A 57,671-nucleotide genomic window follows, 5' to 3' on the forward strand; every position below is an offset into this window, starting at 1 on the left:
TCACGAATCGGGCATTTACGGGCAGCCCGACTCCAACCTAACTTCTTTGCCCCAGCCGAATTTTGAGGTGGGAGTTTTACTGCCCGCAAATAGCGGGATAAATTTCTTGGTTAAATAAAACAAAACTATCAGGAGTGAACAGTTACTTTTGATGGGCTACACGAATCGGGTTCTTACTGCCTGTTTGAGCGGAATTAAAGAAGGATAGGAAGATGAGAGGAGGTAGGCATAGGGATACTGAATAAGGGTTCGGTGTATTCGTTTTTCAATGAATAAGGAATTTCCTGTGCTAATAAATGATGAAGCGAGCAAGAATTATTTATAATCCTACTTCTGGGCGCGAGCTATTTAAGAAGAGCTTACCAGAAGTATTACAAAAATTAGAACAAGCTGGATATGAAGCGTCTTGTCATGCGACAACTGGTCCTGGAGATGCGACTGTGGCAGCGAGGCAAGCTGCTGATCGTAAGTTTGATGTTGTTATCGCAGCTGGTGGTGATGGTACATTAAATGAAGTAGTGAACGGTTTAGTAGGACATGAGCATCGTCCAAAGTTTGGTATTATTCCAGTTGGAACGACAAATGATTTTGCGCGTGCGATCGGTGTACCTCGTGTTATTGAAGAGGCTGCGGATATTATTTGTGAAGGAACAACGGTACCGTTAGATCTTGGTAGAGCGAATGATACATATTTCATTAATATCGCTGGTGGTGGCCGTATTACAGAATTAACATATGAAGTACCAAGCAAGCTAAAAACGGTATTAGGCCAACTTGCTTACTATTTAAAAGGAATCGAAATGTTACCATCATTACATCCAACATATGTTGAAATTGAGTATGATGGGAAACTGCTACAAGAAGAAATTACGATGTTTTTAATTACGAATACTCGTTCAGTTGGTGGATTCGAAAAAGTAGCACCATATGCATCTATTAACGATGGATTATTTGATTTATTAGTACTGAAAAAAGGTTCTATCGCTGATTTAATTAAAGCAGCAACACAAGCGCAGCGTGGGGAACATATTAACAATCCGAAAGTGCTATATACACAAGCGAATCGTATTAAAGTTCATTCCCCTGATAAATTAATGATCAACTTAGATGGTGAATATGGCGGAGACGCACCAATGGAATTTGAAAATATATATCATTGTCTGGAACTATTTGTTCCTGAACATCAAGAGGATGCCCTGTAAAGGCATCCTTTTTATTATATAGAGGAATTGTAAATTGGAAGTTAGTTTGATTTTTATGGTATTTTTACAATTCGTTTATGTTATATCCATACTTTATTGATACACTGGAGGAGATAAGAAATGAGAGGTAGGGTAATTAACTGTTACGATTTATTTAACCACTTATAACTAAAGTTAATTAAATATATCAGCAAGCCCTGCTAGTCAAGTGATTGGCTAGTAGTGAGGGTTAACTGCGGGCAATCCCTAAAGCTGATTGAACTACAACGTGGCTAGAAATAGCGAGCGTGAATGTCGCGAAAGCAGAAAAAATCAATCAGATGGTGCAAGGTTAAATCCTAAACACTAGAACAATGGGTCTTCCGCCTCGAATCATCTAAGTCAAAATTGATAAGATGAACGTTCAACGACTATCTCGTATAACTGACGAGAGTACATCACAAGCCTATGGTGGTGGAAAAATCCTCTATCTTTAAGTAGATAAACATATAGTCTGCGCTCATGTGAAAACATGAGAAGTTCATAAGAGAACTGGCTAAGGAATTGCGCCCTTAGTTGAACAAGATAAATTTTATTGAATCTATCAAACTTTATTGAATTTATCGGACGTATGTACTGTTGCGGATTCAATGAGGTGAGAATAATAATGAAATTTTTACGAGTTAGTCAAGTATCAGAATTAACAGGTTTGCATCCGAGTAGTCTCAGGAGAATGCTGGTGGAACACGCTACTATTCAGAAGAACAAATCTTTCATTATCTGAAAGGTGAGTGCCCGAATAATCGCACAGTAAAGGAGTTAAATTCTGATGATATTGGCGAAGAAAGTCAGACTGATTCCAACGCCTGAACAAGAAAAAGTGCTTAGAAACCATGCTGGCGCTGCAAGATTCGCTTATAACTATTGTAAAAGAATGAGTGATAGATACTATAAGTTATTTGGAAAATCTGTTTCACAGTTAGCTTTACAGAAACGATTTACAAAGATCAAGAAGCGAAAGAGATATGAGTGGTTAAATGACATCAACGCACAAGTTCCCAAACAGGCTTCAAAAGATTTTGACAAGGCGAGAAAAAATTCGTTCAAAAAGTACAAAAATGGTTATCACACTTCTTATAAATCCAAAAAAGATTTAATTCAAGGATTTTATGCCAATTATGAAAGACTGATTATTGGAAAGAAAGTAGTTGATATTCAGTCTATTGGAGAAGTGAAAACAGGCCAACAACTACCAAGAAACAAAAAACCATCAAATCCAAGAGTTACATTTGATGGTCGTCACTGGTGGATTAGTGTAGGATTCCAAGAAGACTTTGAATCACAAGAACTAACCAATGAGTCGATTGGTGTGGATGTTGGTTTAAAAGAGCTGTTTGTAGCTTCTAATGGTACGAAAGAACGAAATATAAACAAAGATGCCAAGGTTAAAAAACTTTTGAAAAGGAAAAAGTCGGCGCAAAGAGATATGTCTAGGAGATTTAAAAAAGGTGTAAAAATTCAGTCTGCCGGATATGAAAAGGCTAAAACTGAGCACCTTCGGTTATCTAGGAAAATTACGAATATCCGAAATAACCATATCCATCAAGCAACAGCTAAATTGGTGAAAACCAAACCAATGAGGATTGTTGTGGAAGACTTACCTATCTCAAACCTGTTAAAAAACAAAAAACTATCGAAAGCATTTTCATTTCAAAAATTACACTTCTTCTTTCAATGTTTATCATACAAGTGCGAGAAGTATGGCATTGAGTATGTAAAAGCTGATAAATGGTTCGCCTCAAGCAAGATTTGCTCATGTTGCGGAGTAAAATACGACCATTCAGTTCAACCAGAAGGACAGTGGAGTTTAAAAATACGTGAGTGGCGTTGTGTTCCATGCAATAGCCATCACGATAGAGATTTAAATGCTTCGATAAATTTATCAAGATGGGTAAAATAAATGCTTGATAATATGAGGTAACGATACTGCCTCGTGTGGAGTGTTATACCCCTCGTCCCTTCGGGGTTGCGAGAACACGATGAAGCACTAACTTGTGTAAATTTGATCGAATTGTATAGATTTAGTTAAGTTTATCGTATCGGTGCTATGGAGAAGGTAAAAGCAATACTATTTGATAAAGATGGGACATTAATGGATTTTCATTCGATTTGGATAAAAGTAGCTGAAGAGCTCGTTGCAGAATGTATAAATTTATATCAATTACCAGAATCAATGCAGCAGGCTTTATTAAAAGAGATTGGCGTAGACGGAGCCTTTGTTCATCCTCGTAGTGCGATCGCTGCTGGAACGAGTCTTGATGTGGCCAAGGGGCTTTGTAAGTATATTGCATCATCTAGAGAAGAAGAGATGCATCAATGGGTGAGTGAAAAGTTGTTTGCTCTTATGTACGAGCATCGTTCACATATGAGAATGACGGCAGATTTACCGAAAGTTTTACAAGCGTTAAAGGATAGAGGATTTATTCTAGGTGTCGTTACAGCTGATGATTTCGCGCCGACAGAATTATTTTTAAAGCAATATCAATTGGAAGATTTTTTTGATTGTGTTATAGCTTCAGATACATTTCCAGCACAGAAGCCAGATAAAAAAATTGTAGAATCGTTTTGTGAGAGATTTAATTTAGAGACATGTGAAGTAGCGGTCGTCGGGGATACACCGACGGATTTACATTTAGCGAAAAATGGTGGCGATTGTTATGCGATTGGTGTACTATCTGGTACGGGTGATCGTCAAACGTTAGAACCACTTGCAGATTTAGTATTACAATCTGTTGAAGATTTAATTTCTCATACAGGTGAGTTTATTTGGAAACAAGGAAAGTCTAATGTATGAATTGATAAGTCTATAAGGACTCTATATGAGTCTTTATAGACTTATTTTTTATGCCGAGATATTTAGAGAATGGGATGAATACTAGAAATGGGGAGTTGGCACACATCTTGCAATATAAAGAGAAAACATTGTATAAAAAAGGATGGGGTACACAATGAACACAAAAAAATTTGCTAAAGTAAATGAACAAATTCCAGGGCCGAAAGCAGCGTCTTTATTAGAACGCCGCCAAAATATAGTACCAAAAGGAGTAAGTAATGGTATTCCAACATTTGTACAGTCTGCAAATGGTGCACTCGTAACAGATGTGGATGGAAACCAGTATATTGATTTCGCAGGAGCAATCGGGACAATTAATGTAGGACATTGTCATCCTACTGTTAAAGAAGCGCTTCATAAACAAGTAGATCAATATATTCACACTGGTTTTAATGTGATGATGTATGAGCCATATATTGAATTGGCAGAAAAACTGGCAGCATTAGCGCCAGGTAATTTCGATAAACAAGTGCTGTTTTTAAACAGTGGGGCAGAAGCGGTTGAAAATGCAGTGAAGATTGCTCGTAAATATACGAAGAGACCTGGAATTATCGCATTTTCTAAAGGATTTCATGGGCGTACATTAATGACAATGACGATGACAAGTAAAGTAAAACCATATAAATTTGGATTTGGCCCATTTGCTCCAGAAGTATATAAAGCGCCATTCCCATATGAATACCGTCGCCCAGAAGGGTTAACAGAAGAGCAGTATGATGATTTTATCATTGAAGAGTTTAAGAACTTCTTCATATCAGAAGTAGCGCCAGAAACAATTGCAGCTGTTGTAATGGAGCCTGTTCAAGGGGAAGGCGGATTTATTGTTCCAAGTAAGAAATTTGTTCAAGAAGTACGCAGTATTTGTTCAGAGCACGGTATTTTATTTGTAGCTGATGAAATTCAAACAGGCTTTAGTCGTACCGGAAAATACTTTGCAATTGATCATTATGATGTCGTTCCAGATTTAATTACGGTATCTAAATCATTAGGTGCTGGTGTACCGATAAGCGGCGTGATTGGGCGTAAAGAAATTATGAATGAGTCTGCACCGGGGGAACTTGGCGGAACGTATGCAGGAAGCCCACTAGGATGTGCGGCTGCATTAGCTGTGCTTGATGTAATAGAAAAAGAGAAATTAAATGATAGAGCGATAGAATTAGGGAAAGTCGTAATGAACCGATTCCAAGAGATGAAAAACAAATATAATTGCATCGGTGATGTGCGCGGCTTAGGGGCAATGTGTGCATTCGAGCTCGTTCAAGATCGCAAGACGAAAGCGCCTGATAAAACATTAGCGTCTAATTTATGTGCAGAAGCAAATAAACGCGGATTACTTCTACTATCAGCAGGAACATATGGAAATGTTATTCGTGTGTTAATGCCATTAGTTATTACAGATGAGCAACTTGAGGAAGGTTTAACAATAATTGAAGAATCATTGCTAGCTTGTTATGAGCAAGCAAATATCGCTCGTGTATAAAGAATTGGGATAACTTAAAAAAGGGCATAAAGCTTTTCTTTTTAGGCGGAAGAGAGCATCTGGCCATGCATAGAATCGGTCAGGCCCTTTTCCTGCCCCATGCCAAGCTAAAACAAAGTGAGGGTGTGGTTGCGATGGCATTCTGTATTTTTCAAGGCAGCGAATTATGTGTTGAAAAATATAAATAGATTTGTATAAATAACAAATTGAAAACATTCTAGCTGACTCTATATAAAATGCAGAAAATTCATTTTATAATAAAGGTAGTAAAGTGAATCGATGGATTTGAAGTAGGGAGTGGCTAGAATGGTTGCAGAAAAGGAACGAATGTTGATGGATTTACAAGATGTATTTGAATATGCATTTGATGAAATTTTTGTTACGGATGATAAGGGAATCGTTGTACGTGTAAATAGTATGTGTGAAAGACATTACCAGCTCTCTGCTAAGGGATTAGTAGGAAAGCATGTACAAGAACTACAGAAAGAAGGAATTTTTTATCCGTCTGCAACGTTAGAAGTAATTGAAAAGAAAAGGCCAGTTGAACTTGTTCAAACAACGAAATCAGGAGAGTATTTGCATGTTCGTACAAGGCCTGTTTTTGATGATGAGGGAAATTTAAGAAGAGTGATTAGTTATTCTCGTGATCTTACTGAACTCTATCAATTACGTCAAAAGGTAGAGGAAATGGATAATCAGCTAAAGACATATAAGAAAGAATTAAGAGAAACATATGAGCATGAAGGGCTTATTTTTAAAAGCATCGCTATGCAAAAAATAATCGAAACAATAAAAAAAGTATCTGTGGTAGATAGCACAGTTCTCGTATTAGGTGAGACTGGAGTGGGGAAAAGCCGATTAGTACGCCATTTGCATGAAGTGAGTCACCGGAAGAATGAAAGTTTCTATGAAATTAATTGTGCGGCATTGCCGACGAATTTAATCGAATCTGAGCTTTTTGGATATTCAGGTGGGTCTTTTACAGGTGCAAATCGTGAAGGGAAAAAGGGGCTATTAGAATCAGCGCATAAAGGGACCCTTTTCTTAGATGAAATTGGTGAAATGCCGCTTGAAATTCAAGCGAAGCTTTTGCAAGTATTGCAAGAAAAAACGTTTCGCCCTATAGGCGGAAGAGAATTAAAAAAGGTGGATGTTAGAATTGTAGCGGCAACAAATAGAGATTTAAGTATGATGGTGAAACAAGGAACATTTCGGAAAGATTTATACTATCGTCTGAATGTCATTCCAATTTCAATTCCGCCACTTCGGGATAGAACAGAAGACATTTTGCCGCTCATCTATCATTATTTACAGCATTTTAATAAAAAGTACGGACGTGATGTGAAGTTAGCTCCTAGTACGTTACAAATGTTTGTAGGGTACCCTTGGGAAGGAAATAATAGAGAGATTGAAAATGTAATTGAACGAATTGTTATCACTGCTGATGATTTTGTAACGGTAGAAGATTTGCCACTATCTATGCAAGAGACAACGGTTGAACAATCCGGACAAAGTCTTTATAGAATGTTGGAAGAGGTAGAGAGAAATATTATTCTTAAAGCGTATAAAACGTATGGATCAAGTTATAAAGTGGCTGAGTTTTTGCAAATAAGTCAATCTGCTGCCACTAGGAAGATTAAGAAGTTCATAGAGGAGGAAGAAAACATTGGATAAAAAAGCGACGTTCGTAAACTTAGAGAAAAAGGCGATGTATATAAATGGTGAGTGGATTACACTGCAAGAACAAATCGAAGTGAATAATCCAGCGACAAAGGAAGTATTTGCAACTGTACCAAAGGGCGGGATTACAGAGGCAAAGCAAGCGGTTGATGCTGCACATGAAGCTTTTAAATCATGGTCAAAATTAACGGCAGCAGATCGTGCAGTAAAGTTAAAAAAGTGGTTCACACTCATTGATGAAAATAAAGAAGAAATTGCAGCAATCATGACGAGAGAACAAGGAAAGCCGTTTGCAGAGGCGCTTGGTGAAGTGAATTATGCAAATAGTTTTGTTGAATGGTACGCAGAAGAAGGAAAGAGAATATACGGTGAAATGATTCCTGCTTCTCACCCGAATAAGCGTATTTTAGTTATGAAGCAACCAGTTGGAGTTATGGCAGCTATTACACCGTGGAACTTCCCAGCTGCTATGATTACGAGAAAGGTAGCTCCAGCACTTGCAGCAGGCTGTACAGCAGTTGTGAAACCAGCGAGTCAAACGCCATTAACTGCATTGAAGTTAGTTGAATTAGCACATGAAGCAGACATTCCAAAAGGTGTAATAAATATTGTAACAGGTAGTGCAAAAGCAATTGCTGATACGTGGATGGAAGATGAGCGCGTTCGAAAAGTTTCCTTTACAGGATCAACTGAAATTGGAAAAGAATTAATGGCTAGCGCTGCGCAAACGATGAAAAAGGTTTCGCTTGAATTAGGTGGTCACGCTCCATTTATTGTTATGAATGATGCTGATTTAGATAAGGCGGTAGAAGCGGTAATTGGTTCGAAATTCCGTAACGCAGGACAAACGTGTATATGTACAAACCGCGTCTTTGTTCAAGAAGAAGTGTACGAAGAATTTGCAGGAAAGTTCACAAAAGCTGTAGAGCAGCTTAAAGTTGGAGATGGATTCGGCGAAGGAACAACTGTAGGTCCACTTATTGATGCGAATGCAGTTTCGAAAGTACAAGAACATATTGAAGATGCAATTCAAAAGGGCGGAGAAGTTTTATACGGTGGCCATAAATTTGCAGAGTTAGATGGTTATTTCATTCAGCCAACAGTAATTGGATTGGCAAATGACACGATGCTTTGTATGAATGAAGAAACATTTGGACCGGTTGCACCAGTTGCGAAATTTAAAACAGTTGAAGAAGTAATCGAGCGAGCAAATAATACACCATATGGCTTGGCTGCTTATATTTTTACAAAAGATATTAGTCAAGCATTCCAAATTAGTGAAGCGTTAGAGTACGGTATTATCGGTTTAAATGATGGCCTTCCATCAGTTGCACAAGCACCATTTGGTGGCTTTAAAGAAAGTGGTATCGGACGTGAAGGAGGCCATTTCGGCATCGAGGAATATTTAGAAATTAAATATATTTCGTTAGGATTATAAGTAGTATACTAGAATCTTCATAAGCTAAAAAAGAAGGAGATTCTAGTATGGTATATTGGCTATTATTACTTGTAACAATTATTTTTGAAGTAGCTGGAACGATAGCGATGAAACTATCGAACGGTTTAACAAAGCTCGTTCCAAGTGTACTTATTTTTGTCTTTTACGGTATTTGTTTCAGTATATTTGCTATCGTCGTAAAGAAGATTAACTTAAGTATTGCTTATGCGATTTGGTCGGGCTTAGGGACACTTCTTATTACGATTATTAGTGTGTACTTTTTTAAAGAGCATATTAATTTATTCCAAGCATTTTGTATTCTCTTTATTGTTTTAGGAGTAATTGGACTGAAAGTGTCATCGGCATCATGAAAGCTATCTTTTGTAGAAGATAGCTTTTTTCTTTTGGTTACTATGTCATGTGACAAAATATGACAAGGAATAGCAAAGAGTATTGTTATGATACATATATGAAATCTCGTCTCATGCGGAGGGAAGAGTATGTTAAAAAAAGTGAGTCGAATTGTTTTAATTTGTGGCATAGCTTTTAGTTTAAGTGCTTGTACTGAGACTGAAAATAGTAATGAAAGTAAACAAGAGGACGTTCAAGATAAAGTTTATAAAATAGGAGAGACAGTAGATGTAGATGGTCTGCAAGTAACTATCGAGTCAGTTCAATTAGGATATCCAGATTATGATGAGGGTAAAAAGAAAGAGGAGATTTTGGGGATTGTTTTCGAAGTGGAAAATAATAGTGAAAAAGAAATACCTTTTGCATTTTATGAATTTGAGATTACCGATAAGAAAGGTACAAGATTTAAAGAATATAATAACTATGATAGCTTCATTAGTAAAAAATTAGCACCAGATGAAAAAATCCAAGATATCATGCTATTTGACGTAGCGAAAGAAAATACGTATATCGCTACGTATAGGCCTGAGTTTACGCATGAAAATAGAACAATAAAATTTGAATTGAAGCCAAACAAATAAAAAACACATTGGGTAATCCAATGTGTTTTTATAATGGTTAACTTAAAACGCCCAGTTACCTTTACGGAAAATCGGCTCATGTCTTCCATCAGCTGTAATACCGTCGATATCAAGCTCAGCTGATCCAATCATGAAGTCTTCGTGTGTAATACTAGCGTTTGCACCATTTTCAGCAAGTTCTTCTTTAGACATTGTTTTCCCGCCATCTAAGTTAAATGCATAAGCATTTCCAATTGCAAGGTGGCAAGATGCATTTTCGTCAAATAGCGTATTGTAGAATAAAATATTTGTGTTTGAAATTGGTGAATCGTGAGGTACTAAAGCTACTTCGCCTAAGAAGTGAGAACCTTCATCTGTTTCTACTAAATGTTTTAAAGCTTCTTCACCAGATTCAGCTTTATAGTCTACGATACGTCCGTTTTCAAATGTTAACGTAAAGTTGTCAATAATGTTACCTGCAAATGCTAACGGTTTTGTGCTAGACACTTGGCCGTTCACACCTGTTTTAAGTGGCATTGTAAATACCTCTTCAGTTGGAATGTTAGCCATAAAGGCTACGTTCTTTTCATTTAAGCTACCAGCACCAGCCCATACATGCTTCTCTGGAAGTTCGATTGTTAAGTCTGTTCCAGGGCCTGTATAGTGAAGAGCTTTATAATGTTTTTCGTTTAAGTAATCCACTTTTGTATGTAGTGTTTCATCATGTTCTTTCCATGCTTCCACAGGATTTTCTAAATCAGCACGAGTTGCTTTGAAGATAGCATCCCATAGTTTTGCTTCTTGTTCTTCAGGCGCTACATCAGGGAATACTTTTGCAGCCCATTCTTTCGTAGGAACAGAAATTACGCACCAGCTTACTTTATCTGCTTGTACATAATCACGGTATACTTTCATCGCTTCTCCAGCTACTTTATGAGCTGTTGCAATTTTCTTTGGTTCTACACCTTTTAATAGATCAGGATTCTCTGCATAGATGGACATAAATGCAGCGCCTTCTTTTGCTAATTCTTCACGAGCATGTGCTTTCCAAGAAGGGAATTCGGAGAAAGCTTCTTCAGGAGCTAGATCGAATTTTAAGCGTGTTAACGTCTCATCATTCCAATCAACATATACGTGTTTTGCACCAGATTGATATGCTTTTTCTGTAACGAGGCGTACAAACTGTACAGCCTCAAGAGGTGCACTAATTGATAAAGTTTGTCCGGGCTGAATATTAACACCAACATTGACTGCAAGGGCAGCATACTTCTCTAACGTTTGTTCAAATGACATATGTATAATCTCCTTTAGTTTGAAAGATTTCTTACTATATATAATACAAGAAAATTCTAAAAATATATATAAATATAACGTAAAAAGAGAGCTCAAAATGTATTGAGCTCTCTTTTTACGTTATTTAATCGAAGAAGCAAATTGTTCTACAGTCGTTGTATGGTGTATGCGAACACGCTTCATTTTTAACAACTCATCAGGTTCACCCTTCGTAATGAATTGTCCAGGCTTCGTTGTTGTTGCAAATTGATAGTATTTCTTTGTTTCTGCGACAACTTTATCGTCTACATGACCGAATGGATAAGCAATTGCGATAACAGGCTTACCTGTTATTTTCTCTAGCTTTTCTTTTGATCCTTTTAACTCTTCGTCATAGTTTGTAATTTTTGGCAAGTTTGCATGTGTCGCTGTATGAGATTGTACAGAAAAAATACCTGAATCAACCATTTCTTTTATTTCAGATGTAGAAAGGGCGCCTTCTACATCAACGTTATCAACAATCATATATTCTGTTGCTGCTGGTTTAAAAGTATCATCTTTTAGTTTTTGTAAAATGCGAAATGCATTCATATTATTTTTCATACCGTCATCAAATGTAACGAAAACCGGCTTGTTTACTTTATTAATATCGCCCCAGCGTTCAAATGTTAATAATGTATAACCATTGTCTTTTAAATACTTCATTTGTGCTTCAAAGTTAGCGGGTGATACGAATAAATCTTTAATACCTTGTCCATGATAATCATCAATTGCGTGGTACATAAGAACAGGAACTTTTTGCTCGAAAGTAATAGTAGATTTCGTAAGTGGAATAGCTTTTCCGCCCTCTGTTGTTCCTGTTGCTTCAATTTGATATTCACCGCGTTTTCCTTCAAATTCTTTTATATCAAAGGGAAGTGTAAATTGTTGATCTTTCTCTTTAGAAGAAAAAGATTTAGCACTTTCCTTTCCATCAGCAGTGCGCCAAATTTTATATTGTACTTCAGTTAAAGCATCTTTTATATCTGTTATATGAATAGCTGTGTTTGTAGATTCGTGCGTAACTGGATTATAAGAAATTTTACCTTGTATTTGTACAGTCTCTTCTTGTTTTTTTACTTCTTGTACCTTTTTCTCTTTTGCAGGTTCTGGGCTAGCATTATTTGTATTACAGCCTGCTAGAATGGCAGACGTACATAAAGCAATCGCTGCGTATTTTCTCATGGAATCACCTTCTATTGTGTATTATGTTGCATACTTACATTAAAATCCCCACCGCTATAAGAGAGGTGGGGATATACCCTTGTTCATCATATCATTTGAAGAAAATGAGGGGAATATGATTTTTAGGAGGAGCTATTAGGGCGATAGATTAATGACTTTGAATCGATGTATTCTTTCGTTTCTTATTGGAATTGATAATAATATAACCTACTACAAAAATGAGAGGAATAATAAAGACATAGATAGGTATTCCCCATACATAATAGCTTTTCATGCTTAAAACTAGTAAATATAAGAAGTCGAAAAGGGCGTGGGCTTTCATAATATCCTCCAATGTATTTTTTTACAAATTATAACATTGTTCATTTGTAATTTGTATATTTTGGTAAATGATTTAAGTTAATTTTAAAGTAAGAGAAAGGTTTATTAATATGCAATTTTGCATATGTAGAGTAGTTTATATTAAAATATAAGGGTTTTGGACTATAATAAAACCGCTATAAATTTAAGTAAGAATGATGTATGGAGTGGAGAATAGAAATGAAATATAAAAAAATAGTATATATCCTTCTCATATCGCTATTCATAGTCGGTTGTCAAAGTGAAGCGAGTAAAGCGAATAGTGTGGAAGAGTATATTCCACCGCATCTTATGAATGCGGAAGTGACGGCGGATATTATGACGATTGAGATGGATCGTGATACCCGTAAAAAAGTAGAGGCTATTACTAAAAAAATGAGAGAGCATGTGGAAAATGATAGAGAATGGTATGTAAAATATATATCAGGGTACATAGATAAACAGGTGAAGCCGTATCATCCGAATTTTGGTGTTACGGAAGAAGAATATAACTTCTTTAGGAACGCCGTTGAGAATAGTAGTTTATCTAATACAAGTGACGGAAAACTTCAATTTAAGCAAAAAAGTAACCATGAGATAGAAATTGTTTCAAGTAAAAACTTAGAGCTATTTCGAAATATAGTAATTGATACTGAGGAAAATATAGTAAAAACTTCGTTTGGAGAATGTCAGTATGTTGGAGAAGAAAAAACATCTTTGGAACAAAAGATAACGGGGCCCTGGCATGGCAAGCAATGGATGCTAAAAGAACGAAATTTAATTTATATATTTTCTTTGGGTAAGCTTGAAGGAGAGGATAAATCCATTATTGATATTTCAGTAAAAGGTATACACGAAGGAAAGCTTATTAGTAAAGAGGAAGTAATTGAATTCCGTTCTATTTCATAAAGAATCAAAAAAATCACCTTACTTAAAAGAGTAAGGTGATTTTTTATTAAATAAACAATCCAGCGATTGTTGCAGATAAAATAGAAGCAAGTGTTGATGCAAATAGCATTTTCCAACCAAATTTAGATACGATGCTTCCTTGTTTTTCAGAAAGGGCACGGATTGTACCAACAATCGCACCAATTTGGCTAATACTTGCGAAGCTAATTAAGAATACTGTAACGATTCCAACTGTACGTGGAGATAATGTTGCAGCAGCGCCTTTTAAATCAAGGATTGCTACGAATTCATTTAAGACAATCTTCGTACCCATAATACCACCAGCTGGGATGATATCTTGAGTTGGAATACCCATTAAGAATGCGAATGGAGAAAGTATATAACCGAAGATTTGTTGTAAAGTAACAGCATATCCCATTGCACCTGAAGCGGCGCTAATTACGTAGTTTACAACTTCCATAACACCAATGAAGGCAATCATTAATGCGGCAACGATACCAGCTACTTTTAACCCATCAAGCGCACCGTTAATCATAGCGCCGATAAAGCTATCTCCGAATAAGCTTCTATCAAATTTTTGAATCACTTCGTCTTCTTTTTTCGTATCAACTGGTGTTAATAACGAACAAACGATTAAGCTTGAGAATAAGTTTAGCGGAAGAGCTGCTAATACATATTTCGCATCTAACATCATAACGTATGATGCTGTAACAGAAGCAGAAACGGAGCTCATTGCTGAACAACAAATGATAAACATACGGTTTTTATTAAAATGCTGTAAATCGTTTTTAATAACGATTAACGCTTCACTTGAACCGAAGAATACAGAATTTACTGCGTGGAATGATTCAACGCGTGGTAAACCAGTAATTTTTGAAAGTGCACCGCCGACAATACGAACGATGAATGGTAAAACACCTAAATAACTAAAGATAGAAAGTAGTGCTGAGAAAAATACGATAATTAGTAATACGTTTAAGAAAAAGACAAAATCTCTTTGAATTCCATTAAAGAGAAAATCGACACCTGTCGTACCAAGTTTAATTAGTTTGTTGAAAACTTTACTAATGAAGATGATAATTTGCTGTCCGATCTTTGTGCCAAACATAAACCAACCGATTAAAATTTGGAAACTAATCATAATAGCAATTGCACGGAAGTTGATTTTACTTCTATTGTTTGACAAAGCAAAGCATAAACCTAAAACGACAAGAATACCGATAATGCTCATTACATATTGCATGTAGTTGCCCCTTTCAGAAGTTCGTATAAAGTTTTTACATAAAACGCTCGTTATATTACTAAAAATAAAGTAATGGAGGTTTCATGTCATACGTAAGATGTCTGACCTTTTTGAAAAATAAAAAAAGACCCCTATGGATTCACTTTCATCTATAAGAGAAAGCTAATCAATAGGAGTCTTTTTTATACATAGGCTAATATTCATTAGTTTTCCCCATAGTCCAGCAATTTAAGGTTGCCGGGTAGAAACTCTCGATCCATATTATCGACTATATATGAGGTAACATCGTCCGTATTAAATTAGTAGTAGCGTAACATTACTAGAGAAGTATCGTCAATAGCTTTTTTTCTTCCAATAGAAATAGACCATATAAGTATGATAAAATGTAACGCAGTGTTATGAAAAAGAGAGGTCGGAAAATGAGTACAAAAATGACGCCACCAGTTGAAAAAAACGAGTTTATAGATGTAGTGTTTGAAGATTTAACACACGATGGTGCCGGTGTTGCGAAAGTGAAGGGATATCCTATTTTCGTAAAAAACGGATTACCAGGTGAGGAAGCGCAAATTAAAATTATTAAAGTGAAGAAAAACTTCGCGTTTGGTCGTTTAATGAAGCTTCATCAAGAAAGTCCATATCGTAAAGATGCAGAATGCCCCGTGTACAACGAGTGCGGAGGTTGTCAACTTCAGCACTTAACATACGAAGGACAATTAAAAGCGAAAGAAAAACAAGTACGTGACGTTATGCAGCGCATCGGTGGACTAAGCGATGTTCCTGTTCATCCTGTACTGGGCATGAAGAACCCGTGGGTATACCGTAATAAAGCACAAGTACCAATTGGAGAACGCGAAGGTGGACTTGTAGCTGGTTTCTATCGTCAAGGAACGCATGACATCATTAATATGGAATCATGCTTAATTCAGGCGGAAGAAAACGATACATTAATTCAAGAAGTAAAACGCATTTGTGAAAAGCACGGTATCTCGGCTTACAATGAAGAGCGTAACAAAGGAACACTTCGCCACGTAATGGCTCGCTACGGACAAGTAACAGGGGAAATTATGCTTGTCTTCATTACACGTACAGCTGAACTGCCAAATAAAGAAGCAATCATTGAAGAAATCGCAGCGAAATTCCCAGAAGTAAAATCGATTGTTCAAAACGTAAACACGAAACGTACAAACGTTATTTTCGGAGATAAGACGACAGTACTGTACGGATCAGAATATATTTATGACTTTATCGGTGACATTAAATTTGCGATTTCAGCACGTTCATTCTATCAAGTAAACCCAGAACAAACGAAAGTGCTATACGATAAAACGTTAGAATACGCAAAATTAAATGGTAACGAAACAGTAATCGATGCATATTGCGGAATCGGATCAATCTCTTTATTCCTAGCGCAAAAAGCGAAAAAAGTATACGGTGTTGAAATCGTTCCAGAAGCAATCGAAGACGCAAACCGAAACGCAGCACTAAACAACATGACAAATGCTGAATTTGGTGTAGGAGAAGCAGAAGTAGTCATTCCGAAATGGTACAAAGAAGGCGTAATTGCCGACACAATGGTCGTAGACCCACCGCGTAAAGGCTGTGATGAAGCATTACTAAACACAATCATCGATATGAAGCCAAAACGCGTCGTATACGTATCATGTAACCCAGCAACATTAGCACGCGACTTAAAAGTACTAGAAGAAGGCGGATATAAAACGCAGGAAGTACAGCCTGTTGATATGTTCCCGCATACGACTCATGTAGAGTGTGTGGCTTGGCTTAAGTTGGTATAATAAAAAAGCAGTTGATATAGAAAAAATCTATACCATCTGCTTTTTGGTTTATAAAAATACCATTCAGCAACGATTTTAGTTAAAATAAATATTGCTGATTTTCACAAATTATAAATTGAGAGTTTGAAGATGTATTCATAGTGAGAGGATTTGAATTTGAAATGATAGATAATTTTTGGCGTGATTTACCACGACCATTTTTCGTACTTGCACCAATGGAAGATGTGACAGACGTTGTTTTCCGTCACGTAGTAAGTGAAGCTGGTCGCCCAGATGTATTTTTCACAGAGTTTACAAACTCGGATAGCTATTGTCATCCAGAAGGTATGAAAAGTGTACGTGGCCGTTTAATTTTTACAGAAGATGAACAGCCAATAGTGGCGCATATTTGGGGAGATAATCCTGAATATTTCCGTCAAATGAGTATTGGTATGGCAGAGCTAGGATTTAAAGGCATCGATATTAATATGGGCTGCCCTGTACCGAATGTAGCATCAAGAGGAAAAGGTAGTGGCCTTATTCTACGTCCAGACGTTGCGGCAGAACTTATTCAAGCAGCAAAAGCGGGCGGACTACCTGTCAGCGTAAAAACACGACTTGGCTTTAAAGAGTTAAGTGAGTGGGAGGATTGGTTAACGCACATTTTTAAACAAGATATTGCGAACCTTTCTATTCATTTACGTACAAGAGAAGAAATGAGCCAAGTAGATGCGCACTGGGAACTAATTCCGGAAATTAAAAAATTACGTGACCGCATTGCACCAAATACGCTAATAACAATCAACGGAGACATTCCTGACCGTCAAACTGGAATGGAACTTGCTGAAAAATACGGTATTGATGGCGTTATGATCGGACGAGGAATCTTTAAAAATCCATTTGCTTTCGAAAAAGAGCCAAGAGAACATAGCAGTAAAGAACACCTTGATCTTCTAAGACTACAGCTTGATCTTCAAGATCAATATGCAGAAGTACTACCACGCTCAATCACAGGGCTTCATCGCTTCTTCAAAATTTATGTAAAAGGCTTCCCTGGAGCTGCTGAACTAAGAAATCAATTGATGAACACGAAATCGACTGATGAAGTGCGTGGGTTGCTTGATAAGTTTGAGGGTAGTGTTGATAAGGATGGGGATAGTGAAACGGTGTAACTTTTGAAAGTTAGAGGGGATAGGAGATAGCGATTTTATGAGCGTTTGTTTCATTTTAATTAAGGTGATCCGTATCATAAGTAAGTGAGGTATTCTATGTAAAATAAGGACAAGACAAGAATACAGGAGAAAATTGAAAATGGCAGGTTGGTCTTGATTTTCACTCATATTATCATGTTTATCCCGCTACTTGTGGACAGTAAAACTCCCACCTCAAGATTCGGCTGGAGCAAAGAACTTAGGTGGGAGATCCACTACCCGTAAACGTCCGATTGGTGAGGGCTGATAATCAGTGGGGGATGAAGAAAACCCCCACTGATTAAAGTTTCACTTTATTTAATTATGCCTATAATTGGAGGCTATGTGAATGTTAAGTGATCAGACGAGATATTCTAGGCTCGCGAATATAACAAAAATAATAAATACAAAATTAGAACTACGTGAAGTATTGCAGCGTGTAACAATGGCGATATCAGAGGAGATTGTTAGGTGCAACGCTGTTGGAATTTATTTACCCCAGGAAGATGGAACATTTAGAGGGTTTGCAGGAAAACCAGAGACCATAAATGGCGTAACGCTCGATACTCAGGTAATTGATCCTGAAATAGACTTACTGGCAAAAGAAGTTATTGAAACCAAAAAAAACATCTATATCCCTGATACCTCAAAGGATCATCGGCCGGATCCAAGACCAGTTGATGCGTTCAAAATTAAGTCCTTATTAGCCCTGCCTATCTCATTTGGACAAGAGTTATTTGGTCTGGTTTTTTTATTTGATTATGGAACTCCAATGAACTTAACAGATTCAGAAATTCAAAGTGTTGAAGCTTATGTAAATATGGCTGCGGTCGCAATTCAAAATGCAAATAATTTAACACAAAAGGAAAACCTTATTGCCGAGAAGCAGCTGTTACTAAATGTTACCCGTGATTTATCAATGTGTTCCTCGATACAGGAGAGTTTTGATAAATGTTTTTTTTACTTAGGACAGATTTTAGAGAGTAAAAACATGGCTGCCCACCTTTTAGACCCGCTAGACAAAACAACGATTAAAACAACGAAGTTAAGCAAGGACTGTGATTGGACAGAAGCGGATTGGATGGAGAAAAGCTATGAAGCCAAGATCCAAGAGGTTATTCAAACAAAAAATATAGATAGTAAGGGTCTACTGATGATTCCATTGGTTTCAATGGGAGAAATATTAGGGGTAATCGTCGTTGGCAAAGAGGGAAAAGCTCACAATTACGATACTTCCCAAATTCAACTGGCAAAATCTATCGTTGATGCCACAGCTCCTACGTTTTCAAACTTGTTATATATGGATCAACTTGAAAGTATGGTGGAAGAGCGAACGAGAGAACTAGCTGCTGCTAATGAAAAAGTTACAAGTGTGATTGAAATTATTACGGATGGATTCTTTACTTTGAATAATAAATGGGAATTCACGTACGTAAATAAGCATCAATATTTTCCACAAAGAAAAACAGCAAAAGATGTATTAGGTAAGAATATATGGGAGGTTTTCCCGAGTAGCGTCGACGCAGTTATGTATAAGGAATTTCATCGTGCAATGTCAGAGCGAACTACAGTTCATTTCGAATTTTTTTCTATCTCTGATGAATATTGGCACGAAGTTATTGCATACCCGTATGATGATGGTATTTGTTGTATTTTTAAAAACATAACGGAAAAAAAGCAATATGAGCAGGAATTGAAAAGGTTATCCAACATAGATTTAATAGGGCAAATGGCAGCAGGTATCAGCCATGAGATTAGAAATCCAATGACAACAGTACGAGGATTTTTGCAGTTATTAAAAGAAGAGAACACCTATGAGAAACAGAATAAGTACTTTAATTTAATGATTGAAGAACTTGACCGTGCCAATTCTATTATTACTGAATTTCTCTCGATAGGTAATACAAAGAAATCGGATTTGCAGATGTTAGATTTAAATGCAATTATCCACGATATTATTCCTTTAATAAAGATTGATACGTATAATCAAAATAAATATATTCAAGTCGATACAAATGATATTCCGGAATTATTTTTAAATCGTAATGAGATACGACAATTATTAATAAACCTATACCGTAATGGCTTAGAGGCGATGAGCACAGGGAAAGTTCTAACCATTAGCACCTACAAGGAAGGTCAAAATTGTGTGGTGCTTGCAGTGCGGGATCAAGGGAAAGGTATCAGGCCTGAAGTGTTAGAGAAACTGGGTACTCCATTTTACACAACCAAAGATAATGGAACTGGACTGGGGTTAGGTATATGTTATGCCATTTCTGCCCGTCATAATGCAAAAATAGAAATTCAAACAGGATCGGAAGGCACTACCTTTTTTGTTAAATTTAATTATGAAAATAATGAACAATAACCTCATTTAGATTCGTTACGGTGAACCGTACCACAAATATTCATGTTTGAGTTGCCCACTAAATTAGAGTTGCATAAAAAGAAATGGACAAACCTATATCAGGTTAGTCCATTTTCAAGTGTGTTAACTAATAGTAAATCCCCATCCGTAATTTCGCACGATTAGCCCATCCTTTTTTGCTGTTTTAAAATCCTCCCCAAAAGCATTAATCCACCTAAGACTACAAAACCAACCTCTAAAATGTTAAAGTAGTAACTTAACGACATTAATTTACACATGCTAAAAGCATTACTATATTCAACATTTCAGGAGGAAAACCAATGGCAATGAGCAACAACGATATATTAAAAAGAGTAAGATATGCTATGGATATAAAAGATATAGATATGGTGGAAATATTTAATCTTGGTGGCATTGAAGTAACGAAAGAGGACGTACTTGATATGCTTACAAGAGTAAAGAGAAGTCCACAACACGAAGCGGAAGATGCTGATGTAATCGAAGATGAGTACGTACTAACATGCGATATGATGATGTTAGAGTCATTTTTAAATGGATTTATTATTTTAAAAAGAGGAAAGCAAGATCCGAAACCAGGGCAACCTGCGGGACAAGCTGCACCTTTACGAAGCAATGAAAGTGCCAATAACCTTCTTTTAAAGAAAATGAAAATCGCACTATCTTTAACGAGTGAGGATGTGCTTGATATATTAGACAGCGTAGGAGTCATCGTAACAAAAGGAGAGTTAGGCGCTTTATTAAGAAAAAAAGGCCATAAGCATTACAAAGAGTGCGGCGATAGATACGCAAGGAATTTCATTAAGGGATTGGCTGTAAAGTATAGAGGATAATAAGTTTGTTAAAACAGTAAATGATATAATAGGTAGAGTAGGACGATTGTAGCCTACTCTTTTTTATTGGTAAAAATAATTATGAACGAATACGTTAGGTGATGAAATGGTACATACATATTTGGGTGAGACAATTAATTTTCATATAACTTATAAGAAGAAAAAATCAGTACGTCTTTTTGTAGATTCTTACGGAAATGTTGAGGTGCAAGCTCCGAAAGGGACACCTGTTGAATACTTAGTCCAGTTGCTAGAGGAGAAATGGGATTGGATTCAGAAAACACGTAAGGAAATGCAGGAGCGGGCGCTTGGACCACAGGAAAAGGATTATGATCAAGGAGAGGGCTTTCTGTATTTAGGGAGTACGTATCCGATACAGATTTCTCAAGATGCAAGTATTACGCAAGACAATGCAGTGTTTGAAGGGGATAAGCTACACATTTATGTGAATGAGCTTAAGGATGAGAAAATACAACAAGCTTTAAAACGTTTTTACTATAAACAGTGCAAGGCATTAGTAGAAAAGAGTATTAAAGCACATCAAAGCAACTTTAAAACAAAGCCTCGTTCTATTCGTATTACAGATAGTAGTCGTACGTGGGGAACTTGTGATTCAAATCTACAACTAACATTCAATTGGAAGCTAGCGATGGCACCACAGCAGGTAATTGACTATGTAGTTGTTCATGAAATGTGTCATATGGTTCATTTAAATCATGATCGATCTTTTTGGCGTCTTGTTGGGAAGATAATGCCTGATTATAAGGAAATGGAAAACTGGTTAGCGTTATCGAGTTGGAAGATGACGGTTTAGTAATGCGCTTTATATAAGTTGCGATTATTGTAAATATTTGTCGGTAAGTCGATATATTTCGAAAATCGCTGATATAATTTCATTCACCATAGAATCGTTCAGTGAGGAGAACGAAAAAAGGAAGGGATACCCCTTCCTTTTTTCCATATAGATTATCGTCCAAACTTCACAATGAAATTCCCATCTATTTTCTCCATCTCATACCCACGATATCCCTCCGAAAGTAACGCTTGCTTTTCACTAACATCACTCATCGGAATATCTTTAACATCCGTCCAATCTCTTTCTGTATCCTTACGCAATTCCTTCACAAAAACATACCGCATACTCCCGCCGTACTTCTCCTTCAGCGCAGCAATTTCCATTCCTTGCGCGAACTTATCTTTTAAACTAGGAATGTTAAAAGGTGCAACGGTGCAGCAAACGTAATCGTATTTGCTGTCTTCTTTTTGTAATTCATCCATGATGATTGTGGCTAATATTTTTTGCATACCATTTCCTCGGCAGCTTGGATGAACGTTTGAGATTTCTTGATAGATGACGCGGTGTAGCTGACTTTCTGGTAGACCAATATCAAGCCCTAAATGTTCATCGTCGATAGGAGGGACTAGTAGGGCACGAAATGCGATGAGCTCGTTTTCGATAAAAGCACCGATCATCATTCCGTTTCCTTCTAGAATGTATTGAAATTCTTCTAGCGATAGTGGTTGTAAACGACCTTTATCTTCTAGTGCTTCAACTACAACGTTTTGTAGTGATAAAATTTGTTCGATATGCTCTCTTGATAGTAATGTAACGTGAAATGGATCGTTGTTTTGTTTTAATGAACCTTCATATAGAATCGTCATGTGTTAGTCCTCCTTTAGCGTACAACGTCTTGAAAGACGGTTAGTTCTTGTAGTGTATCTTCATTTATTTCAATGCCGAGTCCCGGCTTTTCGTTTAAGCGAATAAATGGTACGTCGTAATGTAAGTTTCCAATGTCTTTCGTGAATTTTAATGGTCCTGTCAGCTCGACGCTAGTAATGATTTTTTTTGAGAAAGCGACATGGAATCCTGCGGAAGAGGCAACAGATGATTCGACCATGGATCCAACTTGGCATTCAATGCCTGCCATTTCAGCTTGATGAGCGAGTTTTACAGCTGGATATATGCCGCCGCATTTCATTAGTTTTATATTCACTTTATCAGCTGCGTCTAATTTAATAATTTGGCGCATTTCACGAGAGCCTTTTAATCCTTCATCAATCATAAGTGGAAGATCTGTTTTCGAACGAATATGAGCCATTGCGTCAATATCGTCCGCGACAACAGGCTGTTCAATCCAGTCGATGTTTAAGTGACCTAATGAACGAAGTGCTGTTAATGTGTTTGCACTATTTTTCCAGCCTTGGTTTACATCAACGCGAATCGCGATATCATTTCCTACACGTTCACGTACAGCTTCAATTCGGTTTACATCTTCTTTTACATTCGTGCCGACTTTCATTTTGAAAGAGTGGTAACCTTTTTTAATCATAGAAGCTGCTTCTTCAGCCATATTTTCTGGAGCGGCGATACTTAAGACGTGAGTGACAGGAAATTCTTCATGGTAGCGTCCGCCAATTAGTTGATATACAGGTTGATTTAGTTTTTTGCCCATTATATCAAAACAAGCGATGTCAATCGCAGCTTTCGCTGTAGGAACACCGTAAATTGTGTTGTCCATCATATCGTGTATTTTCTCGATATTCATTGGGTTTTTCCCGATAAGAGCAGGAGATAGTATATGTTTTAAAATATGGAAAGTACTTTCCCATGATTCACCTGTAACGTGATCATCAGCAACGCCTTCACCGTAACCGATAATACCTTCATCTGTTTCCATTTTGACGATAATAGAAGGCATATCAGAATAAGAACCATAACTAATAACAAATGGATCGCGAAGTGGTAAACGAATTGCGTAAAGATGAATAGCTGTAATTTTCATTGAATAAAGACCCCTTCCTGTTTACAATGGTTTTGTACATTTGATATAGTTGACGTTAAATAGTCGTTAATTAATGATAAGGAGTTAGAGAAAATGATGATAAAAATTGCAGTTGTTGGTTCAAAAGAGTTTATGGAGAATCTTTTACCTATTGCTCATAAACTAGAAGAAATAGAGATTGATCCATATATTTACCTTCACCCGGCAGAATCTTCTGAAATATTAAAGCGTTTAAAACCTTGTGATGTTATCTTTTTCTCAGGTGCCCTACCTTATTATATGGCAAAAGAAATAAGAGAACAATTGCGAATTCCAAGTACGTACTTACAGCAAGACGAGACAACTGTCGCATCTTCACTCCTTTCTATAATATATCATCAAAGTATTCAACCTCATAAAATTTCAATTGATTTAGTAGATCGTTCGTTTATTATAAATGTGTTCCATGATATCGGTCTGAAAGAAACGCCGCAAGTGATGGATTATGAAAATATGTTATGGAGTAATGATGAAATTAAGAGCATCATTGATTTTCATTTAGCTAAATATCAATCTGGAGAGGTCGATTTAGCTTTAACTAGTATTCACGCTGTCTACGACGAACTTCAAAAAATAGGTATTCCTTCAGAGCGTATGATAGACCCGACGCAATCAATTATACACGGGTTAAAAGATGCAAAAATAAAAGCAGAGTTAGCAAAAAGCCATTCAGCTACTGTTGGTGCTTGTATTATATCCTTTATAGAGTTACAAGAAAGCTCGCTTGAAAAATTAAATGTAATTTCAAAAGAATTACGTGGTTCATTTAAACAAGTTGATGAAATGACTTTTATTTTGTATACAACTCGTGGTGATATCGAATCGAGTACAAAAACAAATACAATAGATCGTTTATTTACGAATATAGAAGGAGCGGTATCTATTGGATTTGGTTACGGAAAAACAGTAAATGAAGCGGAACAAAATGCAAAAATCGCTCAAGGTTTCGCAAAAAATAATCCGATAGAGCGCCGCTTTTATATACTAACAAGTGATAAAGAATTATTTGGTCCGTTCCCGAAAGAACAGAGGGTACAAAGTTTAAAAAACGATAATCCTGAATTAATGAAAATAGCGAAGGAAACGAAGCTTAGTCCTGCAAACTTGTCAAAAATTATTCAGTTTAGTCAATCGCATCCATCATTGAAATTTACAGCGGCCGATCTTTCTGAGTACTTACAAGTGACTCGGCGATCGACGGAAAGGCTGTTAAAGAAATTAGTTGATTACAGGTATGCCAATATTTGCGGCGAGGAAATGCCCTATCAACAAGGGCGCCCTCGCGCAATATATGAGCTAAATTTACCGTTGTATTCGTTTCAAAAATTTTAGGCTTCTAGTTGCGCTTTTTGTTTTTTCAATAGGTCTGCTTTTTCAATATCCGATAGCTTCGTAATTGTGAAGCCAGTTATACCATAAATGATTGAAATAATAGGTACGATGAAATTCAATATAGCATAAGGAGCATATTCGAATGCACCGACTCCAAGTGTTGCGAGTATAAATACACCACATGTATTCCAAGGTACGAAAACAGAAGTTAATGTTCCACCATCTTCTAATGCTCTGGATAAATTTTTAGAATGTAGCCCTTTTTCTGTGTACGCATTTGCATACATTCTTGAAGGAACAACAATCGAAATATATTGTTCAGAGCAAGTAAGATTCGTTGCAAAGCAAGATGCGATAGTAGAAGCGATAAGTCCTTTTGATGATGTCGCTAATTTTAAAATTTGATTTACAATTGAGCGAAGAATGCCAGTATGTTCTAGTACTCCGCCGAAAGTCATAGCGACAATTGTCATAGAAACTGTATTCATCATCGAATCTAAGCCACCGCGGTTAAATAGTTCGTCTACTAGCTTGTTTCCAGTGTCTATGACAAATCCAGTTTGGAGTGCACCGACAGATGCTGAGACAGAACCACCTTGAATAAAGACTTGTGATAAAAATCCTAAAATAATACCTACGAGAATAGCTGGTATAGCTGGTACTTTTTTAGCGACCAATACCATAACGACTACGGGTATGATTAATAGGAAAGGCGAGATAACAAAGTTTTGTTGCAATACTTGTAACGTTTGATCGATGCTTTTTGCATCAATATTGTTATCACCGAAGCTTCTTCCTAATAAAGCATAGACGATAAGAGTAATAATTAAACCTGGAATTGTAGTAAATAACATATGACGAATATGTACGAATAAATCTGTATTTGTTAATCCTGCGGCTAAGTTTGTTGTGTCTGAAAGCGGTGACATTTTATCGCCAAAATAAGAGCCTGAAATAATGGCACCAGCAACCATTGGAGCTGGGATTCCCATACTTAGGCCAATTCCCATTCCTGCAACACCAATTGTTCCCATTGTAGACCAAGAGCTACCGATAGCTAATGCAACGATAGAACAAATAATTGTAATTGAAACTAAAAATAGTGATGGAGTTAAAAGTTTTAAGCCGTAATAAATCATAGTTGCGACGATTCCGCCGCCAATCCAAGCACCGATCGTTAAACCTACAAGAATAATGATAACGATAGCGGGTAATGCAAGGCGAATTCCTTTATACATCGATTCTTCAATGTCATTCCATTTGTAACCGTATCGCCAAGCGACGATCGAAGCAACGGTTGTACCGATAATAAGTGGGACGTGAGGGCTTTGTTCTAATACAACAATTGTAACCATCATAACTGCAACTGTAATGATAATAGGGATTATTGCTATGCCAAAAGGTATTTCTCTTTTCATAAACTGCCTCCTCATTATGTATGTTTGTATTTTTAGAATTGTCGCAAAATAGACGTTATTAAGTTATAATAACTAAAAATAGATGTAAGCGTCAACATGAAAACAGAAAATATCGAATGTTCTATTTGTATGGATATCTTTATAAGATGAGTTGAAATCGGGTATTAACGGTATTAAAAAATAAATAATTGACTTTTTTCTTAAAATTCAATATGTTCATAAAAACATCTGTTTTTCATAAGTATAATTAATCTGAATGGTTTGTAATTAGGGGAAGGAGAATGAAGCTTTGAAAACATTAGAACTACAAGAGCGTTTAACTGAAATTTTTCAGCATTTACATGAAAACCCTGAAGTAAGCTGGAAGGAATATGAAACGACAGCTTATATTACTAACTTTCTAAAAGAAGAAGGAATTTCATATAAAATATTTGATGATTGCCCTGGCGTGATTGCTGAAATCGGAAGAGGGAATCCAGTTATCGCGATTCGTGCTGATATGGATGCACTATGGCAAGAAGTAGACGGAGAATTTAAAGCGAATCACTCATGCGGCCACGATGCTCATATGACGATTGTGATGGGACTTATTTTACAATTGAAAAATATGAGATGGGATAGCGGTACTGTTAGATTTATTTTTCAGCCGGCAGAGGAAAAAGGAAATGGTTCCTTAAAGATGGTAGAGAAGGGCGCCGTGGATGATGCAGATTTCTTATTTGGTGTTCATTTAAGACCGATTGAAGAACTGCCTTTGAAACAAGCTGCACCATCTATTCGTCACGGAGCAGCAGGATTTTTAGAAGGTATGATTCATGGAGAGGATGCACACGGGGCACGCCCACATCAAGGTATAAATGCAATTGATGTCATTTCGATGATCAATATTGGATTGAAAAATATATGGTTACCGCCGCAGACGTCTTATTCTGTTAAGATGACGAGATGCCAAGCTGGTGGTGATAATCTAAATATTATTCCAGGTAATGGACATTTTAGTTTAGATGTAAGAGCAGAAAATAACATATTACTAGATGAATTGAAGCGAAAAATAGAGCAAGTAATTCAGTCAGCTGAATCAATGGGATCTAAACTTTCTTATGAGTGGATTGATCTCGCACCAGGAGCTGAAGTGTCAGAAGAAGCTGAGCGTTTCATGCGAAAAGGTATTCTTGAAGTATACGGGGAAGAGGGATGTACTGGACCACTGTATACGACAGGAAGCGATGATTTCCATTACTACACAGTGAAGAGACCGCATTTAAAAGCTGTCATGCTTGGACTAGGGGCGAACTTACAACCTGGATTACACCATCCGTATATGAAGTTTGATCATAGCTGTATAATGGATGGAGTAGAAATATTGAAACAGACTGTATTGAAAGTGCTGGAAGACAGGGGCTAGAAAGCTCCTGTTTTTTGTAGGAATTTGTCGTTAAGTCGATATATTCGATTTTGCAGCGATATAATTTCACGTACCAATTAATTTGATGGAAAATTCTCCTCTAGTACATGGTGTATAATAATAAGTACCATTTGTTAATAGGAGAAAAAAATGAACGAACAATATTACGATGCTGTATTAAATATAAAAACCGTTGGTGAGCAAAAAGGGTTTAATAAATCTATGCACTATCACCGTTATGAACCGACACCGTATAGCGGGTTGGATGAGTTATTGAATCAATATGAAATAAAAAGTAGCGATCGAATTGTAGACTTTGGGTGTGGAAAAGGGAGATTGAATTTTTACATGCATCATAAGTGCGATGCATCAGCGGTTGGAATTGAAATGAATGAAGCGTTTTATAAAGAAGCAATGGAAAACCGTGAGCGTTATGCAAGGAAGGTAAGAAACAGTAAAGATAAAATTCAATTTGAATGTTGTTTAGCACAGGAATATGAGATTGATCCACGTGATAACCGGTTTTATTTCTTCAATCCATTTTCTGTCCAAGTGTTTATGAATGTAGTAAATAACATTTTGCTTTCGGTAGAGGAAATAGAGAGGAAAGTGGATATTATTTTATACTACCCTTCTGAAGATTATATTTTCTTCTTGGAGAATCAGACTGCTTTTGAATTGAAGAGAGAAGTTAGATTACCGGGTGCTTATGAGAAGAATGGGAATGAGAGATTTTTAGTTTATACATTAGGATTATAAAAAAAGCAGGTGCCTTAGCACCTGCTTTTTTTAAACTCACGTCTATATGATTAGTTACGGATTAAGTAATCAAATGCGCCTAAAGCTGCATTTGCACCTGAACCCATAGAGATGATGATTTGTTTGTACGGATTATTTGTACAGTCACCTGCACCAAACACTCCTGGTACGTTTGTAGCGCCGTGCTTGTCTGTTACGATTTCACCGCGAACGCGTTCAACTGTTTCACCTAACCAGTCTGTGTTTGGCACAAGACCGATTTGAACGAATACACCTTGTAATTCAACATGATGTACTTCTTCAGTTTCACGATCGATGTAAGAAATACCGTTTACTTTGTCAGTACCAGTGATTTCCTTCGTTTGAACGTTTTTCAGAACAGTTACGTTAGGTAAGCTGTTAAGACGTTCTTGTAATACAGCATCAGCTTTTAATTCTGGCATGAATTCAAGAACAGTTACGTGCTTAACAATACCTGCTAAGTCGATAGCTGCTTCAATACCAGAGTTACCTCCGCCGATAACCGCTACATCTTTTCCGATGAATAATGGACCGTCACAGTGTGGGCAGTATGCTACACCTTTGTTTTTGAACTCAGCTTCACCCGGTACGCCAACATTACGCCAGCGAGCACCTGTTGAAACGATTACGCTCTTACTTTTCAGAATAGCGCCGTTTTCAAGTTCCACTTCAATAAGTTCTTTTTTCTCTAAACGTTTCGCACGTTGTAGATTCATTACATCGATGTCGTATTCTTTTACGTGCTCTTCAAGGCTTGCTACTAGCTTAGGACCTTCAGTGCGTTTTACGCTGATGAAGTTCTCAATACCCATAGTATCCATTACTTGACCGCCGAAGCGCTCAGCAACGATACCAGTGCGGATGCCTTTACGTGCTGCATAAATTGCTGCACTTGCACCAGCTGGGCCGCCACCAACAACAAGAACATCGTATGGATCTTTATCAGAAAGCTCTGATGCATCTGGACCGTTACCCATTTTAGCTAAAATTTCTTCAAGTGTCATACGACCGCTTCCGAAAGATTCACCGTTTAGGTAAACAGTTGGTACTGCCATGATGTCTTTGCTTTCTACTTCCTCTTTGAATGCAGCGCCATCAATCATAGTATGTGTAATACCAGAGTTTAGAACGCTCATCACGTTAAGAGCTTGTACAACATCAGGACAGTTATGACAACTTAGGCTGATATAAGATTCAAAATGATATTCGCCTTGAATGTTTTTGATTTGATCGATTAATTTTTGTTCAACTTTTGGAGCACGTCCACTAACTTGTAGTAAAGCTAACACTAATGAAGTAAATTCGTGTCCTAATGGAATACCAGCAAATACGACACCAGTGTCTTCGCCAGGGCGATTTACGCTAAAGCTTGGTGTTCTCTCTAGTTCAACTTTTTCTACTGTAATCTTAGATGACATAGTAGCTAATTCATCTACTAGAGATAACATATCTTTAGATACGTTATCGTCTCCTGCGCTTACTTTAAGTAAAATATCGTTCTCCATTAACTGAAGGTATTGGGATAGTTGTGTTTTTATATCTGCATCTAGTATCATTTTGATCGAACTCCTTAGATTTTGCCTACAAGGTCAAGGCTTGGTTTAAGTGTTGCAGAACCCTCTTGCCATTTAGCTGGACAAACTTCACCTGGGTTGTTACGTACGTATTGAGCTGCTTTAATTTTGTTAACAAGAATGCTTGCGTCACGGCCGATACCGTCAGCATTGATTTCCATAGATTGGATAACGCCGTCTGGATCGATGATGAATGTACCACGAGCAGCAAGACCTTCTTCTTCCATTAAAACGTTGAAGTTTGTAGTGATTGTGCGAGTTGGGTCGCCAATCATAATGTATTCGATTTTGCCGATAGTTTCTGAGCTATCGTGCCATGCTTTGTGAGTGAAGTGAGTGTCTGTAGATACAGAGTATACTTCAACGCCTAAGTCTTTTAGAGTTGCGTATTGGTTTTGTAAGTCTTCAAGTTCAGTTGGGCAAACGAATGTGAAGTCTGCTGGGTAGAAACAAACTACGCTCCATTTTCCTTTTAAACTTTCGTCAGTAACTTGGATAAATTCTCCATTATGGTAAGCGTTAGCTTTAAACGGTTTTACTTCTGTGCCGATTAATAACATATTAAAATTCCTCCTAAAGGTTGGTTTTGAGCATCGGAAATTAGTTTGCTCATAAAATATATTTTTTAATTAACTGTAATAATTCTAATTCGATATTAATTATCATATAAAAGTGGTTATTTTGTCAAGAGAATAAACCAACTTTATACCAATTTAATTAATATTTATTCTCAATTAAGGCTGTTAGGGAATTAAAAGGTAATTTTCAAGTCATAAATTTTCAATGAGTGTTTGAAAGGGTAGTGTGTATGTTAGAGACATGGTGTAAGTATAAATTCTTAGGAAGGAAATATTTCTTAGAAGTTGTGGATTTGAAAAGGAACTGCTTACTTCTATTTTACAAAGAATTGTGCAATAAATAAAACAAAATGTATCGGAATCTTTGTGAACAATTATTGTCATCTTAAATATATATAATAAGAAGTATATTGCAATGAGAAATAGAAACATTGACGCTCATTTCTAACAAGATATAATAAAAGCGAGATATGTATTGCAATAGAGAAGATATAGTATAGATTGAAAAAATTTCAGTCTATTATTTTTTACGGCTTTTAGAAAACGTTTACATTTAGTGTGGAGGGGAAACCATGTCTAAGTTCACGAAGTATTTTTTAATGGAAGCTAAAGATGTGATTACATATGTGCAAGAGAAATTACCCAAGTTCGAACATGTAAAGGGGCTAAAGTGTAAAGAAATAGGTGATGGTAATTTAAATTATGTGTTCCGCGTTTGGGATGAACAGAAGAACATTTCTGTCATTGTAAAGCAAGCTGGGGATACAGCGCGTATTTCAGATGAGTTTAAGTTGTCGACGAATCGAATCCGTATAGAATCAGATGTTTTGCGATTAGAAGGAGAGTTAGCATCTGGACTCGTGCCAAATGTATATTTGTTTGATAGTGTGATGAATTGTTGCGTGATGGAAGATTTATCAGATCACACAATATTGCGCACAGCACTCATAAATCATCAAATGTTTCCGAAGCTTGCTGATGATTTAACTACTTTTATGGTAAACACTCTTCTATTAACATCAGATGTTGTAATGAATCATAAAGAGAAGAAGGAACTCGTGAAGAATTATATAAATCCTGAGTTATGTGAGATTACAGAGGACCTCGTATATTCAGAGCCATTCACAAACCATAATAAACGCAACGAATTGTTTCAATTAAATGAAGGTTGGATTAGGGAGCATATTTATAGTGATAAAGAGCTTCGTATGGAAGTAGCAAAACTTAAGTTTTCGTTTATGACGAATGCACAAGCGCTACTTCATGGTGATTTACATACTGGTTCTGTTTTTGTAAAAAGTGATTCTACAAAGGTTATTGATCCTGAATTTGCTTTTTATGGACCTATGGGATATGACGTTGGAAATATAATGGCAAATTTAATGTTTGCATGGGTGAATGCAGATGCAGTGATGCAATCTGGTATTGAGAAAGATACATATATGAACTGGATAGAATCTACCATGATAGATGTAATTGATTTATTTAAGAAGAAGTTTTTAGATGCTTGGGATATTCATGTGACAGAGATTATGGCGAAGGAAGAAGGCTTTAACCGAGTTTATTTACAATCTGTATTAGAGGATACAGCTGCAGTGACGGGTCTTGAGTTAATTCGTCGTATTGTTGGTCTAGCGAAGGTAAAGGATATGACTTGTATTGAGAATGACGCAGAGCGTGCTAGAGCGGAGCGAATTTGTCTTCAAGTAGCGAAGAAGTTTATTTTACAAGCGAATCAATATAAAACAGGTAGCAGCTTTGTAGAAACGTTAAAAAAACAGTCAATGCATAGTGCGAAATAAGGGGAGAAGATGATGACAGAGCAATTAATACCAATTCAGTGGAAAGATGATGCTTTAGTGTTATTGGATCAAACGGTATTACCGAACGAAGTAGTCTATGAATCTTTTAAAACGGCTGAGGGTGTGTGGGATGCGATTCAAGTAATGAAAGTACGAGGAGCGCCGGCAATAGGTGTTTCAGCAGCCTACGGTGTGTATTTAGGGGTAAATGAAGTTACTAAAAGTTCGGCGGAAGAATTCATATCGGAAGTAAAAAAGGTATGTGCATACTTAGCGACATCAAGACCGACGGCAGTAAATTTATTTTGGGCGCTTGAAAGAATGGAAAGTGTAGCGAAAGAGAATGCTCACTTATCAATTGCGCAGTTGAAAGATAGATTATTAGAAGAAGCAAAAGAGATTCATAGAGAAGATGAAGAAATTAACCGTCAAATTGGAGAACATGCATTAACATTATTTCATGATGGCATGGGGGTATTAACGCATTGTAATGCAGGTGCGTTAGCAACGACTAAGTATGGTACTGCGACAGCTCCAATGTACTTAGCGAAAGAAAAAGGATGGGACTTAAAAATCTATTCGGATGAAACACGCCCTAGATTACAAGGTTCAACGTTAACAGCATTAGAACTGCAGCGAGCGGGAATTGATGTAACGGTCATTACAGATAATATGGCAGCAATGGTCATGTCACAAGGGAAAATTGATGCAGTAATCGTTGGATGTGATCGTGTAGCAGCAAATGGGGATGTAGCAAATAAAATTGGAACATTAGGTGTGTCGATTTTGGCTAAATATTATAACATTCCGTTTTATGTAGCAGCACCAACGCCGACAATTGATTTGAAAACACTGACAGGAAAAGAAATTCCAATTGAAGAAAGGGATGCTTCTGAAGTGATTAATCGTTTCGGACAATACTCTGCTCCGCAAGAAAGTAAAGTATACAATCCGGCATTTGATGTCACGCCATCTGACAATGTAACAGCGATTATTACGGAAAAAGGAATTGTGAAAGCACCGTTTACGGAGAATTTAAAAAAGCTATTTCAATAAGTAGATAGTTTTTTAGAAAAATAGTCATCATAAGCTTCATACTTAGGGGGATGTATATGTTACTGCAAAAAGAAAGAGAAGAAATTGTAGCGTACGGAAAGAAAATGATTTCTAGTGGTTTAACAAAGGGGACTGGCGGTAATATTAGTATTTTTAATCGTGAACAAGGTCTTGTTGCAATTAGCCCAAGCGGTTTAGATTATTATGAAACGACGCCTGAAGATGTAGTTATATTGAATTTAGATGGTGAAGTGATAGAGGGAGAGAGAAAACCATCAAGTGAATTAGATATGCATCTTATCTATTATAGAAATCGTGAAGATATAAATGCGCTTGTACATACACATTCTCCTTATGCGAAGACAATCGCATCATTAGGATGGGAACTTCCTGCTGTGTCATATTTAATTGCTTTTGCAGGTCCGAATGTCCGCTGTGCATCGTATGAAACGTTTGGTACGAAGCAATTAGCAGAGGCTGCTTTTGAAGGAATGATTGATCGTCGTGCAGTTTTGCTTGCGAACCATGGTTTAATGGCTGGAGCGAATAATATAAAAATGGCGTTTACTATTGCAGAAGAAATAGAGTTTTGTGCTCAAATTTATTATCAAACGAAAAGTATCGGAGAACCGAAATTACTGCCAGAAGACGAGATGGAGAATTTGGCGAAGAAGTTTGAAGGGTATGGGCAGCAGTAGAATGAAATGAAAACCCCCTCAAGAAAAAATCTTGAGGGGGTTTCTTTATGCTTTCTTGAGCAACAAATACATAAAGTAAGGTGCACCAATTAAAGCAACGACAATACCAGCGGGAATACCGTTAGGTTCAACGATATTTCGTCCGATTGTGTCTGCAAATAGTAATAGCCATCCACCAATTAAAACAGCGATTGGCATGAAGATTTGATGCCTTGGACCTACTAAAGATTTCGCGATGTGAGGAGCCATTAGTCCAATAAAGCTAATGCCACCTGTTACAGAAACAGCAGCGGCAGCAAGTGCAACGGCTGCGATTAATAAGTATCTTCGCTCTTTTTCAATTTCAATTCCAACACCGATTGCTACTGGCTCGTTTAATGCTAGTATATTTAATCGATTTGCTTTATAGAAGACAAATGGGATTAATACGATTAGCCAAGGAAGCATTGCTAAAACAAATGTCCAGTCATCTCCCCAAATGTTTCCGGCAATCCATTTGGCGATAAAGTCCACTTTCATACGATCAGCGGATGAAATAAGGACAATCATTATTCCAGATAGTGCAAATGAAAAACCGATGCCGGTTAATGTTAATCGTATTGGCTGAAGGCCGGTGGATTTACTATATGAAAATACGTAAATTAGAACAGCTGTTAGAAACGCACCGATAAATCCAACAACTGGTAGTAGGTAAAGGAATGAACCTACGTCTATCGGGAAGTATAGAAAGAAAACAGAAACTGCAACACCAGCACCAGCGTTAATGCCGAGAATACCAGGTTCAGCTAAATCGTTTCGGGTAATACCTTGTAATACAGCACCTGATAAAGCGAGTGCCATACCAGCTAATAATGTAATGACGATTCTAGGTAGCCTTAAAGAATATAAAACGAATTCTTCTTTAAATGTACCTTGTCCCATAAGTGTTGGGATTAATCTGTCATAGGAGAGAGCGGCAGAACCGAGTCCCATTCCAATTACAATTGTTGTGATGGTAAGTATAAGTAATGCAAGTATGATAAGGCGTTGTTTCTTTAGAATAGATTGCATCATGAGAAAGTTCTTCCTCCTTTACGTACAATGAATAGGAAGAATGGTAATCCTACAATTGCGACGATTGCAGCAACTGGTGTTTCATACGGAGCGTTAATTGTACGTCCGATTGTATCTGCGAGCAGCATAAAGGAAGCACCAGCGATCGCTGACATCGGTATAACAAAACGGTAGTCTGGTCCAACGATTGGACGAACCATATGAGGTATCATTAAGCCGATAAATGCCATGTTTCCGACAAGCGCTACAGAAGCACCTGCAAGCAAGATAATAATGATAAATAAAATTGTTTTAATGACGATAATTTTTTGACCGAGTCCAACGGCAACTTCTTCACTGAAACTAAGAACTGTTAATTTCTTTGCAAGTAAGATAGCGATAAATATACTTATTGAAATAACCGGAATAATAATTTTTAATTGACTCCAACTCGTTCCAATTACGCCCCCAGCCGTCCACATTGATACATCTTGTGAAATTTTAAAGTAAATGCCGACTCCTTCTGAAATTGCGAGTAGAAATGCTGAAACAGCAGCACCGGCTAATACAATTCGAAGGGGAGAAAGTCCGCCCTTTTTCACCATGCCAATTCCGAATACCATAATAGCGCCAATTGCAGCGCCGATAAAGCAAGCTAGTGTTAAGTAAAGGTAGCTTATAGAAGGATTGAAGGCAAGTGTTAGTGCAAGTGCAGCATTTGCACCGCCAGTTAAGCCTAGTAATCCCGGATCGGCAAGTGGGTTTCGAGTTAATCCTTGCATAATTGCACCAGAAACAGCGAGTCCAGCTCCTACAAAAATAGCAGCAACTTCACGTGGTAAACGTATTTCACGCAGGATGGATAGCTTATCTCCTTTAGCAGAGGAAGTAAGTGCTAACCATACGTCTTTTATAGAAGTATCTGCAGCGCCTAACACCATTGCAAATATAAAAATAAGAAAGAATGCAATGATACTCAAAATTAATTTGTATGTAAAAGCGTTGGAACGTAGGTTGTCTTGCTCTTTTTTCATCAGTTTCACATCTTTTCTTTTCATAGAATAAAGGAAGAGGAATTCTTAAATTAAGAATTCCTCATGTTTGTATTATTGACCAAGAAAGCTCTTCTTGAAGAAGTCTAGTTGGAAATCTAATGTAAGTGGATCATTGAAATAGAATTCCATCATGTTTGCTTCATATACACGATTATTTTTTACTGCTGGAATGTTTTTATATGATTCTGTCTCTTGGAATGAGTTATCAGTATCTTTGTTTTTACTTACGATTAAGTAATCACCAGCGAACTCAGGTAATACCTCAGTAGATAATGCGTAGTATCCTTCTTTTAAAGCTTTTTCTTTTACTTTTTCAGGCATTTTTAATTTCATTTCTTGGTAAAGAATTTCTGTTCCACGGCCCCAGTTTTCGCCGTATACGTAAAGCTGTTTGTTGAAGTTTTCAACAACAGAAACTGTTGCATCTTCACCGATCTTCGCTTTAATGTCTTTTCCAGCTGTTTGTGCGCGTTTCTTGAAATCATCAACCCAAGTTTTTGCTTCTTTTTCTTTATTTAATAATTTACCGATTTCTAAGTGTTGTGTTAAGTAATCAACTTTTCCGTAAGTGTATGTTACAGTAGGAGCGATTTTCTTTAACTTATCAACATTTTTAATGTTTGATAACCCAATGATTAAATCTGGATTTAATTCAGCAATTTTTTCAACATTCTCATCTGATACTTCAGCGACATTCTTCAGTTTGCTATCGAAACGTGGGTTTTGTTTAGACCATGAGTCTACCCCAACAAGGTTTACACCTAATGACATTACGTTACCAGCGAATGATGATAAGACAACAACACGTTGTGGATTTGCTGGAACTTCTACTTTACCATTTTCTGATTGGTATGTAATTGTTTCTGATTTTTTACTTTTTGCGTCGTTCTTCTTGTCTGTTGAACCATTGCTACAAGCACTCATAACAAGGACGAACAGAACTGTTAGTGAAATAAATAATTTTTTCATCGTCTTTCTCCTTTAGATAGATGATATGTGATATACAATAAATTGTTTAGCTTTAATCTTTTGAAAAGTTAGTGGTAATACAAAAGTCTTATTAATAATCTTGAATATGAGATTTTACCATATAGTATTCACCATAGTAATAGAAGAAGATGTAATCTCACAGTTGCTAATAATTAACAAATTGATAATGATTATCAATATTGATTCTTTAAATACTATAATTTTATATAGGTGTATTGTCAATAGTGATTTTGATTGTAAAATTTATAAAAACAAGTTATATTTTATTGAGAATGATAATCAATGACTAATAGCTGAGGAGTGAGCTCGAATGAATCAAGAAGAATTGTTTGATGTAACCGTGATAGGCGGAGGGCCTGCGGGGCTTTATTCAGCTTTTTATAGTGGACTAAGAGAAATGAAAACGAAAATAATAGAATTTCAACCACAGTTAGGTGGAAAAATACATGTTTATCCGGAGAAAATGATTTGGGATATTGGCGGATTATTACCGGTTACTGGTGAGAAATTAATTGAGCAACTTGTACAACAAGGATTAACATTTCAGCCTGAAGTTGTATTGAATACAAAAATAGAATCAATTATTCGTAATCAGGATGGCATTTTTACGTTGAAAACAAGCTCTGGGGAAGAACATTTTTCAAAAACAGTGATCGTCGCAACTGGTAGTGGTATATTGAATCCACAAAAGTTATCAATTGAGGGTGCGGAGAGATTCGAAGTCTCAAATTTAAATTATACAGTTAAATCGTTAAAACGTTTCAAAGATAAAACGGTAATTATTTCAGGCGGAGGGAACTCTGCAATTGATTGGGCGAATGAATTAGAACCAATCGCGAAAAAAGTTTATTTAACATATAGAAAAGAAGAATTATCTGGTCATGAAGCACAAGTAAAACAACTTATGAACAGTTCAGCGGAATGTTTCTTTAATACATCGATTACAAAATTAATTGCCGGTGATAACCATGAAGCGATTGAACATGTAGAATTAACGAATCATGAAACTGGAGAGGTTTCGCATTTACCTGTTGAAGAAGTTATTATTAATCATGGATATGAACGTGACATTACATTATTGGAAAATAGTGAGCTAGATGTCGCAATTGTGGATAATTACTTTATCGCTGGGAATGCAAATAGTGAGTCCTCGGTAGATGGATTATATGCCGCTGGAGATATTTTAAAGCATGAAGGGAAATTACATTTAATTGCAGGGGCGTTCCAAGATGCTGGAAATGCTGTGAATAAAGCGAAACAATTTATTCAACCAGATGCAAGTGAGTACGGAATGGTTTCTTCGCATAATGAAGTATTTAAGAAGAGAAATCGAGAATTGATTAAGCAGATGATGAAATAATAAAGGAACAAGTATACCCCCATTCACTTCTCTATTCGTATGGACGAGAGAGGTAAATGGGGGTTTTCCTGTTTATTATATCTTCAATCATTATCATGACACCGATTTCATTAGTTCATGTGACATGAACGTTTTATTTGTAATCTCTCTAGAAAACAATGAATTTAGGATTGGTTTATGCTGTCCCTTTTGCCTGTTCATTAGGAAATGGCATATTTAGTATAGATGCAATGTATTGTTTTCCATGTTTTCGAGCTAATGATTCTAATATTTGGCGAACGCGTTTTGTAAGATGACCTTGTTTTTTTATAGACTCACAATATGCGTCATAGAAAACGTATTTAGCCCAAAGGAAATCATCTTGTTGGAATAAGAAATGATTTTTGTACCATTCGCCAATCGTATGATAGCAATTGCTTTCATGTACTGCTGCACTTTGTGAAAGAATACGATCGGATAAAGAATTAGATAGATGAGAAATTGTGTTTTCTGTTTCAACTCGTAATGTGTTTTCTAACATTGTAATGATGTGACGAGTAGCCATATGTTAACTCTCCTTTGTGTAAATGGGTAATACCATTCTATATTTAAAAAAATACTTACTATACTATTATACAATATATGGAATGCATCTACCTGCTTTTTAATTTGTATTTACAAAATCTTTTTTATTTGTTTACAAAAATAAAGTAAGATACAGTATATATATGAAAAAATAATAAAGGAATGAACACATTGTATATAACAATAGAAGAGGCTGCGGAGTATTTGAAATTACCAAAATCGTATGTTGAAGACTTAATTCAGCAAAAGAAAGTGCGTGCACTGTTTGATGGAGAGCAATATTTAATAAACAAGGAACAGTTTAATACACATTTAGAACAAATGGAGAAATATAAGCAGTTAGTGGAAGAAATATTAAACGAACCAATTCCAGAAGATATGGATGTTAAAGACGAAGATTAAATTTATAAAAATCCCCCGTATTAAGATATGCAGAAATGTATCTTAATACGGGGGATTTTTATATTAAGGGATGAAAAGGTCATCCGAAATCCTAGAGTTACTTTAAGGGAAAGAAGATTTTATAGGGATTAGTACTATTAGTTAAAAGCATATTTTTTTATACAGGGGACAAACATAGAGAACGTAACCTGTACAGATACATATACTATCAGTGCAAAAGCTTATAAATTAATGGAAGGGGTTTTCTCGTGAGTTTATTTCATTGTGATTTTTTGAAAGACTTAATTGGATCTTATGTAAGAGTGAACAGAGGTGGACCAGAATCTCAAAGAGGAATAATAGTAGCGGTATATGCGGACTACTTTGTATTAGAGAATGAAAAAGGGGAGTACCATTACTATCAAATTCGCCACCTGAAAAGCATTACAAAAAATACGAAAGATTGTGGAGCAGCGGATTACGGATGGTTGGAAGAAGATAGTGCAGAAGACTTTGAAACGCTACTTCAAAGCTTCAAATACCGCTGGGTGAAAATTAACCGTGGTGGTCCAGAGAAAGTTGAGGGCATTTTACAAGACGTTTCTTGCGATTATGTAACGTTAATTATAAAAGAAGAAGTTGTATTAATTGCACTATCTCATATTAAAAGTGTTAATTATAACGCACCAGTATGTGGAGAGAGTGATGAGAGTAGCGATGAGAAAAGTGATGGAAATAGCAATAACTCAGGTCGTGCTCGCGCACAAAGACAATCAAGTAGAGGAAAATAATACAGAAAGGGGATACGAAATTGGAGAGTGTAGTATGCTGTGATCAAATCAAGGGTTTAGTCGGTGAGAATGTAAAAGTAAATCTTCGCGGACCAGAAAGTCGAATAGGTGTACTGTTATCGTTAGGAAAAGATTACCTTACGTTACAATTACCTCATGGAGAAGTAGTGTATTATCAGCTAAAACATGTGAAGAGTCTAGTCAAGAAAGTGAAAGAAACAAAATGTGACGATTACTATGGTTCATGTTTCTATTCTGATGAAGATACTTTTTTAGATGTATTAAGTGACTTGAAGTATAAGTGGGTAAAGATTAATCGTGGCGGACCAGAGAGTGTGGAAGGTTTATTAAGCGAAGTGCATGACGGATGTATTACACTAGTAAACGGTGAAGAAGTCATTTACGTGATTAATTTTCATATTAAAAGCGTAAATCAAATAGTTAAATATAAAAAGAATGAAGAAGAATAATGTTTAATAAATAAGAGGGGCATTATAATTGAAATGGAAGAACGATTTCTTATTTCGCTGTAATTATTTCGCGGTATATGAAAAGGATTTCTTACTATTAAAAGACAGAACATTGCCCCTGATTATTTTTTAGAAATGAATGACAGGAAAATTGTAATTTCATAGAAAGGAGGATATAGATGAATGAGTTAAACAAGAACATTGGGGAAAATATATACGTTAAATTAATCGGTGAAAAAAGATTTAAGGGTGTATTAATTGATGTAGGAAATGATATTGTTGTTCTCTACAATGGACAAGACTATGTATATATATCTTTATACCATATCCAATATTATAAATTTTTAAGAGAGCATGATGAAGAAATATTAAAACCAGATGTGGATTCTGTAATTAAGAGGGAATCACCTTCAATTTCTTTGAGAAAAGTATTAAGCACATCTAAAGGGATTTTTACAGAAATTTATGTGGCAGGAAATGCTCCAATACACGGTTATGTTACAAGTGTGATGAACGATTATATTGTTTTTTATAGCCCAGTTTATAAAACAGTATATATATCTTTAAAGCATTTGAAATGGTTAATTCCTTATAAAGAGAACCAAGTACCTTATTCCCTCAATAAAAATGAACTCCCCGTAAATCCATTAAATATTACTTTAGCTAGAACGTTTGAAGAACAGCTTATTAAAATGGCTGGGAGAATTATGGTGTTTGATTTAGGTGAGGAATCTAATAAAATTGGAAAAATGGTGAAAATTGATGAAGGGCATATTGAAATATTAAAAGCACGTGACGCAAAAATGTACGTGAATATTCAACATGTAAAATCTGTCCATTGTCCGTAGGCTAGTTAAAAGGGCTGGCTTTTTCTTTTATATATGCAGAAGAAAAGGTCGAGCCTATTTGTTTACCGCTATTTGGATATGAGGGGGGAAGTGAATTGAATATATAAGTATGGTACTGTTTTTTACTTATGAAGAGGTAATCTTGTACGAAATTATAAAAAATCTGTACGAGCTATCTTTTATTGTATTCAATTCATTTTTTGAGGAAGTACTGCTCAACTAATCTATTAAAGGGGTTTTGTTTGTGGAGCAGTTTCCAAATGCGTTTTCGATTACATTACTTGGCAGTGCTGGTGGAGCAGCAAAAGCAGTGTTAGCAATTTTGAATCAAGCGGTAGTAAATGAAAAAGATCCAATTTATGAAGTTATAAAGAATGTGAACTTCCATTTGGTGGATATAAAACAAAAAGATAAAAGTTATTATGAGGAGTTGTTTCCAAATCTGAAAGAGCAATTTTTTTTATATGAAATAAATCTTCAAGATGTAGTCAAATTTAAACAACATTTAAAAGAAAAAAGAACGAAGGTTGTTATTGATGTTTCAGGTGCAGATACGATTAGGGTACTGAGTTGTTGTAATGACCTTGGCATTTGTTATATTAATTCGGCTTTGGAAAATGAGGCGGTAGATCAAGACGATAGTTTACTTGGCTTTCAGCTTACGGAAAGGTATACGAGGTTTGAGAAGGAGAAAGAAACATTTACAAATACAAGAGCGATTATAGGCTCAGGTATGAATCCGGGTGTTGTTCAATGGATGGTTGTTGAACTTATGAAAGAACGTCCAAATGAAAAACCGCGAGCATGCTATATTGTAGAACATGATAATTCATTTTTGGGTGATAAAGGGCTAATAAAACCTCATACACTTTATGCATCATGGGCAGTAGAACGTTTTCTTGATGAAGCGATATGGAGTTATCCTATGTATATGAGTCATCATCGTCCACTTTATTTTTATGAGGATGTATATGCTTCAGAGTATAAAGTAAAGTTAGGTGAAAAAGAATTTTATGGTTGCTTAATGCCGCATGAAGAAGTTTTAATTTTGGGGAAATCCTTTAATATGGAAGTGGGTTTTCTTTATCGGATCAATGAGTATACAACAAACTTAATTAGACAGAACTTAGATAAAGTGGAAGATTTATGGGATTGGAATCGTAAAGTCTTTAATCCAGCAGAAGATGATATTATAGGAGAAGATTTAGTCGGTGTGTTACTCGTTTATGAACATAACGAGACATACATGTATAATGTAATGAATAGTAGCCAAGTTTTTCAAAAATATAAAACAAATGCGACGTACTTTCAAGTAGGGTGTGGAATTTATGCTGGCTTATGTAGTTTACTGTTAGATACTTTTGGACAAGGTGCTTATTATGTAGAAGAATTATTATTAAATACTGAAAGTAAGTATGGGGAATATTTAAATTTATATATGAAGGATTTTGTAGTAGGACATAATAATTTTACAGATGGATTGCTAAATGATAGGGTAAGATGGATATAAATTGTGATTGAAAAGGAAGGAGATGTATCTCCTTCCTTTTAGTATTAGAAGGTTACATGTTGCCCTGAAAGCAATTTCATAATTATAATTTAAAGAGATAATAGTTGAAATGTTTTTTTGGGTATTGATCAAGAGGAGTTTTTATATGAACAAATACAAGAGCTTGATTTATGAAGAAAGAGAAGCTTTAAAAGTATTTATATTATTATTCTATATTATATTTTTTTTATATGACGCTATCTATTATTTCGTTTATCCTGCTATGAATATTAATGAAGCAATGGTAGGGTGGCCAGAAGGTGGTATGGGAATAGGTGTATATATATTAGTAATATCTTTATTTCCTATTTCAATATATCTTCAAAAACAAGGTTATGTATATTTTGTAAAATATTTATTTTTAATTGGGTACATGCTTATTGATCTTATTAATAACTTAATGATTTATTTACACAGTGATCGTGTTTTTGAACAGGGAAATATGGTTGAAATATTTTTAATTTTATTTGCACCGATTTTCGTGAATAGAAAATATTTTTATTTCGTTTCCTGTAGTGTAATTGGAAAATATGTATTTTTTACTTTGATATTACAAGATGTAAAAGTTGTGATTCCGCTTGTATTATGTATATTCTTTTTCATCATTTCGCATTCTTTATTAAAGAGATTTCAATCTTATGTAAGGACAGTTGTTGAGATGATGAACAATATGAAAGAGACAGAAAATTTAGCTGTTATTGGGACTATGTCTACAACAATCGCTCATGAAATTCGAAATCCATTAACAGCTTTAAAAGGATTTACACAAATTCAAAAAGAAAGAAATCTTGAAGATACGATGAGCTATGAGATTATGCTGCAAGAAATTGAGAGAATTAATGAGTTTGTTAGTGAATTGATGTTATTAGGAAAACCGAAGCCAACAAATTATGAAGGGTGTAATATACGGGAAATCCTTTTATATGTTGTGCAGTTAATGGAAAGCTATGCGACTCAATATAAAGTGAAATTTCATTTGCAAGTAGATGGAAATTTACCCGTTATAAATGGTGATGATAAGCAATTAAAACAAGTGTTGCTAAACATCATCAAAAATGGAATTGAATCGATGCCAGAAGGTGGGGATATTCAAATTCACGCATATGAAAAAGTTGGAGAGAACTTGTGTATTTCTGTTGAAGATCAAGGTTTTGGGATAGAAAATGAGAAAATAAAAAAGATCGGAAAAGCTTTTTATACAACAAAAGAGAATGGTACAGGCCTTGGATTAATGATTACATATAAAATTATTGAAGAACATCAAGGGAGTATCGTGATTCAAAGTAGTATGGGGGTAGGAACGAAAGTGGAAATTTATTTACCAACAGTGTAGTACATTAGACGAAATTACTTTTCAGAAAAGTGTTCTTGTTGTGTAAATATAAACATTTTATAAAATGTTTAAAGAAGGGTTTTTTTTATAAAACACTTCGTTTATAATGGAGGAAAATATCGACATAGAGCTTTTAGCTCATGTAACGGTTCGGTAGTGTTATGCAAAGAAAAGTAGGGGTGCACGCGCATCCTTTTTTCTATGCAGATATGATGAAAGGGGTGGTATGATGGAATTAACATTGAATTCAACTGTATGTTTACACACAATTCAATTTCGAAAAGAGAGATTAAATTATATTGTAAAAGATACAATTACAGGAGAAACATATGAAATGCCGCCACTTTGGATTGATGCACTAGCAATGATGCGTGACGGTTTTTCATTGGGAGAAATTGAGGAGAAATTAAAAGAAGAGTATCCGGCCGAAGAAGTAAATATGCTAACATTCACGAGGCAACTGTTAGCGCTAGAACTTGTCGGAATGGTAGATGGAGAAGAGATAGCTTGTACAAAGAAGAAAGATAAAGATTATTTAGCTTGGGTACGTCCAAGGGTGGAACAATTCTTTCTTAACTTAAATAAAAAATATAAAAGCAAAGGTCAAAAGTGATCTTTGCTTTTTTAGTGCAATAAAAAAATAGGTATTCACCCAAATAAAGATTTTCGCATATTGTAGCTTATGTAAGTAGAATGCTGCGAAGGAGTGAGTGCAGTGACAGGGAATGTATTGAATTATTATGCCGGTGGAAATACAGCTAGAGGATTTCACAGCTTATACGAAGAGAATTTGAAGGGGTTAGACAGGTTGTTTATTTTAAAGGGAGGCCCAGGAACGGGAAAATCTTCTTTAATAAAGGCAATAGGGCGTGAATGGGTCGATAAAGGGTATAATATTGAATTTTTACATTGTTCTTCTGACAATAAATCAGTTGATGGTGTGATTATTCCAAAATTAAAAGTAGGGATTGTTGACGGTACATCACCGCACGTTATTGAGCCGAAAATGCCTGGAGTTGTTGAAGAGTATATAAATTTAGGTGTTGCTTGGGACTCAGATAAATTAAGAAAGCAGAAAATAGAGATTGAACGATTTGTTTCAGAAGCAAGCAAAGCCTTTCAAGCAGCTTACGGGTGTTTTAAAGAGGCGCTAATTATACATGATGAGTGGGAGAAAATATATATTAATAACATTGATTTTAATAAAGCAAACGAATTAACAGATCAGCTTGTACAGAAATTATTTGCAGATAAAGGCGGGAAGAAATCAATTGTGAAACATCGTTTCTTAGGGGCTGCTACACCGAAGGGAGCAGTTGATTTCGTTCCTAATTTGACAGAAGGGCTTCCGCATCGCTATTTTATAAAAGGTCGCCCAGGTTCTGGAAAATCAACAATGCTTAAAAAATTAGCTAAGGCAGCAGAAGAAAAAGGTTTTGAAGTAGAAGTGTATCATTGTGGATTTGATCCAAATAGTCTCGATATGATTATTGTAAGGGAGTTAGGATTTGCCATTTTTGATAGCACAGCACCGCATGAGTACTTCCCAAGCCGTGAGGGGGATGAGATTATCGATATGTATGATCTCATTGTTGCACCAGGGACAGATGAAAAATATGCTACGGAAATTCGCGACGTTTCAATTCAGTATAAAACAAAAATGAATGAGGCGATGTCTTTCTTAGCAAAGGCAAAATCAGTTCGTGATAAATTAGAACGAATTTATATTGCCGCTATGGATTTTTCAAAAGTCGATGCATATAAAGAAGAAATCCAAAAAGAGATTGAACGAATTGCAATTACTGTAATTGAAAAGAAAAAATAGGTGTTTTGTTAGGCTGTCGGGAATTTTCTGACAGCTATTTTAGTATGTGGTAAAATTGGTCTTATATTTGTCGAATTTCCAGGGAAATGATCAAAAAATGGGGAGGGTATGAAATGAGAGAGAAAATTGAATTAGAACTAGAACGAATTGAAAAAGAGAATGATGTGAAAATTTTATTCGCTGTAGAATCAGGGAGCCGGGCGTGGGGGTTTCCATCGAAGGATAGTGATTATGATGTTAGGTTTGTTTATATACACCCTGTAGAATGGTACTTATCAATCCATGATAAGCGTGATGTAATCGAATATCCAATTAGTGATGATTTAGACATAAGTGGCTGGGATCTTAAAAAGGCATTGCAACTATTTGCAAAATCTAATCCAGCGTTACTCGAATGGATTAGATCACCGATTTTTTATTCGGAAAACTCGAACCTTCCAGAAGAGCTTCAGCAAATGAGTAAAAAGGATTTTGATCCGAAAGCAACAATATACCATTACTTACATATGGCTTCAAAAAATTATCGTGAATTTTTACAAGGTGAAAATGTAAAGTTGAAAAAGTACTTTTATGTATTACGTCCTATTTTAGCTTGTAAATGGTTAGAGGAGAAATCGACTTTGCCTCCTGTAGAATTTGATCGATTGATTACAGAATTAATATTAGAACGTAGCGTGTTAGATGAAATTGAAAAGTTATTAATAAAGAAAAAAGCAGGTACTGAATTGGACGTTGGATTGAAAATTGAGGTGCTAAATCAATTTTTAGAAGAACAAATTAATTATTATCAGCAATACGTGAAAGGCATTGAAAAGAGATTAGGGATTGATATTGAGAGTTTGAATACATTATTTCGAAATATGTTGTTTGAAGTATATGAAAAAGAGCACAAGTGAGTTTGTGCTCTTTTTTGTGTTTTAGGAGTAAAGAAAACGGCGCTAGTTACGATTAGTCTTACGAAAGGGAGTAAATGAAAATTCACGCTGAATCTGTAATTATTCGTTATCAACTCGTTTTAATGGTTGATCTGCTGGACCTTCCATAACATCCCCATCAATTGAAAAACGGGAACCGTGACAAGGGCAATCCCACGTACAATCACCGTTATTCCATTCAACTTCACAGCCGAGGTGTGTGCAAGTTGTATCGACGATATGTAATTTTCCTTCTTTATCTTTATAAGCACCTGCTCGTTTACCGTTGACATGTACAACAGATCCTTCGCCAACTTCAAGATCTTCTGGCTTACGTAATGCGGTTTCAATTTTTCCTTCAATTAAGTGTTTAGCAACATCAATGTTCTGAGAGAGGAAAGTTTTTATATCTGGATTTGCATGAAAGCGTGATGGTGCAAACAGCTCTTTATATGGACTGTGGACTTTTAGAATGGAGTCCTTCAGTAAATGAGCTGCTGCAGTTCCAGTCGTCATTCCCCATTTACGATATCCAGTTGCCACAAATATATTTGGATTCCTTTCGTTAATATGTCCGATATAAGGAAGCTTATCTAGCGTGATTAAATCTTGTGCTGACCATCTATAGGGAACTTCATCTACTCCAAAAGTTGCTTCAGCAAAAGAATAGAGTGCTTCGTAATGAAGCATCGTATTAATTCCTTGGCCTGTTTTATGGCTCTCTCCGCCAATCAATATCAGCTTTTCTCCATTGCTTGTCGTATAACGTATGGAGCGTTTTGGATCATCGATACTTAAATACATGCCCCCTGGGTAATCCGTTTTTGCTTTTATTGCGAGAGCATAGGAGCGTTCTGCGTACATTCGCGTAAAGAAAAAGCTATTAGCATCATAAAAAGGAAAATGTGAACAAGAGACAATATATTTACAAGTGATGCGATGGTCACCCTTTGTAATTACTTGTGGATAATCTCCTTTTTCCACATCAATAGCTGTTGTTTGCTCATAAACCATTCCGCCCATTTCCACAAACTTTTCTAAAAGTGTTTTTAAATAAAGGAGGGGATGGAATTGCGCTTGATTTTTCATCACAAGTGCAGATTGTACGGGAATAGGAATCGACAGAGATTGAACATAGTCACAAGGTATATTTAATTTTTGATAGGCTTCATATTCTTTCGTTAAATTTCGCAGGCCACTATTGGTAGTTGTATATAAATACGAATCTTCATTTGTGAAATTACAGTCGATTTTATATGTTTGCACAGTATCACTTATGAATTGTAGAGCTTTACTATTTGATTCGTAGTAAAGTTGGGCTTTTTCAACACCAAAATTGTTTATTAATTCATCATAAATAAGATCATGTTGAGCGGTTACTTTTGCGGTTGTATGCCCAGTTGTTCCATTCAAAACAGAACCAGAATCAATTAAAACGACTTTCATTCCTTCTTTAGCGAGTAAATAGGCGGTGGTAATGCCTGTAATACCAGCACCGATAACGGCAACTTCTGTCTTAATATTTTCGGATAAATGAGGAAAAGTAGGCAATTGAGTAGATTCAATCCAATAGGATGATGGTAACTGTGGAAATGTGTCATCTGTCATTTTGGAAACCTCCTAAATTAGAACAATTTTCCTTTTAATATTTCCATATTATATGGAATTCATGTATGTTGTTTTCGTAGCGTTCTATTTTATTAAATGAAAGATAAAATTATTTTAATATAATTATTTATTAGGGGCAGTATGAAGAAGTAGGATTTATATAAAGCTAAATTCAAATGATTACATTTGTTGATTACATAGAGAGTTCTTGAATAAGATAGAGTCTGTGTTGTTTAAGTGTATGTGTGTATATAGCGGATAAAGCCTTATGAAATCTATGCTTTTTCTTTAGTGAAATAAAGTATAATTATAAAAATATAACCAACTTTTATTACTAGGTCATAAAAGTTGTTGACAATATAGAAATTCTATTGTTATGATTCATCATGTGGAAAGGTTGATAGAGAGTAAAAAGAGAAATGTTTTTCATTGATAATAAAAGCGGAAAAATAAGTGACGATAGAGTGAGTATATTTTCCTTATGATAAATGCTTTTTGGAGCACTTAGTAAAATCAATCTGGAAGCAAGAATCAATATATGCAAGTTGCGCAGGGCGCGGCATAAGAAAGGGGCAAAAGGATGAAGGAGCTTCATACGTTTGGGTGGTATGCAGCGCGTGTATCACCACATTTGCCGAAAAAAGCATTTAAACCAGTTCCTACTCGTTTATTTGGTGGACTGGCTTATTTACTCGTGGCATTGGCTGGTTTAATAACGATCGGTGTATTTGAATTGAATGTGTGGGTAAATCTAGGAATTGCAATTGTTCTTGGATTATGTTTTGCTTCACTTGGATTTTTAGGACATGAAATTTTACACGGAACAGTTGTAAGGAAGGCATGGCTTCGTGATTTTTTAGGTGCGATAGCATTTATGCCATTATCAACTGGTCCAAAACTTTGGAGAAAGTGGCATAATGCAACGCATCATGTTCATACACAGCATGAAGAGAATGATCCAGATGCATGGCCGACATTTGAGAAACTGAAAAAGAGTAAGTTTTTGAGTTGGGTATATCGCATGCCTCTTCATGTACGTTCATTCTTTAGTTTTCTGTCACTAACAATTCAATTTACGTTACATTCGACTCGAATGTTCTTTCATTTTATAAAAGAATTTAAGTCATCCAATCAAAAATCTGTATGGCTACAACTTCTTTTGCCCTGGACAGTTTGGATTAGTTTATTATTTATTATGGGACCTGCAAAGTGGTTCTTTGCATACGTGATTCCGTTGTTAATTGCTAACTTTATTGTAATGGCGTATATCGCAACAAATCACCGCTTAAATCCAATTGTTCCAGTAAATGATCCGTTAGCAAACTGTTTATCAGTAACAGTGCCGCGCTGGATAGACGTTTTACATTTCAATTTCTCATACCATACAGAACATCATCTGTTTCCTGCTATGAGTTCTAAATACTATCCATTAGTAAAAGATAAAATTAAAGAAATGTGGCCGGAACGCTATCACGAAATGCCGATGACAAAAGCATTGGCAGCACTTTGGAATACACCACGTGTGTATTATCACGGAAGTGAATTAGTTGATCCGCATAGGGAGCATTTCTATGGTTCTTTAGGAAATGGATTGGATCCTCATAATATTTCATATCGTGAGGAACATATAGAGGAAAAAGAGACTATAAAAAAAGCAAATCAATAATAGATATATTTTATGATGAAAAAGCAAGCTCTTTTAGAGCTTGCTTTTTGTTATAAAGAAACTTCTTTCTTGTTCTTTGTCTTGACTTGGACAGAGTTATTTTCTTTCCGTTGTAGTCGTTTTTCTAGAAGACTAACAAGATAAGTAAATAGAAGAACTAGTGCGAGATAGTATACACCAACAATGATATATGTATCTAATTGCTGGAAGTTACCTGCGGCAATTGATAAACCGGATCCCCATAATTCGGACATTCCTACATAAGCGACAAGTGAAGAATCTTTTAATCCAATAATAAATTGGTTCCCTAGAGGGGGAAGAGATAGACGAAATGCTTGTGGTAATATAATCCGGCGCATCGCTAAAGGGTAAGGCATCCCTAAAGAGCGAGCAGCTTCTAATTGTCCACGGTCAACGGATTGAATTGATCCGCGGAAAATTTCAGTAATATATGCACCGTTATGAATTGCTAAAGCAATTGCTCCTGCCCAAAAAGGGGTAAAAACAACAACGGATGTAATCCCAAAATAGAGAATGGCAATTTGAACAATTAAAGGTGTACCACGAATAATGGCGATGTATACATGAGCAATACTATTTAAAACCTTATTGTTAGAGATTCGAAAGAAAGCGACTAGTAATCCAATTAGTGAACCGAGTAATAGGGATGTTAATGTTAATTGTAATGTGACAATAGTAGCCTTTAAGAGTGTGGGATAGGTAGAGATAAAAATTTCAAACATATGTGTCACCTCATATTGTATGGATTTTAGTAGGGAATGAAATGCCCCACATAAAAAGTGGGGCATGATTTATGAAATCTTTGAATAGCCAACTTACTTTGTTTTTGCCTCGTCTCCAAGAATATTACGCCCAAACCATTTCTTACTAATCTTTTCATACGTGCCGTCTTTAATGATTTCATCTAGCGCTTTATTTACCTTTTCGACCATGTCTTTATTGTCTTTATGAATAGCAATTCCCATTTCATCAAGGTTTAACGGTTTTCCAGCTTCTTTTATATTTGATTTACCTTCTTTAATCATACGAAGACCAACCATTTGATCAGTAATAACTGCGTCTACACGTCCTGGTTCTAAGTCCATAAGTGCAGTAATATCACTATCATATTCTGTAATTTGATCTGTATGTTTTGCAACAAGGGTTTTGAAAGTACTTGCTTTTACAACACCTATTTTTTTACCTTTCAAGTCCTCTGGAGAAGAGATAGATGTATTCTTTTTAGCTACAAAAATTTGTGCACCAGAGCGATAATATGGATTTGAGAAATTCACGGCTTTTAATCGCTCTTCTGTAATAGCCATACTTCCTAATATCACATCATATTTTTTTGATTGTAGACCTTGAATCAATGTTTCCCAAGGATTTGTAACAGGAACGGGTTTCATTCCCATCTTTTTCCCGAGAGCTTCACCTATTTCTACATCAAAACCGACAAGTTTCCCGTCATTTTCTTTATAGTTAAAAGGTTTGTATAAACCACTCATCGCATAACGAAATTCATTTTTACCATTAGATGAAGTAGTAGAGCTTTCCTTACTACAGGCTCCTAGTATGAAGGATGTACATAATGTAATACTCGCAACAATGGTTAATAGTTTTCTTTTCATAAAACCCCTCCTATATATTGATCATACGGATTGTTTTCAATATGTTATGGAGATATTTTATTTGGATAATTAGTTGTGCCCCGTATGAATGCATTTCTTTATGTTTGAAACAGAAGTTACATTATAAAACGTTGCGTAAGAATTGCTTTGCCCGTTCATGCGATGGAGCGGAAAAAAATTGCGCTGGCGAAGCATCCTCTACAATTTTCCCGTCATCCATAAAGATAACGCGGTCAGCTACATCTCTTGCAAAATTCATTTCATGAGTAACAATGACCATTGTCATTCCTTCTTCAGCAAGTTCTTTCATAACTTGCAACACTTCTCCAACAAGTTCAGGGTCTAAAGCTGAGGTAGGTTCATCAAATAGCATAATTTTAGGATTCATGGCAAGAGCTCGTGCAATCGCAATTCGTTGTTTTTGACCACCGGAAAGAAGGTGGGGAGTTACATCTGCTTTATCTTGTAGGCCGACTTTTTGTAGGAGTTGATTTCCAATCTCCTTTGCATTTGCTGTCTCCAATTTTTTTACGTGAATAGGTGCTTCTATGATGTTTTCTAGTGAGGTCATATGAGGAAAGAGGTTAAAGTGCTGAAAAACCATACCGACATTTTCACGGACTTTGTTTAAATTTGAATGCTTTGGATCAATTCGCTCACCTTGTAAGTGAATTTCACCTTCATCGTACATTTCTAAAAAGTTAAGACAGCGAAGTAATGTACTTTTGCCGGAACCACTGGCACCGATTAAAACAACAACTTCTTTTTCTTTTACTTCTAAATCAATTCCTTTTAAAACATCAAGTGATCCGAATGATTTTACTAGATTTCGAACTTGAATCATACAAAACCCCCAGTCAAAAATATATTTACAAATGTTGCCCCGTATTTCTGTTATTAGTCATAAATTGTCAGAATCCTTTATTTTTTTCGGGGGATTTGATATTCAAGGGAATAATGATTTTAAAAATCCCTATATCTTTCTATAACGAAAATATGGATAATAATATATAGGCAGTACATATATTGCTTATAAAAAGGGGGAAGAAGAGATGGAAAAAGAAAGGAAAACATTTTCCTTTGGCTTACGTACACAACTTATGCTATTCACTACAGTTTTAGCTTTCATTACATATTCAACAAGCTTATTTTTTATTTACGTTATATATGATTATTTTCAAATTTATGTAAGTCGAACTGTTTATAATATTATCGTTATGTTATTAGGTGTAGTATGGTCTGGAATTTTAGCGTATGGAGCAGCAATATTTTTAATTAAACCACTTCGAAAGTTGGAGGAAGCTGCAAGGAAAGCGGCTGATGGTGATATTGGTGAAGATGTCCCGTTGCCAAAAGTAGATGATGAGATTAAATCTTTAAGTGTTGCATTTAATATGATGCTAGGGAACTTAAGGGGCATGGTAAAAAATATTGATACTACATTTTCGTATACAAATAATCAAGTTCAGCAAATTAGAAAACAAACAGGGGAAGCGACGAAGCAAGCACAAGGTGTATCTGAGACCCTTGCAGAGATTTCTTTCGGCGCGGAGCAATCAGCAGCATCGATTCAGGCGATTGTTTCTACTGTTGATACAACAACTTCTATTGCAAGTGAAGTAGAAGAAAAGGCGAAACAGTCTGATGACTTGTCTTCAGAAATGGTTCAAGCTTTAGGACAAAGTACACGTGTCTTTAATTCTTTAATTCAAGGTATTCAAACATTGGCGAAAGAAAATGAAGATTCGATGCGAAATGTACAACAGTTAGAAGAACGAATGAAACAAGTTGAACATATTGTTTCTGTTGTGAGTGAGATTGCTAGCCAAACCAATTTATTAGCACTCAACGCCTCTATTGAGGCAGCTCGTGCAGGAGAACATGGAAGAGGCTTTGCGGTTGTAGCAGAAGAAGTACGTAAACTTGCTGATGAAAGTGATCATTCGGCAAGAAACATATCGCAGTTATTACGGAATATGCAAGATGAAGTGCAACAAGTCGCGATGAAAATGACCGAGCAAGTGAAAAAAGCTAAAGAAGAGGCGAAACGCGGGGAAGCTACAGAATTAATTTTAAAAGAAATGTCATCAAGTATTATGGAAGTAGCCGATGCAACCAAGCAAATTAGTAGTTATATGAATGAACAAGTGAGTCACATTCATCAAACAGGAGCACAAACAAAGGCTGTAGCAGCAATTGCTGAGGAAACGTCAGCTGGTTCACAAGAAGTGACACGTGTAACGAGACAACAATCTAAAAACATGGTGATAATCGATCGATTATTAAAGGATTTAGAGAAGCAAGCAGCTGATTTGAAACAAACGATTGAACGATTTTCAATGTAAAAAGGAAGAACAGAATTCTGTTCTTCCTTTTTACGTATGGAAAGGAGGAATGCTTTGTTGAAAACGAAAAACATTACAAGGGTCATATACTGTCTTCACTTTACGCAACCTTTGAAAATTAGAGCCATAATAACTAGTTTGCCAATTTTTTATGTCGATATCGGGCCAATTTACATAGTCTCCCAGTGTGTAAGGATCTAAGCTTTCCCGTAAATCTTTAACCCAGCGTATATTTCGGTTTTCTTCATCGTTGCATTTCCAAGAAGTAATATATTCTTGAGCAATAATTGCCTTGCGGTGGAAATAAGCTGTTTCATTAGGGGAAATGTTTTCTACAGCACCTACGAGTGATTGGTGCCAAATACTCGCATCTTTATTTGGTGCATGCGAAAGAAAATGTTGCATGATTTGAATGCCTTTAAGGGGAATCGTTTTATATACATAGGAACCAGAGCGCTTAAATTTTTCAGGGATATTACCACTATTAAAGAATTGAACAGCCTTTATATAAGGAACTTCATCTATAAAGAGAGAGGGGTTACCAGTTTCAAGAAGAGGAAATAATAGAGGATAGAGTTCAGAGGGAGAGCCAACAAATTCACCTTTCACCTCGATTTTATTTCGTTGTTTGGAGAATAATTCAATTGATGAAGTGAGACGTTCATCTATATAAGGTGCCCAGTTTTGCCAAGCTTGAAATGCAGCAATAAAGTCTTCCCATTCCCATGTAAGCGAGAAAATTGAGACGTTTTTTATAGGATGGACTCGAAAAGTTAAGGAAGTAACAATCCCGAAATTCCCACCCCCACCGCCGCGGCATGCCCAAAAAAGGTTAGGGTTTTCTTGTTCATTTGCACGAATGAGTTTTGCACCAAATTTTCCGCACGCTTGTACCATTTCGACTTCTAATAATTGATCACATGTTAGTCCAAATAAGCGTGAAAGCATGCCGATGCCACCACCAAGTGTTAATCCAACGATACCAACACTTGCACTTGTGCCAGCTGCTATTGTAACACCGTATTTCCAAAGTTCTTTATAAACAGTGCCAAGATTTGCACCCGCTTCAATTGTTGCTGTTAATTTATCTGTATTGACAGTAATGCGATGCATTTCACTCACATCAATAATAAGTCCTCTATTTAAAAGAGAAAAATTTTCATAGCTATGGCGTCCGCTTCTTAAGCGAAATGGTATATGACGTTCACGAGCCCATTTTAAGGCGTTACACACATCATTTTTATTTTGACAAAAAACAATAATGCAAGGGAGTTTTGGAATACTTAAATTTAAATTTATTCGAGCTACGTCATATTCAGGATCTGAAGGAACGACGATACGACCAGTTAATTTTGTTTGTTTCAATTTATATCTCCTTTCTGAAATAATATGAGCTTGTATTAGTATATGAAGAGTATATTTAACACGCATGGACGAGAAGAGGAGAAGGATTAGATTTATTCCGTTATTTGCCAAGCAGTAAGACAATCCGGCTGAAGCAAGAAGGTAGGGCTGCTCGTAAAAGTCCGATTGGTAAGGGCTAATTATCAGTGGGGAATGGACACCCCCCACTGATTAAAGTTTCATTTTACCTTTGCGAGAAATAAATAAAGCATAAGAATAAGGAATCTACATGGAGTTCAATGAAAACAGTTGCAAACTCTCTATATTTTGTTATGATAGTGTTACGAAAACGTTTGCATAAAAAATAGAGATGCAAAAGGAGAGAGTTATTATGAAGAAAACATGGTGGAAAGAAGCAGTTGCTTATCAAATTTATCCACGTAGCTTTATGGATTCAAATGGTGATGGTATTGGAGATTTACAAGGTATTATTGCAAAACTGGATTATTTAAAAGATTTAGGTATAGATGTAATTTGGATTTGTCCAATGTATAAGTCACCTAATGATGATAATGGTTATGATATTAGTGATTATCAAGACATTATGGATGAGTTTGGTACAATGGCAGATTTTGATGCTTTACTAGATGAAGTTCATAAGCGTGATATGAAGCTTATTATTGATTTAGTTATTAATCATACAAGTGATGAACATCCATGGTTTATTGAATCGCGTTCATCTAAAGACAATCCGAAGCGTGATTGGTATATTTGGCATGATGGTAAAGATGGTGCGGAACCAAACAACTGGGAAAGTATTTTTAATGGTTCGGCATGGGAATACGATGAAGTAACAGGACAATATTATTTACATTTATTCTCACGTAAACAACCAGATTTAAACTGGGAGAATAAAGAAGTTCGCGAAGTATTATACGATACGGTTAATTGGTGGCTTGATAAAGGAATTGATGGTTTCCGTGTGGATGCGATCAGTCATATTAAGAAAGAAGATGACCTCAAGGATATGCCAAATCCAAAAGAATTAAAATATGTGCCATCTTTTGATAAACATATGAATGTGGATGGTATTCAACCTTTATTAGAAGAGTTAAAAGAAAATACATTTTCTAAGTACGATATTATGACTGTTGGTGAAGCTAATGGCGTTAAAATTGAAGATGCTGAGCTTTGGGTTGGAGAAGAGCAAGGTAAATTCAATATGGTATTCCAGTTCGAGCATTTAAGCTTATGGGATGCAGAAAAGAAGAAAGATCTTGATGTTGTAGGGTTGAAAAAGGTATTAACGAAATGGCAAAAAGGATTAGAAAATAAAGGATGGAATGCTTTATACATTGAGAATCACGATAAACCACGTATCGTTTCAACGTGGGGAGATGATAAACAATATTGGCGTGAAAGTGCAACAGCTCTAGGAGCGATGTATTTCTTTATGCACGGTACACCATTTATTTATCAAGGACAAGAAATTGGTATGACAAATGTTCAGTTACCAAATATTGAAGATTACGATGATGTAGCAATTAAAAATTTATATCGCGAGAAAATTGCAGAGGGCGTATCACATCAAGATATGATGGAAATTATATGGGCTTCTTGCCGCGATAATTCACGTACACCTATGCAGTGGAACGATGAGATGAATGCTGGTTTCACAACAAG

General features: G+C 36.0%; 49 protein-coding genes, 2 pseudogenes and 1 riboswitch (1 of these 52 cut by a window edge). Of the genes and pseudogenes, 34 read left to right on the forward strand and 17 right to left on the reverse strand.

Features of this window, described 5'->3' with window-relative positions; translation table 11 throughout:
• The first annotated feature begins 296 nt into the window (after positions 1-296).
• The 8 genes from EXW56_RS01910 (at position 297) to EXW56_RS01945 (ending at position 9,664) form a co-directional block, all read left to right on the forward strand.
• Positions 297-1,202 (forward strand): diacylglycerol kinase, encoded by a 906-nt coding sequence (locus EXW56_RS01910; RefSeq protein ID WP_002010051.1) that lies wholly within the window; start codon positions 297-299, stop codon positions 1,200-1,202.
• 808 nt (positions 1,203-2,010) lie between these two features.
• Positions 2,011-3,141 carry an RNA-guided endonuclease InsQ/TnpB family protein gene (locus EXW56_RS01915; RefSeq protein ID WP_215557845.1) on the forward strand — a complete coding sequence of 377 codons (1,131 nt, stop codon included), beginning with the start codon at positions 2,011-2,013 and terminating at the stop codon, positions 3,139-3,141.
• A 147-nt stretch (positions 3,142-3,288) separates the two neighbouring features.
• The gene (locus EXW56_RS01920; protein ID WP_002159482.1) at positions 3,289-4,035 is read left to right on the forward strand and encodes an HAD family hydrolase; all 747 of its coding nucleotides are present in this window, start codon (positions 3,289-3,291) and stop codon (positions 4,033-4,035) included.
• Between the two features lie 154 nt (positions 4,036-4,189).
• The gene (gene gabT / locus EXW56_RS01925) at positions 4,190-5,554 is read left to right on the forward strand and encodes a 4-aminobutyrate--2-oxoglutarate transaminase (protein ID WP_002113513.1); all 1,365 of its coding nucleotides are present in this window, start codon (positions 4,190-4,192) and stop codon (positions 5,552-5,554) included.
• Between the two features lie 306 nt (positions 5,555-5,860).
• On the forward strand, positions 5,861-7,228 hold the full coding sequence (locus EXW56_RS01930; protein ID WP_098988237.1) for a sigma-54 interaction domain-containing protein: 1,368 nt from the start codon (positions 5,861-5,863) through the stop codon (positions 7,226-7,228).
• A complete protein-coding gene (gene gabD / locus EXW56_RS01935) occupies positions 7,221-8,672 on the forward strand; it encodes an NADP-dependent succinate-semialdehyde dehydrogenase (protein ID WP_002159479.1) in 1,452 nt (483 codons plus the stop codon). The genes EXW56_RS01930 and gabD overlap by 8 nt, the downstream gene beginning before the upstream one ends.
• Before the next feature lie 47 nt (positions 8,673-8,719).
• Positions 8,720-9,043: a DMT family transporter gene (locus tag EXW56_RS01940; protein WP_002113527.1), complete on the forward strand. Its 324-nt coding sequence runs from the start codon at positions 8,720-8,722 to the stop codon at positions 9,041-9,043.
• A 129-nt stretch (positions 9,044-9,172) separates the two neighbouring features.
• Positions 9,173-9,664, forward strand: a complete 492-nt coding sequence (locus tag EXW56_RS01945; RefSeq protein ID WP_098988238.1) for a DUF4352 domain-containing protein — start codon at positions 9,173-9,175, stop codon at positions 9,662-9,664.
• 42 nt (positions 9,665-9,706) lie between these two features.
• Here the strand turns inward: EXW56_RS01945 and EXW56_RS01950 are convergent, their stop codons facing one another.
• Positions 9,707-10,936, reverse strand: coding sequence for an aminopeptidase (locus EXW56_RS01950; RefSeq protein WP_098988239.1), 1,230 nt, complete (start codon positions 10,934-10,936; stop codon positions 9,707-9,709).
• A 120-nt stretch (positions 10,937-11,056) separates the two neighbouring features.
• The gene (locus tag EXW56_RS01955; RefSeq protein ID WP_215597146.1) at positions 11,057-12,139 is read right to left on the reverse strand and encodes a polysaccharide deacetylase family protein; all 1,083 of its coding nucleotides are present in this window, start codon (positions 12,137-12,139) and stop codon (positions 11,057-11,059) included.
• A gap of 540 nt (positions 12,140-12,679) precedes the next feature.
• Between EXW56_RS01955 and EXW56_RS01960 the strand changes: the two genes are divergently transcribed.
• Complete coding sequence (locus tag EXW56_RS01960) at positions 12,680-13,387, forward strand: hypothetical protein (RefSeq protein WP_098988241.1); 708 nt, start codon at positions 12,680-12,682, stop codon at positions 13,385-13,387.
• Positions 13,388-13,433: 46 nt separating this feature from the next.
• On the opposite strand, the gene EXW56_RS01965 is transcribed toward EXW56_RS01960, so the two are convergent.
• A complete protein-coding gene (locus tag EXW56_RS01965; protein WP_002201948.1) occupies positions 13,434-14,630 on the reverse strand; it encodes a NupC/NupG family nucleoside CNT transporter in 1,197 nt (398 codons plus the stop codon).
• A gap of 196 nt (positions 14,631-14,826) precedes the next feature.
• A riboswitch (purine riboswitch) is annotated at positions 14,827-14,928 on the reverse strand.
• A 121-nt stretch (positions 14,929-15,049) separates the two neighbouring features.
• On the opposite strand from EXW56_RS01965, the gene rlmD reads away from it, so the two are divergent.
• The 5 genes from rlmD to EXW56_RS01990 all read left to right on the forward strand — a co-directional run bounded on the left by rlmD (position 15,050) and on the right by EXW56_RS01990 (position 21,628).
• The gene (gene rlmD / locus EXW56_RS01970; protein WP_070169797.1) at positions 15,050-16,426 is read left to right on the forward strand and encodes a 23S rRNA (uracil(1939)-C(5))-methyltransferase RlmD; all 1,377 of its coding nucleotides are present in this window, start codon (positions 15,050-15,052) and stop codon (positions 16,424-16,426) included.
• Between the two features lie 161 nt (positions 16,427-16,587).
• Positions 16,588-17,577: a tRNA dihydrouridine synthase gene (locus EXW56_RS01975; RefSeq protein ID WP_098988266.1), complete on the forward strand. Its 990-nt coding sequence runs from the start codon at positions 16,588-16,590 to the stop codon at positions 17,575-17,577.
• A gap of 367 nt (positions 17,578-17,944) precedes the next feature.
• Positions 17,945-19,963: a GAF domain-containing sensor histidine kinase gene (locus EXW56_RS01980; protein WP_215597147.1), complete on the forward strand. Its 2,019-nt coding sequence runs from the start codon at positions 17,945-17,947 to the stop codon at positions 19,961-19,963.
• Positions 19,964-20,283: 320 nt separating this feature from the next.
• Entirely contained in the window at positions 20,284-20,814 is a 531-nt protein-coding gene (locus tag EXW56_RS01985; protein ID WP_215597148.1) for a YehS family protein, read from the forward strand.
• Between the two features lie 106 nt (positions 20,815-20,920).
• Positions 20,921-21,628, forward strand: coding sequence for a M48 family metallopeptidase (locus EXW56_RS01990; protein WP_215597149.1), 708 nt, complete (start codon positions 20,921-20,923; stop codon positions 21,626-21,628).
• 152 nt (positions 21,629-21,780) lie between these two features.
• Here EXW56_RS01990 and EXW56_RS01995 read toward each other — a convergent pair whose 3' ends face one another.
• On the reverse strand, positions 21,781-22,476 hold the full coding sequence (locus EXW56_RS01995; RefSeq protein WP_215597150.1) for a GNAT family N-acetyltransferase: 696 nt from the start codon (positions 22,474-22,476) through the stop codon (positions 21,781-21,783).
• 14 nt (positions 22,477-22,490) lie between these two features.
• Complete coding sequence (locus EXW56_RS02000) at positions 22,491-23,600, reverse strand: mandelate racemase/muconate lactonizing enzyme family protein (protein ID WP_098988248.1); 1,110 nt, start codon at positions 23,598-23,600, stop codon at positions 22,491-22,493.
• 93 nt (positions 23,601-23,693) lie between these two features.
• Here EXW56_RS02000 and EXW56_RS02005 point away from each other — a divergent pair, with 93 nt between their 5' ends.
• Entirely contained in the window at positions 23,694-24,971 is a 1,278-nt protein-coding gene (locus EXW56_RS02005; RefSeq protein WP_098988249.1) for a transcriptional regulator, read from the forward strand.
• Here EXW56_RS02005 and nhaC read toward each other — a convergent pair.
• Positions 24,968-26,389, reverse strand: coding sequence for a Na+/H+ antiporter NhaC (gene nhaC / locus EXW56_RS02010; RefSeq protein WP_002063594.1), 1,422 nt, complete (start codon positions 26,387-26,389; stop codon positions 24,968-24,970). The two genes, EXW56_RS02005 and nhaC, sit on opposite strands and share 4 nt — an antisense overlap.
• 289 nt (positions 26,390-26,678) lie before the next feature.
• Between nhaC and EXW56_RS02015 the strand changes: the two genes are divergently transcribed.
• Both EXW56_RS02015 and EXW56_RS02020 read left to right on the forward strand, forming a co-directional pair.
• Positions 26,679-27,794, forward strand: coding sequence for a M20 peptidase aminoacylase family protein (locus EXW56_RS02015; protein ID WP_215597151.1), 1,116 nt, complete (start codon positions 26,679-26,681; stop codon positions 27,792-27,794).
• A gap of 150 nt (positions 27,795-27,944) precedes the next feature.
• The gene (locus EXW56_RS02020) at positions 27,945-28,553 is read left to right on the forward strand and encodes an SAM-dependent methyltransferase (RefSeq protein ID WP_098988250.1); all 609 of its coding nucleotides are present in this window, start codon (positions 27,945-27,947) and stop codon (positions 28,551-28,553) included.
• Between the two features lie 50 nt (positions 28,554-28,603).
• Here the strand turns inward: EXW56_RS02020 and ahpF are convergent, their stop codons facing one another.
• Positions 28,604-30,130: an alkyl hydroperoxide reductase subunit F gene (ahpF, locus tag EXW56_RS02025; protein WP_002124933.1), complete on the reverse strand. Its 1,527-nt coding sequence runs from the start codon at positions 30,128-30,130 to the stop codon at positions 28,604-28,606.
• 14 nt (positions 30,131-30,144) lie between these two features.
• On the reverse strand, positions 30,145-30,708 hold the full coding sequence (gene ahpC / locus EXW56_RS02030; protein ID WP_000924420.1) for an alkyl hydroperoxide reductase subunit C: 564 nt from the start codon (positions 30,706-30,708) through the stop codon (positions 30,145-30,147).
• Positions 30,709-31,298: 590 nt separating this feature from the next.
• Here ahpC and mtnK point away from each other — a divergent pair.
• Genes mtnK through EXW56_RS02045 form a run of 3 tightly spaced genes read left to right on the forward strand, consistent with a single transcriptional unit; the run spans position 31,299 to position 34,282 of the window.
• Positions 31,299-32,528, forward strand: coding sequence for an S-methyl-5-thioribose kinase (mtnK, locus tag EXW56_RS02035; protein ID WP_098988251.1), 1,230 nt, complete (start codon positions 31,299-31,301; stop codon positions 32,526-32,528).
• A gap of 12 nt (positions 32,529-32,540) precedes the next feature.
• Positions 32,541-33,584, forward strand: coding sequence for an S-methyl-5-thioribose-1-phosphate isomerase (mtnA, locus tag EXW56_RS02040; RefSeq protein WP_002113581.1), 1,044 nt, complete (start codon positions 32,541-32,543; stop codon positions 33,582-33,584).
• Positions 33,585-33,640: 56 nt separating this feature from the next.
• Positions 33,641-34,282 carry an L-fuculose-phosphate aldolase gene (locus tag EXW56_RS02045; protein ID WP_002113583.1) on the forward strand — a complete coding sequence of 214 codons (642 nt, stop codon included), beginning with the start codon at positions 33,641-33,643 and terminating at the stop codon, positions 34,280-34,282.
• 45 nt (positions 34,283-34,327) lie between these two features.
• On the opposite strand, the gene EXW56_RS02050 is transcribed toward EXW56_RS02045, so the two are convergent.
• The 3 genes from EXW56_RS02050 to EXW56_RS02060 are packed head-to-tail and all read right to left on the reverse strand — an operon-like array spanning position 34,328 to position 37,338.
• Complete coding sequence (locus EXW56_RS02050; RefSeq protein WP_016103411.1) at positions 34,328-35,335, reverse strand: FecCD family ABC transporter permease; 1,008 nt, start codon at positions 35,333-35,335, stop codon at positions 34,328-34,330.
• A complete protein-coding gene (locus EXW56_RS02055; protein ID WP_141558678.1) occupies positions 35,332-36,372 on the reverse strand; it encodes a FecCD family ABC transporter permease in 1,041 nt (346 codons plus the stop codon). The genes EXW56_RS02050 and EXW56_RS02055 overlap by 4 nt, the downstream gene beginning before the upstream one ends.
• A 48-nt stretch (positions 36,373-36,420) precedes the next feature.
• Positions 36,421-37,338 (reverse strand): iron-hydroxamate ABC transporter substrate-binding protein, encoded by a 918-nt coding sequence (locus EXW56_RS02060; RefSeq protein WP_002201930.1) that lies wholly within the window; start codon positions 37,336-37,338, stop codon positions 36,421-36,423.
• Between the two features lie 331 nt (positions 37,339-37,669).
• Between EXW56_RS02060 and EXW56_RS02065 the strand changes: the two genes are divergently transcribed.
• Entirely contained in the window at positions 37,670-38,719 is a 1,050-nt protein-coding gene (locus EXW56_RS02065; protein ID WP_002113590.1) for an NAD(P)/FAD-dependent oxidoreductase, read from the forward strand.
• A 175-nt stretch (positions 38,720-38,894) separates the two neighbouring features.
• Here EXW56_RS02065 and EXW56_RS02070 read toward each other — a convergent pair whose 3' ends face one another.
• The gene (locus tag EXW56_RS02070) at positions 38,895-39,263 is read right to left on the reverse strand and encodes a hypothetical protein (RefSeq protein ID WP_002201929.1); all 369 of its coding nucleotides are present in this window, start codon (positions 39,261-39,263) and stop codon (positions 38,895-38,897) included.
• A gap of 182 nt (positions 39,264-39,445) precedes the next feature.
• On the opposite strand from EXW56_RS02070, the gene EXW56_RS02075 reads away from it, so the two are divergent.
• The 9 genes from EXW56_RS02075 (at position 39,446) to EXW56_RS02115 (ending at position 47,376) form a co-directional block, all read left to right on the forward strand.
• Positions 39,446-39,685, forward strand: coding sequence for a helix-turn-helix domain-containing protein (locus EXW56_RS02075; protein ID WP_002010190.1), 240 nt, complete (start codon positions 39,446-39,448; stop codon positions 39,683-39,685).
• Positions 39,686-39,933: 248 nt separating this feature from the next.
• Positions 39,934-40,455, forward strand: coding sequence for a hypothetical protein (locus tag EXW56_RS02080; protein ID WP_002201928.1), 522 nt, complete (start codon positions 39,934-39,936; stop codon positions 40,453-40,455).
• Between the two features lie 20 nt (positions 40,456-40,475).
• Positions 40,476-40,925 carry a hypothetical protein gene (locus EXW56_RS02085; protein WP_002201927.1) on the forward strand — a complete coding sequence of 150 codons (450 nt, stop codon included), beginning with the start codon at positions 40,476-40,478 and terminating at the stop codon, positions 40,923-40,925.
• Positions 40,926-41,104: 179 nt separating this feature from the next.
• Positions 41,105-41,773, forward strand: coding sequence for an LSm family protein (locus EXW56_RS02090; RefSeq protein ID WP_002201926.1), 669 nt, complete (start codon positions 41,105-41,107; stop codon positions 41,771-41,773).
• Positions 41,774-42,017: 244 nt separating this feature from the next.
• On the forward strand, positions 42,018-43,283 hold the full coding sequence (locus tag EXW56_RS02095) for an S-adenosylmethionine decarboxylase related protein (protein ID WP_098988253.1): 1,266 nt from the start codon (positions 42,018-42,020) through the stop codon (positions 43,281-43,283).
• Between the two features lie 145 nt (positions 43,284-43,428).
• Positions 43,429-44,655: an ATP-binding protein gene (locus tag EXW56_RS02100; RefSeq protein WP_002201924.1), complete on the forward strand. Its 1,227-nt coding sequence runs from the start codon at positions 43,429-43,431 to the stop codon at positions 44,653-44,655.
• A gap of 229 nt (positions 44,656-44,884) precedes the next feature.
• Complete coding sequence (locus tag EXW56_RS02105) at positions 44,885-45,268, forward strand: hypothetical protein (protein ID WP_002201923.1); 384 nt, start codon at positions 44,885-44,887, stop codon at positions 45,266-45,268.
• 102 nt (positions 45,269-45,370) lie between these two features.
• Entirely contained in the window at positions 45,371-46,480 is a 1,110-nt protein-coding gene (locus EXW56_RS02110; RefSeq protein ID WP_002201922.1) for a PRK06851 family protein, read from the forward strand.
• A gap of 113 nt (positions 46,481-46,593) precedes the next feature.
• Positions 46,594-47,376: a nucleotidyltransferase domain-containing protein gene (locus EXW56_RS02115; protein WP_002201921.1), complete on the forward strand. Its 783-nt coding sequence runs from the start codon at positions 46,594-46,596 to the stop codon at positions 47,374-47,376.
• A 99-nt stretch (positions 47,377-47,475) separates the two neighbouring features.
• Here the strand turns inward: EXW56_RS02115 and EXW56_RS02120 are convergent, their stop codons facing one another.
• Positions 47,476-49,002: an FAD-dependent oxidoreductase gene (locus EXW56_RS02120; RefSeq protein WP_002201920.1), complete on the reverse strand. Its 1,527-nt coding sequence runs from the start codon at positions 49,000-49,002 to the stop codon at positions 47,476-47,478.
• A gap of 580 nt (positions 49,003-49,582) precedes the next feature.
• Between EXW56_RS02120 and EXW56_RS02125 the strand changes: the two genes are divergently transcribed.
• Positions 49,583-50,668 (forward strand): Delta(10) desaturase DesB, encoded by a 1,086-nt coding sequence (locus EXW56_RS02125; RefSeq protein ID WP_002113620.1) that lies wholly within the window; start codon positions 49,583-49,585, stop codon positions 50,666-50,668.
• 50 nt (positions 50,669-50,718) lie between these two features.
• Here EXW56_RS02125 and EXW56_RS02130 read toward each other — a convergent pair whose 3' ends face one another.
• From EXW56_RS02130 to EXW56_RS02140, 3 genes are all read right to left on the reverse strand, one after another.
• Positions 50,719-51,411: an amino acid ABC transporter permease gene (locus tag EXW56_RS02130; RefSeq protein WP_002113621.1), complete on the reverse strand. Its 693-nt coding sequence runs from the start codon at positions 51,409-51,411 to the stop codon at positions 50,719-50,721.
• 93 nt (positions 51,412-51,504) lie between these two features.
• On the reverse strand, positions 51,505-52,299 hold the full coding sequence (locus EXW56_RS02135) for an ABC transporter substrate-binding protein (RefSeq protein ID WP_002113622.1): 795 nt from the start codon (positions 52,297-52,299) through the stop codon (positions 51,505-51,507).
• 121 nt (positions 52,300-52,420) lie between these two features.
• Positions 52,421-53,143, reverse strand: a complete 723-nt coding sequence (locus tag EXW56_RS02140) for an amino acid ABC transporter ATP-binding protein (RefSeq protein ID WP_002113623.1) — start codon at positions 53,141-53,143, stop codon at positions 52,421-52,423.
• A 373-nt stretch (positions 53,144-53,516) separates the two neighbouring features.
• Here EXW56_RS02140 and EXW56_RS28040 point away from each other — a divergent pair.
• Positions 53,517-53,702, forward strand: a pseudogene (locus tag EXW56_RS28040) (HAMP domain-containing protein); the annotation flags it as partial.
• 360 nt (positions 53,703-54,062) lie between these two features.
• Positions 54,063-54,644, forward strand: a pseudogene (locus EXW56_RS28045) (methyl-accepting chemotaxis protein); the annotation flags it as partial.
• Positions 54,645-54,674: 30 nt separating this feature from the next.
• Here the strand turns inward: EXW56_RS28045 and EXW56_RS02150 are convergent.
• Positions 54,675-56,009, reverse strand: coding sequence for an FAD-binding oxidoreductase (locus EXW56_RS02150; RefSeq protein WP_002201918.1), 1,335 nt, complete (start codon positions 56,007-56,009; stop codon positions 54,675-54,677).
• Between the two features lie 370 nt (positions 56,010-56,379).
• On the opposite strand from EXW56_RS02150, the gene EXW56_RS02155 reads away from it, so the two are divergent.
• Positions 56,380-57,671 carry the 5' portion of a glycoside hydrolase family 13 protein gene (locus EXW56_RS02155; RefSeq protein WP_215557874.1) on the forward strand. The gene runs 373 nt beyond the window's last position, so only the first 1,292 of its 1,665 coding nucleotides appear in the window; its start codon is at positions 56,380-56,382; its stop codon lies beyond the right edge, outside the window.

It is taken from the genome of Bacillus mycoides, from assembly GCF_018742245.1.
Classification (GTDB): domain Bacteria; phylum Bacillota; class Bacilli; order Bacillales; family Bacillaceae_G; genus Bacillus_A; species Bacillus_A cereus_U.

What these genes read in the sequence shown, in the direction of transcription:
- EXW56_RS01910 (WP_002010051.1), top strand. Translation starts at nt 297, where the DNA reads ATGATGAAGCGAGCAAGAATTATTTATAATCCTACTTCTGGGCGCGAG.
- EXW56_RS01915 (WP_215557845.1), top strand. Translation starts at nt 2,011, where the DNA reads ATGATATTGGCGAAGAAAGTCAGACTGATTCCAACGCCTGAACAAGAA.
- EXW56_RS01920 (WP_002159482.1), top strand. Translation starts at nt 3,289, where the DNA reads ATGGAGAAGGTAAAAGCAATACTATTTGATAAAGATGGGACATTAATG.
- gabT (WP_002113513.1), top strand. Translation starts at nt 4,190, where the DNA reads ATGAACACAAAAAAATTTGCTAAAGTAAATGAACAAATTCCAGGGCCG.
- EXW56_RS01930 (WP_098988237.1), top strand. Translation starts at nt 5,861, where the DNA reads ATGGTTGCAGAAAAGGAACGAATGTTGATGGATTTACAAGATGTATTT.
- EXW56_RS01940 (WP_002113527.1), top strand. Translation starts at nt 8,720, where the DNA reads ATGGTATATTGGCTATTATTACTTGTAACAATTATTTTTGAAGTAGCT.
- EXW56_RS01945 (WP_098988238.1), top strand. Translation starts at nt 9,173, where the DNA reads ATGTTAAAAAAAGTGAGTCGAATTGTTTTAATTTGTGGCATAGCTTTT.
- EXW56_RS01950 (WP_098988239.1), bottom strand. Translation starts at nt 10,936, where the DNA reads ATGTCATTTGAACAAACGTTAGAGAAGTATGCTGCCCTTGCAGTCAAT.
- EXW56_RS01955 (WP_215597146.1), bottom strand. Translation starts at nt 12,139, where the DNA reads ATGAGAAAATACGCAGCGATTGCTTTATGTACGTCTGCCATTCTAGCA.
- EXW56_RS01960 (WP_098988241.1), top strand. Translation starts at nt 12,680, where the DNA reads ATGAAATATAAAAAAATAGTATATATCCTTCTCATATCGCTATTCATA.
- EXW56_RS01965 (WP_002201948.1), bottom strand. Translation starts at nt 14,630, where the DNA reads ATGCAATATGTAATGAGCATTATCGGTATTCTTGTCGTTTTAGGTTTA.
- rlmD (WP_070169797.1), top strand. Translation starts at nt 15,050, where the DNA reads ATGAGTACAAAAATGACGCCACCAGTTGAAAAAAACGAGTTTATAGAT.
- EXW56_RS01975 (WP_098988266.1), top strand. Translation starts at nt 16,588, where the DNA reads ATGATAGATAATTTTTGGCGTGATTTACCACGACCATTTTTCGTACTT.
- EXW56_RS01980 (WP_215597147.1), top strand. Translation starts at nt 17,945, where the DNA reads ATGTTAAGTGATCAGACGAGATATTCTAGGCTCGCGAATATAACAAAA.
- EXW56_RS01985 (WP_215597148.1), top strand. Translation starts at nt 20,284, where the DNA reads ATGGCAATGAGCAACAACGATATATTAAAAAGAGTAAGATATGCTATG.
- EXW56_RS01990 (WP_215597149.1), top strand. Translation starts at nt 20,921, where the DNA reads ATGGTACATACATATTTGGGTGAGACAATTAATTTTCATATAACTTAT.
- EXW56_RS01995 (WP_215597150.1), bottom strand. Translation starts at nt 22,476, where the DNA reads ATGACGATTCTATATGAAGGTTCATTAAAACAAAACAACGATCCATTT.
- EXW56_RS02000 (WP_098988248.1), bottom strand. Translation starts at nt 23,600, where the DNA reads ATGAAAATTACAGCTATTCATCTTTACGCAATTCGTTTACCACTTCGC.
- EXW56_RS02005 (WP_098988249.1), top strand. Translation starts at nt 23,694, where the DNA reads ATGATGATAAAAATTGCAGTTGTTGGTTCAAAAGAGTTTATGGAGAAT.
- nhaC (WP_002063594.1), bottom strand. Translation starts at nt 26,389, where the DNA reads ATGAAAAGAGAAATACCTTTTGGCATAGCAATAATCCCTATTATCATT.
- EXW56_RS02020 (WP_098988250.1), top strand. Translation starts at nt 27,945, where the DNA reads ATGAACGAACAATATTACGATGCTGTATTAAATATAAAAACCGTTGGT.
- ahpF (WP_002124933.1), bottom strand. Translation starts at nt 30,130, where the DNA reads ATGATACTAGATGCAGATATAAAAACACAACTATCCCAATACCTTCAG.
- ahpC (WP_000924420.1), bottom strand. Translation starts at nt 30,708, where the DNA reads ATGTTATTAATCGGCACAGAAGTAAAACCGTTTAAAGCTAACGCTTAC.
- mtnK (WP_098988251.1), top strand. Translation starts at nt 31,299, where the DNA reads ATGTCTAAGTTCACGAAGTATTTTTTAATGGAAGCTAAAGATGTGATT.
- mtnA (WP_002113581.1), top strand. Translation starts at nt 32,541, where the DNA reads ATGACAGAGCAATTAATACCAATTCAGTGGAAAGATGATGCTTTAGTG.
- EXW56_RS02045 (WP_002113583.1), top strand. Translation starts at nt 33,641, where the DNA reads ATGTTACTGCAAAAAGAAAGAGAAGAAATTGTAGCGTACGGAAAGAAA.
- EXW56_RS02050 (WP_016103411.1), bottom strand. Translation starts at nt 35,335, where the DNA reads ATGATGCAATCTATTCTAAAGAAACAACGCCTTATCATACTTGCATTA.
- EXW56_RS02055 (WP_141558678.1), bottom strand. Translation starts at nt 36,372, where the DNA reads ATGAAAAGAAAAGATGTGAAACTGATGAAAAAAGAGCAAGACAACCTA.
- EXW56_RS02060 (WP_002201930.1), bottom strand. Translation starts at nt 37,338, where the DNA reads ATGAAAAAATTATTTATTTCACTAACAGTTCTGTTCGTCCTTGTTATG.
- EXW56_RS02065 (WP_002113590.1), top strand. Translation starts at nt 37,670, where the DNA reads ATGAATCAAGAAGAATTGTTTGATGTAACCGTGATAGGCGGAGGGCCT.
- EXW56_RS02070 (WP_002201929.1), bottom strand. Translation starts at nt 39,263, where the DNA reads ATGGCTACTCGTCACATCATTACAATGTTAGAAAACACATTACGAGTT.
- EXW56_RS02075 (WP_002010190.1), top strand. Translation starts at nt 39,446, where the DNA reads ATGAACACATTGTATATAACAATAGAAGAGGCTGCGGAGTATTTGAAA.
- EXW56_RS02090 (WP_002201926.1), top strand. Translation starts at nt 41,105, where the DNA reads ATGAATGAGTTAAACAAGAACATTGGGGAAAATATATACGTTAAATTA.
- EXW56_RS02100 (WP_002201924.1), top strand. Translation starts at nt 43,429, where the DNA reads ATGAACAAATACAAGAGCTTGATTTATGAAGAAAGAGAAGCTTTAAAA.
- EXW56_RS02105 (WP_002201923.1), top strand. Translation starts at nt 44,885, where the DNA reads ATGGAATTAACATTGAATTCAACTGTATGTTTACACACAATTCAATTT.
- EXW56_RS02115 (WP_002201921.1), top strand. Translation starts at nt 46,594, where the DNA reads ATGAGAGAGAAAATTGAATTAGAACTAGAACGAATTGAAAAAGAGAAT.
- EXW56_RS02120 (WP_002201920.1), bottom strand. Translation starts at nt 49,002, where the DNA reads ATGACAGATGACACATTTCCACAGTTACCATCATCCTATTGGATTGAA.
- EXW56_RS02125 (WP_002113620.1), top strand. Translation starts at nt 49,583, where the DNA reads ATGAAGGAGCTTCATACGTTTGGGTGGTATGCAGCGCGTGTATCACCA.
- EXW56_RS02130 (WP_002113621.1), bottom strand. Translation starts at nt 51,411, where the DNA reads ATGTTTGAAATTTTTATCTCTACCTATCCCACACTCTTAAAGGCTACT.
- EXW56_RS02135 (WP_002113622.1), bottom strand. Translation starts at nt 52,299, where the DNA reads ATGAAAAGAAAACTATTAACCATTGTTGCGAGTATTACATTATGTACA.
- EXW56_RS02140 (WP_002113623.1), bottom strand. Translation starts at nt 53,143, where the DNA reads ATGATTCAAGTTCGAAATCTAGTAAAATCATTCGGATCACTTGATGTT.